The organism is Nocardia sp. NPDC102475 (assembly GCF_055584605.1).
In genome coordinates, this window is the sequence record NZ_JBVJLS010000010.1 from 55,815 (window position 1) to 112,231 (window position 56,417).

Consider the following 56,417-nt stretch of genomic DNA (forward strand, 5'->3'; position numbering starts at 1 on the left):
GGGTGGGCATATCAACTACCCTTACGGCGCTGATTGCGCTCGTAGACCAGGCGCAATCCGGTCAATGTGAGATGCGGCTCGTGGTGGTCGATCGTCTCCGATTCCGGCACGATCAACGGTGCGGTGGCACCGGTCGCCACCACCGCGACATCGTCACCGGCGAATGCGTCGAATTCATCGCGAATCCGATCGATCAGACCGTCCACCAAACCGGCGAAGCCGAATATCGCCCCGGATTGGATGGCCTCGACGGTGTTCTTGCCGACCACCGAACGCGGCCGCGCCAACTCCACCCGGCGCAATGCGGCACGCTCGATGAGCGCCTCGCTGGAGATCTCCACACCCGGTGCGAGCACACCGCCGAGAAACTCGCCCTTGGCCGACACCAGATCAACGGTGGTGGCGGTGCCGAAATCCACGACAACCGCGGCAGTGCCGAATCGATGATGTGCGGCAAGGGTGTTCACGATGCGGTCCGCGCCGATTTCCTTGGGATTGTCGACGAGCAGCGGAATACCAGTTCGCACACCGGGTTCCACCACCACATGCGGCACATGATCCCAATAGCGAGTGAGCATCGATCTGATCTCGCGCAGTACCGGCGGCACGGTGGACAACGCCGAAACTCCGACGATCTCCTCGGCCTGATCACCGACCAATCCGCGCACCTGCATGGCGAATTCGTCCGCGGTCAGCAGCGGATTGGTATGCATCCGCCAGTGCCGCACCAGCTGCGCGTGATTACCACTGCCCGAGAACAATCCGAGCTCGATGCTCGTATTTCGGACATCGATGGCCAGCAGCATCAGACGGTGGTCAGTGAGCGCGGAGTGACCAGACCGGAACCCGCCGGGGCATGCGCCGGATCGGAACCGAGATCGGTCGCACGATTGTGCTCGTCGACGAAGACGACCTTCGGGGCGTATTCCTTCAGCTCCGCCTCGTCCATCATGCCGTAGGCGATCAGGATGACCAGGTCACCGGGATGCACGAGATGGGCGGCGGCGCCATTGATCCCGATGACGCCCGAACCGCGCTCACCGGCGATCACATAGGTCTCCAGCCGGGCGCCGTTATCGATATCGACAATGCAGACCTGCTCACCCTCGAGCAGATCGGCGGCGTCGAGCAGATCCTGGTCGACGGTCACCGAGCCGACATAGTGCAGATCGGCGTGGGTCACCGTGGCGCGGTGGATCTTCGACTTCATCATGGTGCGCAACATCGCTGTCGCCCTTCCTAAATATTGGCCTGGGCAGGCTGGGAGTCGGTCGCGGCGGTGCGCGAATCGGGAAGTGTGGGATGGCCACCATCGACGGGGGCGCCGAGTGCGACGGCCGTGTTGTCGATCAAGCGGGTCGAGCCGACCTTGGCGGCGATGAGCAGTCGCGCATTGCCGTTCGCGGGGGCGGGGCCGAGTGTGGACGACCGCAATTCGAGATAGTCGACATCGACACCTGCGGTCGCGTCGAGCACCGCGCGCGCGGCCGCCAGCACGGCTTCGGCGCCGAGCGCGCCCGCATGCCGACCCGCGGCGAGCGCCGCCGACAGGGCCAGCGCCGATTCGCGCTGTGCCGCATCGAGATACCGATTGCGGGAGGACAGTGCGAGGCCGTCGGGTTCGCGAACCGTCGGCAGCGGCACGATCTTGACGTCCATATTCAGATCGCGCACCATCTGCCGGATCAGCGTGAGCTGCTGATAGTCCTTCTCCCCGAAAAACGCCTCGGTCGGGCACGCGATATTCAGCAGCTTCGCGACCACCGTCAGCATGCCCGCGAAATGCGTCGGGCGGCTGGCGCCTTCGAGCTCGGCGCCGATCGGGCCCGGATGCACAGTGGTGCGCGGGCCGTCCGGATACATATCCGACGCGCTCGGCGCGAATACCAGCTCCACCCCCTCGTTGCGCAGCAACTCGACGTCGGCGTCGAGGGTCCGCGGATATTTGTCCAGATCCTCGTTCGCACCGAACTGCAGGGGATTCACGAAAATCGAGACGATGACCACCTGATTGGTCCGCTTGGCCCGGCGCACGATCTCGAGATGCCCCTCGTGCAGCGCGCCCATGGTCGGCACCAGGCCGACGGTACGGCCGACGCCGCGCAGGGCCTTGGAGACCGCGGCGATCACCTCAGGATCGTGGTGCACGGTCAGCTCGCCACGCCGGTAAGCGCTGGACCCGATACGCCGCTCGCGGGGCCCTCCATGGTTACGCAAGCTGCCTCCTCCGGGCCCGTCGCTCGCGGCGGGCAATTTCGGATCCATCATCGGCCTCCCTCCAGCAGCTCGATCAGAGCCGGATTGGTCTTGGCGCGTTCGGCCGCGCGCAGCGACATGGCGCGATAGCCCGCGGCCAGCCGGATATCGACCGCTTCCAGAGCCGTCAGATGGGCGGCAACGGCATCCGTATCGCCGCGCGCTACCGGGCCGGTCAACGCGGACTGACCGCGGCGCAGGGCATTGTCGAGCGCGGCTGAAGCCAAGGGGGCGAGCAGGCGTTCGGCCAGACCGTTGGGTTGATCGTCGACGATCTGCTGGCCGAGCAGGCCCGGGCCAGCCAGTGCGGCGCGCAGTGCGTCGACCGCGTCCAGAATGACCGTGACCAGGTGATTACTGCCGTGTGCGAGCGCGGCGTGATAGAGCTGGCGATTTTCTTCCTGCACCCGAACCGGCTCACCGCCCATTTCGATCACCAGCGATTGCGCGATGGCAAAGCCGATTTCGTCGGCGGCGGTAATGCCGAAGCAGGCATTGCCGAGCCGGGCGACGTCCTCGTCGTGTCCGGTGAAGGTCATTGCCGGATGGATGGCCAGCGGCAGAACGCCACGCTCGGCCAGCGGAGCAAGCACGCCGACGCCATTTGCGCCGGAGGTGTGCGCGACGATGGTGCCGGCCCGGACCACCCCCGCGGATGCGAGCCCGCGCACCAGCCCGGGTAGTTCGGCGTCGGGTACGGCCAGCAGCAGCAGTTCACCGCGTGCGGCCACCTCCTCGACCGGCAGGATCTCGGAATCGGGTAGTCGAGTGCGGGCCCGATGCACCGAGGCATCGGAAATGGCGGCCACGCCGAACACCACGTGTCCGGCGCGCTCGAGCGCCGCGCCGAGTGCGGACCCGACGCGTCCCGCCGAGACGATTCCCACCGTCAAGCGTGCAGGCGCGGGGTCACCCGAAGCAGCGTTGTCAGGGTTGACGCTTCTCGAGGTCAACGTTGTCCTCTCGATGTCGTTCCAGTCCCGGACAGCCGGGTACCAGACGTTCCGCACCGAGAATATCGGCCCATGGCTCGCCGATGCCACGGGGCACCGCGTGATTTACAACGCAGTGCCTGTGTTTGATTGCCGCACCTGCGGCGCGGCGTGTTCGCGGCCCCCTGATGTCTCGCGAACGGTCGCTCGTAAGACTCGCTCCGTCGTGGCCGGGAGGTGCGTAACCGTCACCGCTCATCGGGAATCAGCGCCCGGTGCGTCCCTTTTCTTCGGACTGCAGGTTCGCCATGATCTCGGCCACCGAAAGTCGGCGCGAGGAGTTGCCGGAGTCGGCGTCCGGATCGACGCGGCGACGGCGGCGGGAGGTGGCGGCGCCCAGCGGCGGGACGCTGGTCGTCGGGTGCGGGGCGGGCTCCGGATGTGGCGTCGGGGTGGACGGCTCCTGCGACTCGGCTTCGGACGCGGTGGGCTCCGGCTCCGACAGGCGCGGCGGCACGGTGTACTCCAACGGCTGTAGCCGCGGCGGAACACCGGTCTTTTCCGGATCCTCGGTGAACGCGTCGGCCCAGCCGCCGGTGGTGGTGAGCGGGTCGTTGTCGCGGAAGTCGTCGACCTCGGCGTCGGCGATATCCGCATCATCGAAATCGTCGGCCGAGACGATCGCGGTCTCCGCGGTCACCGGATCGTCGAAGGGGCTGGCGAACCGCGGGGGCTCCGGATGATCCGATTCGAAGACCGGAGTAAAGGTGCTGGGGGATTGCTGGAACGCCATGTCCAGCCAGGTGTCGGCATTCGCCGAGCTATTGTTGGTCGAATTTCCGAATGCGCTCGGCAACTCTTGAATCCGGGTCGCATCGGCGCGCAATGCGGGTCGATCCATCGGCAGATCACCGTCGAAGAGCCGCTGCAGACTCTCGCGGAGCACGGTGAGTTCGGCGCGCAGCGCGGCCATTTCGGCCGCATCGGCACCCACCTCCGCGCGCACCCGCGCCTCAACGCCGAGCTCGTATTCGCGCCGGGCGGTCACCTCGCGTTCCAACTGGAGCTCGTACACCGTCTGCAGGTCACGGACCTTGGCTTTATCGATCGTGGCTTCCTTGCGGTACCGCGTCGCGGCCAAAGCGCCGACGACGGCCGCCCACAGCGCCGCCACCAAGCCGATCCGAACAAACTGCAGACGGTCACTGAAAACCAGGAAAACGCTGGCAACCAGACCGAGCAGAATCAATACGCCGATGAACAATTTTCCCGCGTCGTCCCGCCGTCGACGAGAGGTGCTGCTACGGGAGGGTGAAACCATGCACGCCAGGGTAGCTTGATCAGCCAGCCGCGCCCAGATTCCCGCGCGGTGATTCCGACGGGATTATTTGCTAAGTCGTTGCTGGATCATCCGAAGGGTCCTCCGGAGCCCGACAGCAATACTCCAACCACAGCGCCGCAGCTACCAAAGCCACCCCCGCCAGCATCCCGACAATGGCGCCGGGACTATCCGCACCCGCCGCATTCAAGGTGTCCCGCTGCGGATAGACCCAGAAAAGGAAACCCAGCCAGACACCGGCGGCCAGCGAGCCGACCTGCGCGGACGCCTTCGCCAGCGCGACCGCGCGGGCTGCGGTGATCGGATGCAACTGGTGGCTGCCGTCGCCGATCTGGTGTTCACTGACCCGTCCGCGAATTACGAAGCCGAGCGCAACTTCGATCGCGGCGACCGGATAAAGCGATGCGCCCGCGTAAATCGAGATCGGCGGGAAACTGCCATAGGCCATCCGCGTGAGCACCCAGGCGATGAGCGCCGCGATAACGACATTGGCGATGAGATCGAGAATCCGGGTCGGCTTCAGTTTCACGACGCCGATCCCTCCGCGGCCGACAGCACGAATTCGGTCGGCCGGACTCCGGCGCGTTCGGCCGCGTCGAGTTCGGCGAGCCGGTCGCGCACCGGCCGGGCGGTTCCATCGACATCGAGCTCCGCGTCCGGCTGCACATCCAGCCAGGGGATGAGCACAAAGGCCCGGCTGTGTGCCTGTGGATGCGGCAGGGTCAATTCCGGATCGTCGCTGCGGCAGACCGCGCCGCCCTCGGCACACCACACCACGTCGACATCGAGAGTGCGTGCGCCCCAACGCACCTCGCGCACCCGCCCGGCAGCCTGCTCCAACTGTTGCCCGAGGCGCAGCCAATCGTGCGCGCCGAACTCCGGATCATCAACCAGCACAACGGCATTGAGATAGTCGTACTGTTCGACCCCGCCCCATGGCGCAGTCGAGTACACCGGCGAAACCGCGACCACCCGATCCCCCAACCCCTCGACAACATTGCGCAGATGTGCGAGCCGATCGCCCAGATTCGAGCCGATCGACAAGACAGCGCGACTCATGGCTGCACCTCGCTGGCGCTCGGTTCCGCCATCGTCGGGGACGCTGTGTTGTTGATTCGCTCGCTGCGCTCGCTCATGGCTCCACTCCCCGCTGCCGCGAGGTGACCACGCGGACATCGGCGAAGGTATGCGGAATCGGCGCGGACGGTTTGTGCACGACGACCTCGACCGACTGGATGCGGGGATCGGTCATCACATCGTCGGCGATCTCGGCGACCACCTTCTCGATGAGATTGCGCGGCGGGCCCTGGATGATCTGCACGGCGCGCTCGGCGAGGGCGCCGTAGTCGATGGTGTTCGCGAGGTCGTCGGTGGCCGCGGCGGCGGCGAAATCGGTCCATACCGTCAGATCGACCAGGAACTCCTGGCCGTCGCGGCGTTCGTAGTCGAAGCAGCCGTGATAGCCATAGGCGCGCAGGCCGCGCAGCTCGATCCGGTCCAGCTCGGGCCCACCCGGCTCCAGGCCACCAGCCCTCATCGAATCGCTGCGCGATGCTGCGGTCATAGATCGGCTCCTCGGGTACTGTTTCGGGCGGCACGCAGCCAGGCGTCGGTCACGGCAATAGCATCCAGCGAGGCGCGCACATCGTGGACGCGGACACCCCAGGCGCCGTGCAGGGCGGCCAGCGCCGACACCGTCGCGGTGGCGGTCTCCCGGCCGTCGGGCGGGCGCGGGCCCGCGGCATCGGCGAGCAGGGCGCCGAGGAATCGTTTGCGGGAGGCGCCGATGAGAATCGGCAGCCCGTGGCCGACCAATTCGGGTAGCGCGCCGAGCAGCGCCCAATTGTGTTCAGCATTCTTGGCGAAACCGAGGCCGGGATCGAGTACCAGCCGGGACCGATCCACACCGGCCGCTACGGCCAGATCCACCTGCGTGGTCAATTCGGCGAGCACCTCGGCGACCACATCGTCGTAATGGTCGGCCGGACCGGTGTGCCGATAGTCCGCGCCCGCCCGCCAGTGCATGAGGATCCACGGAACCTCAGCTGCCGCAACGACTTTCACCATATCCGGATCGGCGCGGCCACCGGAGACATCGTTGACGACCGACACTCCGGCCGCGATCGCCGCCTCGGCGACACCGGCCCGCATGGTGTCCACACTGGTCGGCACCCCGGCAGCTACCAAGCCGCGAATGACCGGAACCACCCGCGCGGCCTCGGTTTCCGGGTCGATCCGCACCGCACCGGGCCGGGTCGACTCGCCACCGATATCGATGATGTCGGCGCCCGCCTCGTACAGCTCGATGCCGTGTGCGATGGCCAGGCTCGGATCGAGATAGCGGCCGCCGTCGGAGAACGAATCGCTGGTGACGTTCACGACGCCCATCACCACGCAGGAGCGACTATCGCGCGGCGCGACACTGCTCCGGAGGGGATCGGGGGCGTGGGTCGACACCGCGCGGTGCCTCACTTCCGCAGTATCAGATCGAGGGCCTCGGCCCGCGAGGCGGCGTTGGACTGCAGCAGACCGCGCACGGCGGAGGTGGTGGTGCTGGCGCCGGGCTTGCGGATACCGCGCATGGCCATGCACAGGTGCTCGGCCTCGATCACGACGATGGCGCCGCGCGGATCCAGCTTGCGCATGACGGCATCTGCGATCTGGCTGGTCAGCCGCTCCTGCACCTGCGGACGCTTGGCGTACAGATCGACCAGCCTGGCCAGTTTGGACAGTCCGGTCACCCGGCCGTGCGGGCCCGGAATGTAGCCGACGTGCGCGACGCCGTGGAAGGACACCAGATGGTGCTCACAGGTCGAATACAGCGGGATATCGCGAACCAGCACCAGTTCCTGGTGCCCCTCGTCGAAGGTGGTGTTCAGCACCGCATCCGGCTCGGTGAAGAGCCCGGCGAACATCTCCCGATAGGCGCGGGCCACCCGTGCGGGCGTATCGATCAGGCCGGGCCGGTCCGGATTCTCACCGACCGCGATCAGCAATTCCCGGATCGCGGCCTCGGCGCGGGGCTGATCGAACGGACTGCCGGTCTCCAGTGCGATCAGATCCGGCTCGGCCGGGCCCGCCCCGTTGTACTTGACCGGTTCGTCGAATTCGTCGAAAGCATTGGCATTCGCAACGGCACCGCCGCTCACATGCCCGGGCCCACCGACGTGATTGTTGGCCGACAATCGAGGACACCTCCAAAATCTCGGGCGCGAGCAATCTCCCCGCACCCAGATGGTCGAGCCTAATCGGCACGTGTCAGTGCCGACCGTTCGGTCCATCCCAATCGTGGTTCTCGCCCTCGTTATTCCCGGTGCCGTTGGCGGGCTCGTCATAGGCGTCGTTGCCGCGGCCCGGCTGACCCCATGGCTGCTGCGGCTGCGGGTAGCCGTGGCGCGGCTGCGGCTCACCCTGCCAGCCGCCGTGGCCGGGCTGACCCGACTGTTGCTGCGGCTCGTCGCGCGGCGGCCAACCCGGGGCGGACCAACCGGCCGGAGCACCGTAATCCGGCCGCGAGCCGTGCGTCGCGCCCTGTCGCGGATAAGCCGGGGACGGGGCCTGCGGCACCGGGTAACCGGGCGCGGGCTGCTGGGGGTGACCGCCGCCGTAGCGCGGTTCCTGATAACCGCCGTCCGGATAGCCATTGGCCGCGGCGGGTTCACGCTGCGGCAACTGCGGCAGCGACGGCGCCTGCGGGGGCCACGGCTCGCCGCGTTCGGCGGCCAGTTCACCCGGAGTCTTCACCGGCGGCTTATCCGACGGCACGCGCTCGCCGAAATCGTTGAACGCGGTGATGCGCGGACGCTTGTCCACTGCGGCGAGGATCTCCTCGAGATCCTTGCGGTGCAAGGTCTCCCGCTCCAGCAGCGCCGTGGCGAGCACATCGAGCACATCACGGTACTCGTTGAGGATGGCCCACGCCTCGGTGTGCGCGGCCTCGATGAGGTTGCGCACCTCCTCGTCGATGGCACCGGCAACCTCGTGCGAGTAATCCGAACCCATGCCCATAGAACGTCCGAGGAACGGGTCACCCTGCTCCTGGCCGTAGCGCACCGCACCCAGCCGCGCACTCATGCCGTATTCGGTGACCATCGCGCGCGCGATCTTGGTGGCCTGGTCGATATCCGAGGACGCGCCGGTGGTCGGCTCGTGGAACACCAGTTCCTCGGCCGCGCGGCCGCCCATCGCCATGACCAGGCGGGCGATCATCTCCGAGCGGGTCATCAGGCCCTTGTCGTCCTCGGGCACCGTCATGGCGTGGCCGCCGGTGCGGCCGCGGGCCAGGATGGTGACCTTGTAGACCGGCTCGATATCCGGCATCGCCCAGGCAGCCAGGGTGTGGCCGCCCTCGTGGTAGGCGGTGATCTTCTTCTCGTGCTCGCTGATGATGCGGCTCTTGCGGCGTGGTCCACCGACGACGCGATCCACCGATTCCTCGAGCTGCTCGCCGGAGATCACCGCGCCGTTCTCACGTGCGGTGAGCAGGGCGGCCTCGTTGACGACATTGGCCAGATCCGCGCCGGACATGCCGACGGTGCGCTTGGCCAGACCGTCGAGATCGGCCTCGGGCGAGATCGGCTTGCCCTGCGAATGCACCCGCAGGATGGCGCGCCGTCCGGCCAGGTCCGGATTGCTGACCGGGATCTGCCGGTCGAACCGGCCCGGACGCAGCAGCGCCGGATCGAGGATGTCGGGGCGGTTGGTCGCGGCGATCAGGATGACGCCGGTGCGATCGCCGAAGCCGTCCATCTCGACGAGCAACTGGTTCAGGGTCTGCTCGCGCTCGTCGTGACCGCCGCCGAGACCGGCGCCGCGCTGACGGCCGACCGCGTCGATCTCGTCGACGAAGATGATGCACGGGCTGTTCTGCTTGGCCTGTTCGAACAGGTCGCGCACACGGGAGGCACCGACACCGACGAACATTTCGACGAAGTCCGAACCGGAGATGGTGAAGAACGGCACCCCGGCCTCGCCCGCGACGGCGCGCGCCAGCAGGGTCTTACCGGTACCGGGCGGGCCGTAGAGCAGCACGCCCTTCGGGATCTTCGCGCCCAGTGCCTGGTAGCGGACCGGGTTCTGCAGGAAGTCCTTGATTTCGTAGAGCTCTTCGACGGCCTCGTCGGCGCCGGCCACATCCGCGAAGGTGGTCTTGGGCATGTCCTTGGACAGCTGTTTGGCCTTCGATTTACCGAAGCCCATCATGCCGCCGCGACCACCGCCCTGCATGCGCGACATCACAAAGATGAACAAGCCCAACAAGATCACCATCGGCAGCACGAACAGCAGGATCTGGGTGAACCAGCTGTCCTGCTTGACCACGGTGTTGAACGGCGCGCCGGACTTCTGCACGGTGTCGAAGACCTGGTTGGAGGTCTCACTGCCGCCCGGATACTTGGCAATGATCTTCTTGGAGCCGGAAGTGGCGTCGTTCCCGTTGTTCAGCTCGATGCGCAGCTGCTGCTCGCGATCGTCGATCTGGACGTTCTTGACGTTGCTCTTGTCGTTCAGCTGACTCAACGCCACCGAGGTATCGACGCTCTTCCAGCCGCGCGTGTCATTGCCGAAATAGCTGAACGCATAGATCACGAGCAAAATGCCCGAGACTATGGCCAGGGTGCGAAACACAGTCTTGCGGTTCATAGAGCTTAGGCCGGGCGGCCAGTCCTTTCCGGGTGTCTCCGGTGCATGCCTAGCGTGGCGTCGGGCGCGTCCCGTCCGGTTGTTCGGATGCGGACATGCCACGTTACCGCGTACGGTCTAGTCGATACATCGCGCAGTTCGGCAGCTGGTGTAGTTCGACAGGTAAACGGTCGGGGAACGTCCGTGGTTCCCGAAGTCTCCGGTCGGGTTACGCCAAGTGGTCACAATCATGTCATGTTCGGCCTATCGTGAGCGACGACACATAGCCGCGGTGCGAGCGACGGGCCCGAAGGCGGTAGCTTGCGTAACCACGTAGGGCCCCGGGAGCACCGCGAATCAAACAGAGCGCAGGGGGTATGGACATAGTTGAGCTACGGACACCCACAGCGATACTGCGGCACGGCCGTGGACGACTGATCGTTCTACGCCCGGGCAGCGATGGTGAACGCGTCCTCGATGTGCCGGTCACCGATCTGCTCAAGGTTCGACTGAACCGCCGCGCCGACGACGCCGTCGTCATCGAGATCTATCTGCGTTATCCCACGCCCGTGCTCACCGGTGTGCCCGCCGACCGCACCCCGCTACCGGTATTGATAGCCGAACACGATTTCCCCGCGGCCGCCGAGATCGTCGAGCGCATCAACGGTCAGATCCTGGCCAGCCAGCGCATCGATGTGGCCGCACCTGACCTGCAGCCGCCCGCCCCGCAGTGGGGTAAGAGCGGGCCGACCAGAGCCGATGTCGATCGAGCCGTGCGGCGGATGGCCCCCAAACGCGAAGCCAAGGCGGCGATAGCCGCCCTGCATCGTTACGTCACCATCGACGAATACGTGCTGGAGACCGCCATCGTCGTGGCACATCCGCCCGCAGGCACCGGCCCCGGCCTGCTGGCCGCGACCACCGGACGGCTGCTGTTCATCTCCATCGGCCCCGGCGACAGGTACGCCCACGAGCTACCCATTCCGGTCGTCATGTGGGCGCGCACCACCGACGGCGCCGTGACGACACCCGGTGAGATCGGCCCGGTGCGCGGCGAGACCGGTATCGATGTGCACGACGGAAACGTCACGTTGCATTTCACCGGCACCGATCGCGCCGATACCGAGCGCGTCACCTGCGCGGTGAATTTCGCTGTCCGGCGCGATTCGGCCGACGGCGCGGCCGGACCGGCCGATCCGGGCGTCGCGCAGCTCTATTCCGAATGGGAATTGCTGGTGGAGCGGCATTCTCTCGGCATGGTCGATGACGGACAGTTCCAGCGCTACGGCCGTGGGATCCTGCGCTCACTCCCCGACGGGCACTGATTGCAGCGTGATCCGCCGCCACGGGCTGGTCGGACGCAACCACAGGCGTAGCAGCTCCATGCGCCGATCCACGCCGCCGTTCTTGAGTTCGGCCAGATCCTCACAGGCCTGCCAGTAGGTCCAGCCGGTCAGGTAGGCATCACCGAATTGGCGCCAATTCTGGTATTTGCGCTGAGCCAGCGGCAGCGCCCGCATCAAATAATCCCAGGCCAGCTCGGCGTCGAGATAACCCGCGGTAAAGGCCATTCGGGCCACCGCGACCACCCGGGCCAGATCCCAGGCATGGATATCGCTCGGCAGCGGACGGGCCAGATGATCGGTGAAACCGATTTTGATCGCCTGCGACCAGATGTCGTAATCGCGGACCAGCGCTTCCGGATTGTCCATCCCCCGGAACGAGCCCACCTGCCGCAGGAAGGCGCGGTGCCGATCGGCCCGCTCACCGAACCGGTCGCGTTCACTGGCATTGATCGATGCCATCACCAGTGGATGCACCATCGCGTACAGCGGCGAGTGCATACCTTCGAGCAGCTGCTCCATGGAGGCCTGCGCCTCGGTGCCGTCGGTGATGCCCCATGCGCCGGTGAGCGTATCGATGGCGAGTTCACGCCGGTCACCGAGCGGATGGTCGCGCTCGGGACCGAGCAGCAGCGCATCGTGGAAGGCGTCCCAGCGCGCCGAATAGAAGCCGCCGAGTGCGAGCGCGCGCAGTTCGTCATCCGATACCGCCGCGCCGGACCAGTGGTCCTCTTCCCGCTTGTCGAGCTCGTCGTAGGGGAATGTTGTCAAGGTGGGTACACCGCGGGCAGGCATACCCCCGATTGTTCACCATCGATCTTGGATGGACCTGTGTAATCGATCGGCTTCATCGGATCTGTTTCTTGGCCTGCCTTACCCCGACAATGGGCAGTAGTGTGCTCCCATGAGTAGCAACATCACCCTCCTTCGTGGCCTGGATCCTGCGCCTACCGAGCAGGAAATCTATGCTGCCGCACTGCAGTATGTGCGTACGGTCGGTGGCGTGTCCGGCCTGAGCACCACCACCAAGGCAGCCGTCGACAAGGCGGTGAACGCCATCGCGGCGGCGACCACGCAATTGCTCGCGGATTTGCCGGATGTGCGGGTCGCACCGGTCACCGAACCGCCACTACGCCAGGTCGCGGAGGCGGAGTAGTTCGTAGCGTTTCAAGGTAGGGCGTCTGCGCCGTAGGTGGCGACGCAGGCCAGTGCGATCTCCAGCGGCAGGCTGCGCGCTTCGATCGGATGGCCGAGCAGGTCCTCGATCCGCTGGATCCGATAGCGGACCGTGTTCTTGTGCACACCGAGTAATTTCGCCGTGGCCTCCGGGCTGCGATGGCTTTTCAGATATGCGTGCAGTGTTTCGCGCAGTCGTGTGGCATTGACATCACGGCCCGCCAGCGCGCGTAATTCGCGCCCGATCAGACCGCGCATGGCCGCGTCGTCGGCGCCCGCCAGATAAGCGATCTCCACCTCGCGATACGCGGTGACCCGCGCTCGATCCGCCGGACCGCGCTCGGCGACGTGCCTGGCCGCGACGGCCTCGCGATGGCTCTGCCGGAACCCGGCGGCCTGCGGCGCGGGCACCCCGAACGCGGCCCGCACCGGCGGCTCGACCTGACCGTGCACGATTCGCTCGATCTCCCCGGGCGCCGCCAATTCGGCGGCATGTACGTCGTCGTCCAAACCCGCCCAGGCCCACATGCCGCTCGCGCCGGAGGCCACGGTGAGCACATGGCCACTGCCGAGCGCCGTGCCCAATCGCGTCGCGACCCGATCCAGTAGCCCGCTCGACTCACTGTCCGGCTCACCGGTGCTCTCATCGGTCCACAGCACAAATGCCAAGTGCTGCTTGGCAAGTCGATAGCCGAGCCGGACCGAGGCCTGGTCGATATCGAGTTCGTCACCGGCGAGCAGGGCGCGCACGATTTCGGTGCGCCGGTTGAGCGCGGCGCGCATGACCCGCTCGCGTTCCTCCATGTAGGTATCGGTGAGCGTCTCCACCGAAATGCTGACCCATCTGGTGGAACGCTCGAACAGTCGCAGCATTACCGCCCGCTCGATCTCGGGCGGCGGCTGCCGTTCGTCGACGGCGTCGGTCATGTAGTCGAGTACCGCCTCCTGCCCGACGTGATAGGTCCGCAGCAGCAGCCGCAGGTCGTAACCGCGCCGGGCGAGGGTTCGGGCGAAGGCGTGCGCCTCCTCCGGCAGGGCGAATTCGATGGTGTCGCTGGTGAGATTGGCCAGCACCACCCGCGCGTGTGCGCGGGTGCTCGCGGCCAGGTCGCGGCGCATATCGCGATCGGCGAGTTCCGGGATATGCGCGATGATCGCGTTGTCTAGGCGATCGACGACCTGTTCGAGAGCCCGGGTGCGCATGGTCTCGTAGACGTATTCGGCCAGCCAATCGCGGACGACCGCGCTATTCGGGCTGATCGCCGCCGGGCGGCCGGTGGTCATGAAATCTCCAGATTGTGCTCAGAGAACAAAAACGGCCTCATTCGTTGACAAATCGGGCCAAGAAAGTCCGAGAACCTTGTGCCACGATCATAGGTCAGTGAACTGATTCACAGCGATCAGCACAACGTCAGTGGGAGAACAGCGTGACCGATACGGTGCCCGGCGCGGCCGAGAAGAAAACTGCGCGTAAGACAACGGCGAAAGAAGACGCGGCGCGAGCGACGGGCGCGGAGGCGGTAGCGGAGCGTGACCACGGAGCGCCCCGGGCGCGCCGCGAATCGGACACCGCTCCGGCACTGATCGAGGTACGCAATCCGGGCACCGGGGCGGTGGTCGGGTCCGTGCCGGACGAGAGCGCCGACGCGGTCGCGGCCAAGATCCGCGAATTGCGCCTGTACCAGCCGGAATGGGAGGCCATAGGCCCCGACGGGCGCAAGGAATGGCTGCTGAAGCTGCAGGACTGGATCATCGACAACACCGAGCATCTGGCCGATGTGCTGCAGGCCGAGGCGGGCAAACCTCGCGTGGACGCGCTGATCGACCCGGCCTTCTCGACCGATCTCATCGGCTACTACGCGCGCCGGGCCGGGAAATTCCTCGCCGACGACCATCCCTCGCCGCACAGCCCGCTGGCCCGGGTCAAGAAGCTGACCACGGTGTACAAGCCGTATCCGGTGGTCGGCGTGATCACGCCGTGGAACTTCCCGCTGGCCATGCCGGTCATCGATGTGATCCCGGCGCTGGCCGCCGGTGCCGCGGTGATCCTCAAGCCGTCGGAGGTGACTCCGCTTTCGGCGATCGAATTGGCAAGGGGCTGGGCCGAAATCGGTGCGCCGCCGGTTTTCGCCGTGGTCACCGGCGCGGGTGCGACCGGTGCCGCGGTGGTCGAGAATGCCGACTACATCCAGTTCACCGGTTCGACCGCGACCGGGCGCAAGATCGCCGCCGCCTGTGTCGAGCGGTTGATTCCCTACAGCCTGGAATTGGGCGGTAAGGATCCCGCGATTGTGCTCGCCGACGCCGATCTGGATCGGGCCGCGCACGGCATCGCCTTCGGCGGCATGTTCAACTCGGGCCAGGTCTGCATTTCGGTGGAGCGGGTGTATGTCGAGGCTCCGGTTTACGACGAATTCGTCGCCAAGCTCACCGATGCGGTCGAGAATCTGCGCCAGGGTCTCGACGGTCGCGAGTCCAAATACGACGTGGGCGCGCTGGCCAACGAGAACCAGGTCCAGATCGTGCAGCGGCATGTCGACGAGGCCGTCGCGGCGGGCGCCAAGGTGACCACCGGCGGCAAGCGCACCGGTGTGGGCACCCTGTTCGAACCGACCGTGCTCGTCGATGTCGACCACACCATGTCCTGCATTACCGAGGAGACCTTCGGCCCGACCCTGCCGGTGATCAAGGTCGCCGACGAGGCGGAAGCCGTTCGGCTGGCCAATGATTCGATCTACGGCCTCTCGGCCTCGGTCTGGACCGGCGATAAGGAGCGCGGCGAACGCGTGGCGCGTGCCCTCGAAGCCGGCGCGGTGAATATCAACGACGTCTTCGTCAACCTGTTCAGCTTCGCGCTGCCGATGGGTGGCTGGGGACAGTCCGGCGTTGGCGCACGCTGGGGCGGCCCGAACGGAGTTCGCAAGTACTGCAGGCAGAAGGCGATCACCACGCCGATCCTGCCGACCCAGCAGAAAGAACTGCTCTGGTTCCCGTACCAGATGCCGAAGGTGCTGTTCGGGCTCGGCGCGATGCGTGCCGCGGGAGCTCGTGGTCTGCGGCGCATCGACATTGCGGCAATTCTGAAACTCAAGGGAGACAACAGGTGACAGACGGGGCGAAGATTCACGGCAAGGTCGTCGTCATCACCGGTGGCGCGCGCGGCATCGGACTGGCCACGGCGACCGCACTGCAGGCGCTCGGCGCCAAGATCGCGATCGGCGATATCGACGAGACCACGGTCAAGGAGTCCGGCACCGCCCGCGATTTCGAGCTGTATGGACGGCTGGATGTCACCGATCCCACCTCGTTCGAGAGCTTTCTCGACGAGGTCGAGCGCACCGTCGGACCGATCGACGTGCTGATCAACAATGCGGGCATCATGCCGACCGGCAGATTCGCCGACGAGCCGGATCAGATCACCCGTCGCATTCTGGACATCAATGTCTACGGCGTGATCCTCGGCTCCAAGCTGGGCCTGGCCCGCATGCTGGCGCGCGAGCGCGGGCACATCATCAATATCGCCTCGCTCGCCGGCGAGACGCATATCCCGGGCCTGGCGACCTATAACGCCAGCAAGCATGCGGTGCTCGGCTTCACCGACACCCTGCGCGAGGAGTACCGGGGTTCGGGTGTCGCGTTCTCCTCGGTGCTGCCGACGCTGACGAATACCGAACTCGGCTCCGGCGTGAGCGGTCCGAAGCTGCTGCGCCCGGCCGAACCGGAGGAGATCGCCGATGCGATCGTCGCGCTGATCGCCGAGCCGAAGTCCAAGGTCCGGGTGACCGCGGTGGCCGGGTTCCTGTCGCAGCTGGTGAATCTGCTGCCCGAGCCGGTGGCCGATGGACTGGCCAGGGCGCTGGGTTCGAGCAATGCCTTCCTCGACGATGTGGATATGGCCGAGCGCAAGGCTTACGAGGATCGGGCACGCAGCCTCTGAGCGGTCGATGAAGGCGCCGTGGTCGGGTCATGACCACGGCGCCTTCGCGCATTCGAATACCCCCCGCGACGGCCGTCCCCGGACCGTTCGAACGAGACAGCAAAACACAATTGTGACTAACATCACTCAACCCGCCCGTAACGGCATCACCCGCGTTGCGGGCCGTTTCCCGACAGTGACCGGCCACACTTCAGCACCCCCCGGCGCGGTCCACAGACCCACTCGTCGCCGTATCGTTGCTGGTCATATGCCCAATTAACTTGCACGCGGCAGCGCGGGTCGCGAGTGCTGGAGATTCGCGGAGTCGATGATGCAAATGACCATGACAAGCCATATGCTGTGTCTAACAAACCTGCCGACTGTTTCGGCTGCCGTATCCAGACTTTCCGGCCTTAATAGGCTGGAAATTCAGGACCGATTCTGATAGCAAGGGGCTATGGACCCGCATTTGCGCGACCTGCGGTATTTCGTCGCCGTCGCTGAGGAACTGCATTTCACCAACGCCGCTCAGCGGCTGCACATCGCTCAACCCACCCTGTCGCGTCAGATTCGTCAGCTGGAACGCCAGCTCGATGTGGTCCTGTTCGACCGCAACCAGCGCAGCGTCGCGCTGACCGTCGCGGGTAAGGAGTTGCTCGAAGGCGCCCGCAAGATCCTGGAGCTGTGGGAGGTCACCAACGTCTCCCTGCAGGAGGCGGGTGAGGTGCTGCGCGTCGGCATCCAATCCGCGCTCGGCCGCGGGCTGCTCAACGATCTGGAGAGCGCGAGCGGGCACCGGCTGGCGCTGCACGCCGCCTCCTGGACCGACCCGTCCAGTGGTCTGGCCGGTCGACAGGCCGACCTCGCCCTGGTTTGGCTTCCGCTACCCGATCCGAACCGATTCCGCTGGCAGGTGCTGCGCACCGAGCCGCGCTGGGTGCTGCTGCCGGAGAACCATCCGCTGGCCGAGAACGACACCATCGACTTCGCCGACCTGCTGGACGAACCGTTCATCGCACTGCCCACCGAAGCCGGTGCGGTGCGCGACTTCTGGCTCGGCAACGATGCCCGCAACGGCCGTCAGCCCAAGATCGGCGCCGAAGCGGCGACCCCCGAGGACAAGCTGGAGGCCGTAAGCCTCGGCCTCGGCGTCTGCCTGCTGGCCGAGAACAATGTGCCGATGTACCGCTGGCCGGGTCTGACCGCTCGCCCGCTCGCCGGACTCGCCCCGTGCGAACTCGCGGTGGCCTGGCGCGCCGACGACAACCGGCCCACCATCCTCGAATTCGCCGCACGCGCGGTGGACGGTGGTTTCGCGGTGCAGCATCAGCCCGCGATCGCGGGTTAGTCGTTCACCGTTCGCTTCCAGGGGTGGATCGACTCGAGTTGAGCCGCGAGGCGCAGCAGGATCGATTCACTGCCGGGCGGTGCCGTGAGTTGGGCGGCGACCGGAGTTTTGGATCTCGGATGCATTCCCATCGGGATTGACGCGGCGGGCCAGCCGACCAGATTCCACAGCGGTGTGAACGGTGAATACCGAGCGCTGATAACAACATTCGCGAGCCAGCCCAGGGTGTGCCAGGCCCTGGCCCGCGGTGGCGGCGCGGCCAGCGTCGGGGTGATCACCACGTGGTAGCGCTCGAAGAAATCCAGCAGTTGCGCCTCGACCCGGTCCACCTGGGCCGGGCGCACCAGCCGCAGCCGCTGGACGAGCCGACCGAGTGCGATGTGGCGGCGGGTGCGCCGCTGCAGACGTTCGGGGCGGATGAGATTCGCGGCCTCCCGCGCGCCGAATGCCAACCAGCGCAGGCCGACCGAAACGAGCGATTCGCCGTAGGGCAGTGTCACCGATTCCACCAGGTGCCCGGCCGCGGCGGCGGCCGAAGCAGCGGTGCGGGCCGCCGCGGTCCAGTGCCGATCGACCCGGAACATCCGGGACGGTGGCGCCACGGCCAGCCCGATGCGTAGTCGGCCCGGCGGCTCCAACTCGGCTAGGTCCGGGCGTGCGGCCAGCACGGACAGCATGAGCGCGGCATCGCCGACTGTCGTTGCGAGCACACCGTTTTCGACCATCCCGGACCAGGAATCGACGCCTACCTCGGCCGGTACGGTATGCCGCCCCGGCTTCAGCCCGAACACCCCGCAGCAGGCCGCGGGAATGCGCACCGACCCCAGCTCGTCGTTGCCGTGCGCCACCGGCACCAGCCCGGCCGCCACGGCCGCGGCCGAACCGCCGGACGAGCCACCGGAGCTGCGGGCGGAATTCCACGGGTTCCGACCGATGCGGCCCTCACTCTCGGTCGTACCCCACAGGCCCAGTTCGGGGACCGCGGTCAGCCCGACCACCACCGCGCCCGCGGCCCGCAGCCTGCACACCACCGGATGGTCGGCGGTCGCCGGACGGGTGTCGGTCGCGGTGGAACCGGCGAGAACCGATTCACCCTCGACCGCGATGTTGTGTTTTATCGCGATGGGCACACCCGCCAGCGGCAGCAGATCCAGATCGGAACGCTGTTCCAGCGCGAGTGCCTCGGCCCGTGCTTTAGCGGAGCGAACGACCGTGAACGCATTCGTCTTTCGGTTCTCGGCGGCGATCAGATCCAGGGCGGTATCGACGGTTTCGGTCGGCGTCAGCGAGCCGTCACGCACACTCGCCGCGATTGCCGCCGCCGGACCGCGTGACAGGCCGGTTTCGCGTGGCATGCTGGAATCCATCGAAGCATGTACGGCGTCGGTCCCGCCCACCGCGACCCCACGGGCGGCCTGCACCTCCGGGGCTTCAGTAGCCTCCGGAGCGGTTGAATCCGTCGCTGTCGGATCCGCCGCCGCGACGCCACCCGCCGCGGCCGTCACGGTATTCGATTTACGGCGCTGTTCCCGGGTTTTTCCGTGGTCACGCTCCGCTACCGCCTCCGCGCCCGTCGCTCGCGCCGCAGTGTTGTTCATGTGCTGGTTCTTCCCCGTCGCATCGTTGTCGAAATCGGGTGATCCGCTGTTGTGGCGCAAGTTATCATTTCGATTACTGCTCGGGGGACGATGTCGTCGGGTGTGGCGCAAATTCAGCGGCACATCCACCGAACGGCCACTGCGGATACTCGACATCCGCTCAGCAGGTAGGTCCGAAAATGAGTGCTGATCCCGAAAATACGCACCGAACCGATCTCGACACCGAGCCGACCAGAGACTGGGGCGAGTCGCCGTCGCATACCGAGAACGACGTGGTCGAGGCCTTCTCGACCGCATGGGAATCGGCGCGCCGGCCACCGGAGATCGCCGACTTTCTGCCCGACGCCGAATCCTTGCGCCGGGCCGCCCTGATCGAATTGATCCGCGTCGACCTGCGACATCGCTGGATCCGGCTCCCCGAGACGCCGACGCCGCGTAAACGACTTTTCGACTACTGCGCCGAGTTTCCGGAACTCGAACCGGGCGGCATTCCGGCCGGTTTGGTGTACGAAGAGTTCGTCATCCGCAGACACAGCGGTGAACGTGTCGATCCGAAGGATTATCTGCGGGAATATCCGGAACAAGCGGCGGAATTGCGCGCGCTGCTCAATGCCGACGACATCGACCAGAGCACCCGGCGGGCGGCGCTGGAGGATTCGGTGCTGACCGAGTTCGCCAATACCCGCGCGGCGGCCGAACTGAGCCGGACCGTGCAAGCCGATCAAACCGTCGGACTGAACCAAACCCAGCAGTCCGTTCGTAATACCGACGTGACGCGCACGACCGTCGGTCCGACCGAGACGGCGACCGCCATTCCGACCACGATCGGAACCGGTCCGGGGAAATTCGACGCCCTCGACCGGATCGAGATCGGCCAATCCATCGATGACTTCGATTTGCTCACCGGACTCGGCAGCGGCGCCTTCGCCCGGGTATTCCTGGCCAGGCAGCGATCGTTGCAGCGCTTGGTCGCGGTGAAGATCTCCGCCGACCACGGCACCGAACCGCAGACCCTGGCACAGCTCGACCACGACTACATCGTGCGCGTCTTCGATCAGCGGCTGCTCGGCTCCGATGACGCCCGCGATCCGGCCATGCGCCGACTCCGGCTGCTGTACATGCAGTTCCTGCCCGGCGGCACCCTGCTCGGCGTACTGCGCTGGGTACGCGCGACAACACCCGCCGAACGCAGCGGGCAACTGCTTCTCGACGCGGTCGACGCGGCAATGGAGGAGAAGGGCGAAATCCGCCCGACCGATTCCAGCGTGCGCGCCGAGATCGCCGGACTGAGCTGGCCGGAAACCGTGGCATGGCTGGGCCGCAGAGTGGCCGAGGCGCTGGAATACGCCTCCGCGCACGGCGTACTGCACCGCGATGTGAAACCGGCCAATATCCTGCTCACCGCCGAGGGGGTGCCGAAACTGGCCGATTTCAATATCAGCTTCAGCCGCAATGTGGCAGGCACCAGTCCGGTGGCCTATTTCGGCGGCTCACTGGCGTATATGTCGCCCGAACAGTTGGAGGCCTGCCATCCCGGCCGCGAACGCACGGCCGAGGATTTGGACACCCGTTCCGATATCTACTCCCTCGGTGTGGTGCTGTGGGAATTGCTCACCGGCGCGAAACCGTTCGACGATTCCACCGCGGGCGCGACCGACCACGGTGACGATACGGCGCTGGAGGGCATGCTGGAACGGCGCACTGCCGGGGTGGATGACATTGCGCTGCAACGAGTTCCGGCGAATTGTCCGGCGGCGCTGCTGCGGGTGCTGCTGACCTGTCTGGAATCGGATCGGACGCGGCGCTGGGCCAATGGTGGGTTGCTGGCCAAGCAGTTCGACGTGTGCATGGACCCGAGGGCCCGGGATCTGGTCGACCCGCCGCCCGGCAGTTGGCGGCTGAAGTTGCGGTCGTGGCGGCTGGTGATCGTGTCACTGGCCATCGGCATCCCGAATATCCTCGCCTCGGCGTACAACATCCAGCACAACCAGCATCTGATCGTGGACCGGCTCCCTGAGGACGCCGGGCGCACCTTCGTGATCATCACCACCGTGGTGAACGGAATCTTCTTCCCGCTCGGGGCGGCGCTGATCCTCTACCTGTCCCGAAGAATGCTCACGGTGCCGCACGGGTTGCGCCGCCACCGCCGCTACGATGCCGAGACGCTGCGGCTGGCCAGGGCGGATTCGCTGCTGTTCGGCGACCGAGCGGTGTGGGTGGTCTTCTCGCTGTGGGTGCTCGCCGGATTCACCTTCCCGATCGCGCTGCAATTGGCGGCCGGGGACGTACCCGCCCGCGCGGTGGTGCACTTCCTCACCTCGATCGTGGTGTGCGGCGCGATCGCGATGGCGTACCCGTTCTTCCTGGTGTGCTTCTTCATGGTCCGCTGCATCTATCCGATCTTCCTGCGGCACGGGGAGATCAGTACCGAGGACGCGGTGTGGCTGCGCGGCCTGGATCGCCGCGCCAACGGATATCTGGCGGTCGCGGCCTCGGTGCCGCTGCTCGCGGTGGCGGGCGTGACCTTCCTGCCGCCCGACGATATTCCGATGGTGATCGACGCGGTGCGCGTGCTCTGTGTGGGCGGCATCATCGCGTTCATCGGCTCCTACCTGCTCTTCCGGGCGCTGGAGGCCGATCTGCGCGCGCTGGAGCGGGTCGTCGCGCCAGCGGATTCCCTTGACCGCGAACATGTTTCGGCGGACCGGGAGCGCGGCAGGCCCGCCCCGGCGGAGCCGCGATCGTGACAGCTGCCGATTTCGCGGATCGAGGCGAGACCGACCCCATAACCAGATTCACCGAAGATTGGCAGCACTGCCTGCGTGGCGAGCGGACCGAACCACCTCCGATCGCGGAGTACGTCCCCGACGGCACCCAGGTGCGGCTGGCGGTACTCACCGATCTGGTCCGCATCGATCTGCGTCACCGCTGGGATCGGGAGGGCCTCGGCAAACGCATCGCCGAGTACCGCAAGGAATTTCCCGAGGTCGAGCACAGTGCGGAATTGGTCGATCTGCTCTGCGAGGAGTTCCTGGCCCGACGCCGGTACGGCTCGCTGGAACTGGCGGATTTCCTCGCCGAATATCCGGAGCTGGCGCAGGATGTGCGCGCGCGGCTGGCCGTTTACGCCGGCGACGACGCCGCCGCGGCCGATACCGAGCGGGCCGCCGCGCTGGTCGCCGGTCTGACACCGGGTCATCGGATCGATGACTTCGATCTCCTCACCGATCTGGGCACCGGTACCTTCGGCCGGGTCTTCCTCGCCAGGCAGCGTTCCATGCAACGTCTTGTCGCCGTGCGGCTTTCGGCGGGCCGCATGGCCAGCGGGCACAGCATGGCGCAACTGGATCATCCGCATCTGGTGCGCGTTTTCGATCAGCGCCTGGTCACTGCCGCGACACCGGAGGCCCCCGCATCGACCCGGCTGGTCTATATGCAGTACCTGCCCGGCGGTACGGCGGCCGGAGTACTCGCCGAGCGGCGGCGCGGCCCGGAATCCGAGGGCGGCGTCCTGCTGCTGCGCGCCATCGATGCCGCCATGGAGGCCAGGGGCGAGATCCGGCCGTCGGATTCGAGTGTGCGCGCCGAAATCGCCGCACTCAGCTGGCCGGAGACGGTGGCCTGGATCGGCAGACGACTGGCCGACGCGCTCAATTACGCCGAGCAGCAAGGCGTACTGCATCGCGATATCAAACCGGCGAATGTGCTGTTCACCGCGGAGGGCATTCCCAAGTTCGCCGATTTCGCCGCGCGCACGGCGGCACCTCGCACGGCGGCGAATCCGCCGGCCGCCGAATCGGATTCGCTGCCGTACCGCTCCCCCGAACAACTCGCCGAACTCCTCGATCCGGCCGCACCGCCGCCCGGCCCGAGCAGCGATATCTACTCCCTCGGCACGATGCTGTGGGAAATGCTCACCGGCGCGATGCCGTTCGACGATCCGCCGATGCCCGCCGATCCGGACGCCCGCGCCGAAGCCATCGCGACCATGGTCGCCCGGCGCGAGCGCGGCGTCACCGCGGAGACCCTGGAGCAGCTGCCCGCGGACACCCCGAGCGCGCTGCGGCGGGTGCTGCTGGAATGTCTGCGGGCCGACCCACAGCGCCGCTGGCGCACTGGCGCCGAACTCGCCGCGCAACTGGATCTGTGCCTCGATGAGCGCGCCAGGGAACTGGTCGATCCGGCACCGACCAGCCTGGCATACCGGTCGCGAGGCTGGCTGATACCGATCCTCACGCTGTGCGTCGGCGTGCCGAATTTCCTCGCCAGCGTCTACAACATCAACCTGAACAACTCACTGATCATCGATCGGATGACGGCGGCCGACCAGGAACGGTTCGCCACGGGCGGCCTGATCACAAATCTCATCGCCTTTCCGATCGCCGGATTGCTGCTGCTTTTCCTCACCCGTCGCCCGCTGACCATCGGATTCCGCCTGGCCCGCGGTCGCGAATACTCCCCGCGCACCCTGGCCGCCGCCCGGCGCGACACCCTGCAGATGGGTGACTGGGCGGTCTGGGTGCCGTTCGGGTTCTGGCTGCTCGCCGGGCTGGTGTGGCCTTTGGCGCCGGTCTTCTTCGGGGTCGAGCTACCGCGCGCGACCTTTTTGCACTTCTTCGCCGCACAGGTGGTGTGCGCCGCGATCGCGCTGGCGTATCCGTTCTTCCCGATCATGGTTTACGCGGTGCGTTCGATTTATCCACAGCTGCTTGTGCGCGGTGGTATCGGCGCCGAGGACGAGGAGCAACTGCGCAAACTCGCCAAGCGCGGAAACTTCTATCTGGGCGTCGCCGCATCGGTGCCGCTGCTCGGCGTGGCCAGCGCGACCTTCGTCGAGGCCGCCGATCTGGATTTGGTGATCGTTTCGGTGCGGGTGCTCAGCGTGGGTGGCATCCTGGCATTCGTGCTCACGTATCGGTTGTTCCGGATACTCGAGGCCGATCTGCTGGCCTTGGCACGTGCGATTCCACAGCGGAAGCGATGACCGGCTCGCGGCCGTTCGGACGGCTGGTCAGCCTTTCCCATATCCACGATCCGGCGACGGCGCCGCTGTTTCCCGGCGATCCCGAATTCCGGACCGACATTGTCGCGACGGTCGCGAACGACGGCTATTACCTGCGCTATATCCAGCAGGGCGAGCACACCGGAACCCATTGGGGCGCACCGATCCACTTCCATGCCGACGGACTGGCCGCCGACGAATTGGATCTCGACGATCTCTTGTTGCCCGCGGTCAAGATCGACGTGCGGGACCAATGTGCGAACGATCGGGATTACGCGATCGACATCGCTGATCTGCGGGAATGGGAGGGCCGGCACGGGCGGATACCCGACGGGTCGGCGGTGGTGGCCTGGACCGGGTGGGACGAGAAATGGGGGACGCCGGAATTCATCGGAACCGGCGAAAGTGCCGATCACCAACCGGGATTCGCGGTCGAGACGGTGAAATGGTTATTGCGGACCGGGCGGCTGGGGCGGCGTGGCGCACTCGGCATCGATACGTTCGGACCCGATCTGGGTACCGACGACACCTATGAGGTGTCGAAGCTGCTGTATCGCGAACATCGGATCAGCTTGGAATGTCTGGCGAATCTCGCCGAACTACCCGTCACCGGCGCCTGGGTATTGGTCGGCGGTGCACTGTACAGCGGTGGGTCCGGTTCGCCCGCAACGATATTCGCGATGCTGCCCTGATTACGCGCCGCCGTAGACCTTCGGGTCGAGGGTGCCGATATACGGCAGGTCGCGGTAGCGCTCGGCATAGTCGAGGCCGTAGCCGACGACGAATTCGTTCGGAATATCGAAGCCGACGTGCGCGACTTCCACGTGGGTGCGTAGCGCGTCCGGCTTGCGTAGCAGGGTGACGACCTCGAGCGAGGCCGGATTGCGGGTGGACAGATTGCGCTTTAGCCAGGACAGCGTGAGACCGGAGTCGATGATGTCCTCGACGATCAGCACGTTGCGGCCCGCGATGTCCTTGTCCAGGTCCTTCATGATGCGCACGACGCCGGAGGACGAGGTGGACGAGCCGTAGGAGGAGACGGCCATGAATTCCATCTGGGTGGGAATCGGCAGCGCCTTGGCGAGATCGGTCATGAAGAAGATGGCACCCTTGAGCACGCCGACCAGCAGCAGATCCCCCTCGGGGGCATCGGCCGGATAGCGCTTGGCAATCAGCTCGGCCAACTCCTGGGTCTTGGCCGCGATCTGTTCCTCGGTGATCAGCACCGACGCGATATCGCCCTCGTACACGTCAGTTGGTTTCCCTTCCCTGGTGTCTCCCCGGCCGATCCATTATGTGTCATCGGCTCCCTTGCAGACGCAAAGTCAGCCTGCCATGTTCGCGCGCCGCGACCAACCTGCGGCCCGGCTGCCCGCCGCCGACCGCGACGCCGCCCTGCCCGCGCCATGCGGTAATCAATTCGTCAACCGCCTGTAAATGCTTGTTGGTCAGGGCTTTAGCGCCACCGGCCAGCAACCAGGCACGGATTGCTCGGCGGCGCAAGGCCGCGGGGGCAGTGGCGAGGGTCTCGATCGAGAGGGTCGGGCCATTACTCGCCGGACCGGCACTCGCGGCCCGCAACAACTCGTCGGCCAGCGCATCAAGTACCGCACCCTCGTCGCGCAACTGCTCGGCCGTCCGCGCCAACGCCCCCGCGACCCCGCCTCCGAGCACCTCCTCCAGCAGCGGCAGAACCTCATTTCGCAACCGAACCCTGGTGAACGCCGCCGCCGAATTATGCGGATCTTCGAACGGCGTCAGTCCGATATCGACACACAACTGCCTGGTCACCGCCCGTCGCACCCCCAACAGCGGTCGCCCCCACGGATCAACGAATGCCGCCATCCCCTGAATCGACCGCCCACCCGATCCCCGCCCCAACCCCAGCAACACGGTCTCGGCCTGATCATCGAGCGTGTGCCCGAGCAGCACCGGCAACCCACCCCGTGCCCCGTCCAGCGCCGCATACCGAGCCGCCCGCGCCGCCGCCTCCATTCCCCCGTCCGCACCGACCTCGACCGCCAGCACATGTGCCGACCGACACCCCAGCGCCAACGCCGCGGCCGCTGCCTCAGCCGCCACCCTGTCCGATCCCGCCTGCAACTGATGATCCACAACCAGCGCGTCGACCTGGCCCGCCTCCACCACCGCGGCCGCCGTCAACGCCAGCGAATCCGCACCACCGGACAACGCGACCGCCACATCACCCGTCGCATAATCGGCCAGCCACCCCCGCACCGCCCGCCGCACTTCGAGCACCGCCTCGGTCTCGGGCAGCCGCCGCGCATTCCCGGGCATCGCTCCCGCCGTCCGGCTCATATCCGGAGACTACCGATGACCAGTGCCCTCGATTCGCTCGGCAAGCTCCACGATGAGGCCTTCACCAAGGCTCATGAGACGCCAACCGTCTGCCGCTCGGGTTCGATGATTGCGACTACGCGCTCTTCGTCTCGCGAATACGGCTGACCGATGTACTTGTCGGCCAACTGGTCGATGATTGTCCAGGCCGCGTCGCCTTCGAGCCACTCGATGACGCGGCCGCGCAGGATGACCGGCTGGAACGGGTTGTCGGCCGGTGTCAGGGAGAGTGCGACCCGCGGGTCGCGACGCAGATTGCGGGCCTTGCGGCTGTCCGGGCCGGTGAGGAACACGATGTGGTCGCCGTGCGTGCCGACCCAGACCGGGATGGAATGTGGGGCGCCGTCCGGCAGGACGGTGGCGAGGTGGGCGATCGAGGTGCCGTCGAGGACGCGGCGTACGTAGGGGTCGAGCATCGTGGTCATCTCCTGACGTGGGTTCCGGATGGGCTGGTTGCCGGAGGTCATCGCTCGACCTCGTAGTGCAGGTGGGTGACGCCGGGCGCCGGGACGGCCTCGACGAGGCGCAAGCGCACGTGCCCGGGGAGCGACTGGAAGAAGGGGCGTCCGCCGCCGAGCAGGACCGGCACCTGGTGCAGGATCACCTCGTCGACCAGTCCCGCCCGCAATGCCGCGGTGAGAACGCCGCCGCCCATGAGGCCGACATCCTTGCCACCGGCGGCCGCGTGGGCCGCCGCGATCGCGTCCTCGATGCCGGTGGTGACGAGGGTCTGCCGGTCGGTCAGCTCCGGTGCCGCCCGATGGCTGAGGACGAAGAGCACGGCCTTCGGGTGCGGGCTGCCGCCGCCGAAATGGTCGGAATCTTCGTAGGTGTTGCGGCCGGCCACCACCGCGCCCGCACGTGCGGCGAGTGCGTCGAATACCCGGGCGCTGGGCTCGCTCAGCCCGAACCCGTCGAACACCCGGCTCGGTGTGTCGCCGTTGAAGTACCAGTCGAAGAGCATCGTTGCGTCGCCGAGGCCGCGCCCGGCGCCGGGATCGCGGCCAGTGATGTAACCGTCGACCGATACCGCGTGAGCGCTGAAGACCTTGCCCATCTCCGCAATCCTCTCCGAGTTCCTTTAAGAGACGCTATGACCATAACAGTCAAAGTTCCTTAAGGGAACCCAGATTGCTAGACTGGTTTCATGCAGCGCACGGACTTCAGCAAAATGGCGTGCTCGATCGCGCGCACGCTCGACGTCATCGGGGAGCCCTGGTCGCCGCTGATCCTGCGCGACGTATGGGTCGGACTCAGCCGGTTCGAACAGCTCCAGGCCGACCTCGGTATCTCACGCAAGGTCCTGACCGAGCGGCTGAACCACCTCGTCGATCAGGGCGTGCTCGACCGCCGCCCCTACGACCAGCGACCGCGTTACGAGTACGTACTGACGGAGAAGGGCACCGAGCTGGTCGACCTGCTCATGGTGATGACCGGCTGGGGAGACAAGTGGCTCGCGGGCGAAGCCGGTCCGCCGGTGCTCTACCGCCACCACGCATGCGGCGAGATCAGCAGTGTCGACCTGCGCTGCGCCCACTGCGGCGAGCCGATGCACGCAAACGACATCGACCCGCTGCCAGGCCCCGGCGCGGCCGTGTGATGCACCCGCCCGCCCTCCGCGCCCTCGTCGAGATGGGAGGGCACGCGGGCGAATCGGTGTCGCTTTCTGCGCGATCGGACTTATCACGGATGCCCGGCCGAGACATCGTCGACCTGTCGGCACGAACCGAAACACGTTCGGGCACAAAGCAATAGAGAACTACGCCAGGACGCGCGCCACCCAGCGCTCAGGGGCCTCGATTTCCGTTGCGAGCGGAAGGGTTTCGGGGTTGGTCCAGACGGTGTTGAACTGGGCCATGCCGACTTGGGCCACCACCGCGTCGACGAATTTCTTGCCGCGGACGTATTGAGCGACCTTGGCGTCCACGCCGAGCAGGGCACGCAGGAGGCGTTGGACCGGATTGGTGGGGCGTTTGCGGCGCTTGTCGAAGGCGGCGCGGATTTGTTCGACGGTGGGGATGACGGCGGGGCCGACGGCATCCATGACGTGGTCGGCGTGGCCTTCCAGGAGGGTGCCGAGCATCAGCAGGCGGTCCAGGGCTTCACGCTGCGGTGGGGCCTGGGTCGCGCGGAGCAGGCCGACGACGCCGCGGGAATTCGGATCCTCGGAGCCGGTGCCGCGACGACGGTCGCGCACCTCTTCGACGAGGCGACCGAGCATTTCGGCGAGCGGTTCGTCGCCGACTTCGCCGAGAATGTCGACATTGGCGCGCATGTAATCGGCCAGCCACGGCGCGGAGGAGAACTGCACCCGGTGGGTCACCTCGTGCAGGCAGACCCAGAAGCGGAAGTCGGTCGGCGAGACGCCGAGTGCGCGCTCGACGGTCATGATGTTCGGCGCGACGAGCAGCAGCGTCCCATCGGATCCGGTGAACGGGTCGTACTGGCCGAGAATCGCGGTGGACAGGAAGGCCAGCATCGCGCCCGCTTGCACACCGGCGGGTTTGCCTGCGAGCAGGCCCTTGTCCGATGCCTGACCGGTGCCGGTCAACTGGGCCATGGAATCGGCGGCCGCATTGATCCAGCCAGGCCGGTCGACGATCAGGGCCGAAGGCACCGGCTGATCGTCGAGTAGACCGCTCACCTCACGAACCGGCCCCTCCGCCCGCACCGATGCCTCGGCCAGCTCGCTCACTACCTGTTCGGCCGAGTATCGCGAGGTCCGTGGGCCGGACGGCACCAGCGCGGCGCCGGTGCGCGCGGCAAGGCGCCAATCGACGGCACCGGAAAATCCGGAGCGTCTGCGCTCGGCCGGAGCGTCCGCGCCCGAATTCACGGCGGGCGCGGCGCCCGATTTATCAGTGCCTTCGAACATGGTCAACCACCCGTCACGAGCATCCACAGTTACGCAGCGTGCCGGCGATGGCGTCCAATGCGGGCCGGCTCAGCTCCGGTGGCCGATCGTTCGACATCAATGCGAAGGTCAAAACCCGCCCGTCGCTGTCCAGCACATACCCGACCAACGTGCTCGCCACGGAGAGAGTTCCGGTCTTGGCCCGCACCCAGCCCGCGCCGCCCCGGTTCTGCGTGACATAACGGATGCTCAGCGACCCCGTCGCACCCGCGATAGGCAGATCGTCGAGCAGCGGCGCCAGGGTGGTCGCGATCCGATCGTTTTCCGGCCTCGCCTTGGTATTGCTCGGTTGCACGGCATTGGCCCCGCTCGGCTTCGCCGCAGTCGAGATGATCTTGTCGAGCAGCCGGGCGGGCACCCGGTCCTCGGTCGACAGGCCGCTGCTATCGCGCATCGAAAGTCCGTTGAGATCGAATCCGCCCTTGCCGAGCGCGGTTTCGAGGGCGGTGACGGCCCCGGTGAACGACGCCTCGTTACCGGACGCGACCGCGATCTCGCGGCCGATGGCCTCGGCGAGCACATTGTCGGAATGGACCATGGTGTCGCGCAGCCGGTCCCGCAGCGGCGCGGATTGCACGCTCGCCACCTCGGTCGCACCGGCGGCGGCATTGCCGATCCGCACCTTGGCGGGATCGAGTCCGAGTTCGGTGGCCAGGCGCTGTCCGGTGGCCAGGGCCGGAGTCGGGGTGCGCGGCGAGTACTCCACCAGCGGGTCGAGGCGGCCGCCGTCGAGCATCACCGGATCCATCGGCGCGATCGAACCCTCGCCGATATCGACCGGATCCCAGCCGGGCGCCATGGGCGGGCCGGAATACGCGGAGGTGTCGACCACGATGGTGTCGACGGGATGGCCGGAGGCCTTGATCTGTGACACCAGATCCGACAGCCGCGGCCCGTTCGGGTAATACCCATTGCCGTCGGGCTGCGCGGTCAACGTCGGATCGCCACCACCGACCAGCACAAGTTCATTGGGCGCGGATCCGGTGACGACGCGGGTGGTCACCCGATGATCCGCGGGCAGGGTGAGCAGGGCGGCCGCGGTGGTGAGAACCTTGGCGGTGGACGACGGAATCATCGGCTTATCGGATTCGGCGCTCCACAGCACGGTCGCGGAGTCGGCATCGGTGACCTCACCGGCGAACGCACCGAGGTCGGGATTGGCGACCGCCTGCGCGAGCGCGGCGGCGACACCGGACGGAGTCGGCGCGGGCGCATTCGAGGGCGCGGGCGCGACCTGCGGAGACGGTTTTACCGGGTCGGGCGGCGCGGCGATGGTGAGCCCGCCGTGCCGAAATTCCTCGGTCCACGGCTTGACCGCGATCACCACGCCTGCCCCGGCACCGAGCAGCAAGGCCAGCGTGAACGCGACGCCGATCCAGATATTGCGGCGTCGCTTGGTGGCCAAGCCACCGATATTCCTATTGCTGCCACCCACCACGTGCCCGCCGTCTCTCCGTCTCGTATCGCTCGACCGTCGCACTGTCGCCGGGTCCACCCACCTACCGCACCCAAGTGCCCGCGGACCACACTATCCTCGTTCCGGCACCGTTCCCCCCGAACACCTGTCGAGTCGGCGTTCCGACGGCAGTCACCCAGAAGCATCAGTAAGGAGATGGCGTGGAGTTCGACGTCACCATCGAGATCCCCAGGGGTTCTCGGAACAAGTACGAGGTCGATCACGAGACCGGTCGGGTCCGGCTCGACCGCTTCCTCTACACGTCCATGGTCTACCCGGCCGACTACGGCTACATCGAGAACACCCTCGGCGAGGACGGCGACCCGCTGGACGCGCTGGTCCTGCTGCCGGAGCCGGTGTTTCCGGGCTGCCTGATCGAGGTGCGTCCGGTCGCGATGTACAAGATGGTCGACGAGAAGGGCGGCGACGACAAGGTCCTGTGCGTGCCTGCGGGCGACAAGCGCTGGGATCACATCCAGGACCTGGCCGATGTGCCGGAGTTCGAACTGGCCGCGATCAAGCACTTCTTCGAGCGCTACAAGGATCTGGAACCGGGCAAGTTCGTCAAGGGCTCGGAGTGGGTCGGTCGCGCCGAGGCCGAGGCCGAGGTGGAGGCCTCGATCAAGCGGCTGCAGGAGAACGGCGGCCACTGAGTCTTGTTGGCGGGTGGATGATTCGACCGCCCACGAAAAGCGGGAAGTCCGGCGCGTTCGGACTTCCCGCTTTCATTGCTTACTACGGCGGCGGATCAGTTGTAGAGGTAGAGATCCCAGCCGCTATAGGTTTGGACGCACTGCCAGTAATTGCCGCCGGTCTTGGGCGACGCGCCGTCGGCGGCACACGCGGCGCGGGTCGCGTAGGTGCCGTAGTAGTAACCCGGGGCGGCCGACGCGGTTGCTGCTGCCGCTGACACCCCGGCAACGGCGGCGGTAGTAAGAAGACCGGCCGCGATGAAAGATTTGATTCGCATTCTTCTGCTCCTGAAAGCGAGGGTTGATTGATTACCCTGCTAACGGTAGGGACAGCAAACACCCAGCACAGCCAACCCTAGGGCTCGAACAACTGCCACCTGGGGCAATGCCACCCACACCACCCTGCGCCAATATGCTCAGTGAGTGCCAGCATGCTCGGTCGGGATTGCCGATGCTCATCGAATCAAATTGAGTTAGCGTCGAATTCGCGTTGGACCGCGAGGTGACCACTGCTCCCGAACTCGGCTCCGATGGACTGTCGGAGTTCCTCGAGATCGTCGAGCGGGGCCCGCGCTTCGAAACACCACTCGACGAAGGCACCAGCCTGCGGCTACGCGACACCGACACCGACGCCGATGACACCTGGACGATTCTCCGATCCGGCGACACGATCACCACCGGCGACAGCCAGGCACCGGCATCGTTGACGGTTCAGGGCACCGCCGTAGATCTGTTCCTCCTGCTGCTGCTGCACCGGATCCCCGCCGACAGCCCACGGCTGGAGGCATCCGGAGACCTGCCCGTACTCACGACCTGGCTGGAACGCATCAAATTCTGACCGCGTCGAGCACTCCCGCCCATCCATGCAAGGAAAAGCCCTGTGCAGCACAATGGTTCGGCTGTACCAGGAAACTGATTACGCTAGCTGCGATCGAACTCGCCGTTCCACAACGAGTTTCCCGTTCGCGCTGAATGGCCAGCTGCTTGTCCGGCTGGTTCGACTTCCATCGCAACGACACCGGCTCGTACCCTTGGGCGGCGCAAACGCCGGCGTGCGGAACCGCCTGCAAGAAATAGCGGGAAGTCCGGTGCGTTCGGACTTCCCGCTTTTGATCAGTGTGCGCTGCCGCCGATTTCGGCTAGCGGCGGATCGGCTCAGTAGTAGATGTAGAGATCCCAGCCGCTGTAGGTTTCGACGCACTCGTAGTAGTAGCCGCCGGTGGTGGGCGAGGCGCCGTCCGCGGCACATGCCGCGGAGGTGGCATAGGTGCCGTAGTAGTAGCTGGTGGCCGCGGACGCGGTTGCTGCCGTCGACACCCCGGCGACGGCGGCGGTGGCGAGAAGACCGGCCGCGATGAAGGACTTGATTCGCATTTCACTGCTCCTGAAAGCGAGGTTGATTGATTACCTCGCTTACGTTAAAGACGATTCGCCCCCCGAACAGCCAACCCTAGGGCTCGAACAACCACCCCTTTGGGCAATACCACCTTCCCCACCCACCCACGCGCCCAAGGACTCTCGGCCACAGCATCGCTGAGAATGCATTCCTGGAGGGCCGCCGTCGATGTTTGTGTCCACCAGTACATGGTGATCTTGAAGTGCCGTGTTGCGCGACGACCCAGTGGTGCGGCGGTTCACGGGCGGCCGGGGAGTCGGCGACGGCCTTGGGCGAGGTCGTGCACCAGATCCTCGTAACCGATGGCCAATTCGGCCAGCGCCTCCCAGGCATCGCCGAGGTCGTAGTCCGTTGCGCTCGCCAGAGCGGCATAGGCGATGGCGGTGAATTGAGCGAGCCGGTCGATCACCGCGCCCAGCGTTTCGGTGTGCACCGAGGCGCTGCCATGCGCGGGCGGCAACTGCGCATGGACCCAATGATTGATCTGGCGCACCAATTTCCCTCTCCCACAATCGATGTCATCGCTGCGACCGCTGGCGGCGAGTCGACTCTCGTGCAAGCAGGTGAGTTCATAGGCGGCGTGTAGCAGCGGGTGCGCGGCGTGCTCGCCGCCGCGGCAGGCACGCAGCATCTCCCCCTTGGTCGGCAGCGGTTCGATCAGCAAGGTCGCCCGTGTGGCCGATGATCCATCCGATCGCCTCTCGTCTCGGTGAATTCGAAGCGCCCGGCCGAAACTGCGGATACGCGGCAATCCGTTGTGATCCAATAGGTTTCTCGAGTTTCCTACGGCTCTCCGGCCGGGCGCGGCAACAGCACAGCACGCGACAGGCGGAGGAGTCAGCGTCTACATGGGTCTGCATTCGAATCGCGCCGAAAGGCGAGGACAAGTTCCGTGTCCGCGGATCGGTACATCCGCGGCCACATCACACTCGTTTCCGAAAAACTGAGGTAGGGGGCCATGACGGATTCCGGAAATATCGGGCAGCCGTATCCGATTCGCCTGCCCGGTCCCCAACCGCTGCAAGGTTGTCGTGCCTCGTTCGATGAGCTGCGCCGCCTCGTGCATCGAGATCCCGGCCTGTAAGCGCAGGTCACTGTCGGCGTGCGCGCGGAATTGCTGCGGCCGTTGATAATTCGGCCGACTGCACCTGGGCCCGATCACGGCTGCGCTTCTCGGCCTCGTGGGTGGCCTTCGACGGGCACATTGACGACCACCGCGACGAGTGCGCCCGGCGCCGATTGGCACCGGGCGCACTCGCCACACTCACGCCGCCCCAGCGGCACCCGTCGATTTCGGTCCCACACCGTTGGTCGAAGCCACGGCATCCAGTACGTCCTGGGACGAATTCAAGGTCTCCCCGCCCGCGGTCAACAACCCGGTGCGCTCTAGTACATCCGGTCCGGCACCGTTCGCCGACGCATCACCCTTGGCCGCCTCGATACCGCCGACCGTACGCAGCGGCACCTCCTTCCAGAACAGCACCAGGATCAGACCGAGAAGTGCCATGCCGGTCACCGACAGGAACACCGTCGACATCGATTCCGCGAAACCGACCTTGAACGGCCGCGCCAGTTCCGGGCTGAGCTGCTGCACGATCGAGCTGTCCTTCAGCACCCCGCCGGCGGCCGAAGTGTCCTGCGCGAGCAGACCTTTCGCGAGCGCGGCGTCGGCGGGATTACTGCTCTGCGCAGCCTCGACCACCGCATGCTGGAAGGCCGGATCGGCGGCCGCGGACTTCATCTCGGTGGAGATATTCGGCGTCAACTGCGCGAAGAGGATCGAGAGGAATACCGCGACACCCATCGTGCCGCCGATCTGCCGGAAGAACGTGGCCGCGGCGGTGGAGACGCCCATATCCTTGGGCGGCAACGCATTCTGCACCGCTATGGTGAGCGGCTGCATGAGATTGCCGAGTCCGAAACCGGTGGCGGCCATGAAGATCATCGCGACCCACAGTGGGCTGTCGGCATTCACGAAGTGCAGCAGGAACAGGCCAAGCGTCAACATGGTCGCGCCGATGAGCGGGAAGATCCGGTAACGACCGGTGCGCGAGATCAGCTGGCCGGATACGACCGAACCGGTCATCATCCCGAGCACCATCGGCAGCATCTGCAGACCCGCCAGCGTCGGACTGGATCCGCGCACCACCTGCAGGTACTGCGGCAGCAGCGAAATACCGCCGAACATCGCCGAGCCGACCACGACCGAGATCACCACGCCGAGCGCGAAGGTCTTGTTGGCGAACATCCGCAGCGGAATCAGCGCCTTATCCTTCATTGCCTTCTCGACCAGCACGAACCCGATGACGCCGAGCACACCGATCACATAACAGAGGGTGGATCGTCCACTGCCCCAACCCCATTCGCGCCCCTGCTCGGCAACGATGAGCAACGGCACCAGTCCGATCGCCAGCACGAGCACACCCCACCAGTCGACCCGGTCGGTGGAATGCGGCCGCTTCGGCAGCTTGAGCACCCTGGAGACGACGCCGAGCGCGACCAGACCGATCGGCACGTTGACGAGGAAGACCCACCGCCAGCCGCTGATCCCGAGGATGCTGTCCTGTCCGGCCAGCACACCGCCGAGCACCGGGCCGATCACGCTGGAGGTGCCGAATACCGCGAGGAAGTAGCCCTGGTACTTGGCGCGTTCGCGCGGGCTGACGATATCGCCGAGGATGGTCAGCGCCAGCGACATCAGGCCGCCCGCACCGAGTCCCTGGAATGCGCGGAATGCCGCGAGCTCGTACATCGACTGCGCCATCGTGCACAGCAGCGAACCGACCACGAAGATCGAGATCGCCGCCATGAAGAAGGGCTTGCGGCCGAACATATCGGACAACTTGCCGTACAGCGGCGTCGCGAGCGTCGCGGTGATCAGGTAGGCGGTGGTGGCCCAGGCCTGCATCGAATAGCCGTCGAGATCGTCGGCGATGGTGCGGATCGCGGTGGAGACGATCGTCTGGTCCAGCGCCGCGAGCAGCATGCCGAGCAGCAGACCACTCATGATGGTCAGGATCTGTCTGTGGGTGAAACCCGTGGGCTCCGCCACGGTGGCCGGTGCGGTCACGAATCGTTCTCCGTCCGAAGATCGTAAAGGTTGTGGTCTTGGCGCATGGCCGCGATCATGGCGGGCTTGGCCTGCTCGTAGTCGTCGACGAACTTCCGCAGCAGCCCGGCGAAGGTGGCCCGGTCCTGCGGCGTCCAAGCCGCCATCACCCGGGTCAGATTTTCGTGTCGACGCCTGCGGATCCGCTCGGCGACTTCCCGACCGTGCTCGGTGACGACCAGCACGGTGGCGCGACCGTCATCGCGATCGGCCTGCCGTTCGACCAGCTTCCGTTCGACCAGATGGGCGATGTGCCGACTGACCGTCGACGCATCCGAATGCACCGCGTCGGCGAGTGCGCCCGAGCGCATCGGCCCGTCACAGAGCAGCCGGAACAGAATCGCGAAGGCGGCGGGATCCACGCCGTCGCGGCTGCGCAGCTGCGCCGCGGTCCGATCGCGCATTCGCTGCAGCCGGGTGAGCTGAATCGCGATCGCCTCGACCGACAGCCCGTCCTCATCCACTCGACTCACCTTTACTTGCGTCAATCAATTAGTTGCGTGGTACAAGTATGTGCGCGAGCCAACGGCTAGGGCAAGCGAATATGCGGCCTTTACCGGCCCTTGAACTCCGGCGCTCGCTTCTCGAACACCGACTGGATCGCCTCGGTCAGATCCTCGGACGGCAGGAACGCGGAGTTCCACGCGGAGACATAGCGCAACCCGGCGGCCACCTGATCCTTGGTGCGCTGCTCGAGCACATCCTTCGCACCCTGCACCACCAGCGGCGGATTCGCGGCGATCTCGCGCGCGATGGCGTGCGCCGCGTCCAGTACCGCCTCCTGATCGGCGAATACATCGTTGACCAGGCCGATCTTCTCGGCACGCGCCGCGTCGATGTCCTTACCGGTGTAAGCGAGTTCGCGCAGATGGCCCTCGCCGATGATGCCGGGCAGCCGGTGCAGCGACCCGATATCGGCGACGATCGCGACCTTCGCCTCGCGCAGGCTGAACTTCGCGTCCGCGCTCGCGTAGCGGATATCGGCGGCGGCGATCAGGTCCAGCCCGCCGCCGATGCACCAGCCGGAAATGGCGGCGATGACCGGCTTGCGGCAATCGGCCACCGCGGTCACGGAGGCCTGCATACTGCGCACCTCGTAGAGGAAGTCGGTACGCGGCGCGGCCTGCGCCTTATCCGCCATCAGCGGACCGAACATACCGGCCATAGCGGGCAGGTCGAGTCCGTAGGAGAAATGTTTTCCGGAACCGGTGAGCACAATGGCGCGTACCTCGGGATCGGCGTCCAGCCCGCGGAAAATCTCCGGCAGCTCCCGCCAGAAGTCCGGACCCATGGCATTGCCCTTGCCGGGGCCGGTCAGCGTGACCTGCGCGATGTGGTCCTTGGTTTCAACGGTGAAAGCCTGCCGATCAGTCATTCGTCCAGCGTAAAGCAGGTACGAGCAAGCCAGCCGACCAGTCCGTTCCACGTGCAAATGCTGTGCAAAGCCGGTGCGCCGCACTGGTTCTCCCATCGGACATCTCGACCACTGACCGAAAACTCGACCGGCACACTGCCCGCAATCGCTCTACTCTGGTTCCATGCGCAGGTCGCTTCCACCAGTCGCATGCCGGGTCGCAGATACCCTGATCGCGCGCGGCCACCATGGTGTCATCGTCACTCAGCCCGCCCCCACGCCCACCGCCGCCGATGCCGCACGGGCACTCGGCGTCGATGTGGGCGCCATCACGAAATCACTGGTGTTCCTCCTGGATGATGATCCGGTGCTGCTGCTGGTTTCCGGCGCACACCAGGTCGATCTCGGGCGCACCGGCGAACGGCTGGAAGGCAAGCTCACCCGCGCCCCCGCCGCGATGGTGCAGGAGGTGACCGGTCAGCCCATCGGCGGCATCGCACCGGTCGGCCATCCCACCAACCTGCCGACCTGGGTGGACAATGTGCTGTCCACGCACCCGGAGGTGTGGGCCGCGGGCGGCCATCCGAATACCGTGTTCCGCACGTCGTTTCGCGAACTGGTACGCATCACCGCCGGGCTTCCGATCGACGTGGACTGAGCGCCACACGAGCACCGGGCGTAGTTTCGTCAATGTGAGCGAGCGGAGCGGGAGAACCATCAACACAGCACCAACGGTCGCAGCGGAGCCGAGCGCTAGCGAGGCGCAGCTGTGAGCGAAGCTCAACCCCCCGCCACGGACATCCAGATTCCCGATGATCTGAGCGGTATCACCGCCGAGCTGTATCGCGCCTCCATGCGGCACTATCCGGCGGGCGTCACCGTCGTCACCCTGGGCTCCGCGAACGGCCCGGTCGGCTTCACCGCGACCTCCTTCGCATCGCTGTCGCTGGCACCCCCGCTGGTCTCGTTCAATATCGCCCACACCTCATCGAGCCTGACGGCACTGCAGGCGGCGGATTCGGTGGTGGTCCATTTCCTCGGCGAACACCAGCACGATCTGGCCAAGCGATTCGCCCGCACCGCTGATCAACGCTTCAGCGACCGCTCCCTGTGGACCACCCTGGACACCGGTGAGCCCGTGCTGCACGGCACGCCCATCTGGATCCGCGCCACCATCCAGCAGCTGATCCCCATCGGCGACCACACCCTCGTCGTCGGCCTGGTCACCCGCGTCCACGACAACACCGACGAACAGCCCAGCGCCGCTCCCCTGCTCTACTACCGCGGCCGCTACTACCGCCCGACCTCGCTCGAAGACTGAACGCGGCCGGGCGGATTCACCTGCGCGCAACGCTATAGATCGAGCGATGAGCCGGTGCGCACGTCGATGTGGAAGGTGTCACCCACGCCCAGATCCAGTGATGAGGGCGTGGTCGGGGTCAGCTCGTCTTGGCTGGGTTCCTTCGGTGGTGGATCAGTGGTCGGCTCGGGTGGACTCACGGGCGAGGTGCTCGTGGTATACGGACCGTGCGTCGATGTCGGCACGGTCGTGTCGTGTATCGAAGTAGGCGTCGGCGTCGTGGACGGTGCTACATACGGCGCGTGCTGCGGCGAAGAATCATCGGTCGACGTACCGGCCGTAAAAGTCGTGCCCCCGGGCGACGGACTCACATACGGCGTGTGCTGCGGCGTCGATGAATCGTCGCCCGATGTACCGGCGGTGAAAGTGGTGCTCCCGGGTGACGGACTCACATAGGGCGCGTGCTGCGGGGTTGTCGTCTCCGACTTGCTGTCCGACGTGTCGGTCTGTTGCGAACCATCGTGCAGCGCCTTGTAATTGCGCGCCGGCCCGAACGCCGTGGTGGTGAGCTGCTCGGCCAACTTCTTCGTATCGGTGGAATTGAACCCGAGTTTGTTCAGCGCACCCTGGATGGCCCCATCCAGTGCCCCACGCTCGCCCGATTTGACCAGCCGATCGACGTCGTAACCGTCGCGCGTACCCATCTCGATCCCGATGGTCTGTCGCAGGAATTCCATTGCGGTACTTGTCAATGCACCGGTGGCCGCCTTGATGACGGTCTGGGTGAGGATCTGCTGGATCAGCTTGCGCAGCGCCTGCGTGATGGCGGTGCGAATCGCGACCTGCATCGCCGCCGCCTCGGCCGTACTCGCGCCGAGGGTCGGCACCGCCGCCGCAGCGGCCGCCGCCAACTGAATGGCGGTATAGATCAGCATCGAGATGATGTACAGCTTGATGGCCAGAATCAGCGATGCGTAGATCCGCAGCGCCAGGGCGATATCGCGGAGCAGATCGGTGAGCGTCTCGACCGCCTGCATCGTCTTCTGCCGATAGCGTTCGATTGCGTCGTGGGTCTCGCCCTCGATATGGCCGAGGGCCTCTTGGAATTTGGTATCGATCTTGCCGGAGTACTTCTCCAGCGTATTCGCCATCTGCTCGGCCTTGTTGCCCAAACTGAACAGCTTGGTCTCATCGGCCTTCGGCCAGCGATAGACGACGACCGCCGCCACCGGCTCCAGCGCCGCTGGTATCTGCAATCCCATGCGGCTACCCCTTGCCGTTCTCGTCGAGCAGACCGGTGATCTTCTCGACGGCCGACTCGAAATCCCCATCGGTCGTCGACACGGCGTCCGCGACGGCGGTGAAACGCTTTTGGACCGATCCGAGCAGGCTGATCACGCGGTCGAGCATCTCGGTCGCGTCCTCGACAGGGCCGAGGAAGTTCTGCAGGAAGGCCTGTCCGAATTCGTCATCGCCGATGCCGTCGCCGTCCTCGCTCAGCGCGCTGGTGAATTCCGCCACTTCGGCGGCGAATTCGGTGCCCAGCGCACCGATTTCGGTCGCGATCGAACGGAACTGCTCCGGATCGAGCCGGAAGTTGCTGTTGCCCATGACCTACCAGCCCTTCCAGTGCGGGCCCTCATCGTCCGGATCCTCGTCCAGCCGCCGGGGGAACTCGATCTGTGGTTCCGTTTCGGGCTCCGGCGGAGGCGGCGGCAGGATATTCCCGTCGGGCCGGGCGATCGTGGGCAGTTCGCCGAACGGATCCTCGGGCAGCCCGACCTCCGATACCGCCGCCAGCACCGGCGCCAGGCGCGCGTCGAGCTGCTCCTTGGCGGCCCGGGCCGCGGCCTGCGCCGCCTCGGTCACCGCCGCACCGAGCCGCTCCGGATTCGAGCGCTTGAACGCCTCCGGCGCCACCCACACATCCAGCGGAATACCCGCCGAATTAGCCGTCACCCGAACCAGCTGATCCTGTGACCAGCCCTGCACGGTCAGGTTCGCGAGCTCGGATTTGGCCGCGCCGAACTGCTCTAGCTGCCGCTCGTAGACATCGGTCATCTGGTCGACTCGTCCGAGCATCCCGTCCGTCCAGGACTGGAGCGCGTCCCGCTCTGCCGAATTCATTCAGCCGCCTTCCATTCCCCCGCCCCGGCCGGACGAGTGCCATCACACTTCTAGACGCAAGGGCTGGAGCGGCGGTTCCGTGGTACCGCAAATTGTTTGGTGAATTCTTCAGAGCGAAGCCTGCGCGCCCGAGGGATCACGCCAGCCTGGCCGAATCCGCTTGCGAGGTCCCGCGCATGTTCCTCCGCTGCTTGTGGATTCACCCGGCCCTCGGACCGCGTCGGCCCAATGCCGCGGGGGAGCTACGACTGCGCGGGCGGCTCCGATCAGCCGATCGAGCAGGGCGCGGCGCCGTCGTTGGTGTCGGGGCTGGCGAAGGGACGGGTCTCCGGTGTCGGATTCCAAAGTCCGTCAGTACTGGCGTAATTCCACGACGCCCCCTTGTCGACCAGGGTAGCGATGGCCTCGACCAGCCGATCCACATCGTCGGAGCTGGTGCCGAGGCCGATGCTGGCACGCAGCGCACCGTCCAGGCCGAGCCGCTCGAGCAGCGGGTGGGCGCAGAAGCGGCCGTCGCGAATGCCGATGCCGTGCTCCGCGGAGAGATAGGCCGCGACGTGTCCGGGGACGAATCCGTCCAGCGTGAAGGCGACGATGCCGACGGTGTCGGGGCTGTCGTCCCAGATGCGCAGCAGGTTGACGCCCGGAATCGTGGACAGCCCGGCGCGCAGGCGATCGGCGAGCCGTCGCTCATGCGCGGCAAGGGTTTTCGGATCGATCGCGCACAGCGCGTCGCATGCGGCGGCGAGCGCGGCCGCACCCAGGACATTCGGCGAACCGGCCTCGTGACGCTGCGGCGCCGATGCCCATTCCGCGCCGGTAGTGGTGACCTCGCGGACCGCCCCGCCGCCCGCCAGATACGGTTCGGCGGCATCGAGCCAATCCCGGCGTCCGACAAGCACTCCCGCGCCGAACGGTGCGTAGAGCTTGTGCCCGGAAAAGGCGAGGTAGTCGACTCCGGTGGCGCGCAGGCTGATTCGACGATGCGGTGCCAGTTGCGCGGCATCGACGAGAATGCGTGCACCGCACTGGTGCGCGATGGTGGCCAGGCGCTCGAGCGGCAGCACCTCACCGGTCACATTCGATGCTCCGGTGACCGCGAGCAATGCCGCCGGCCTACTGCACAATTCGGCGATCAGCTGACGGATCGTCTCATCGACGGTCGCCGCGGCTTTGACGACGCGACGACCGTGCCGGGTCCAGGGCAGGAAGTTCGCATGATGTTCGATATCCAGCACCACGGTGTCGCCGGGCACGCAGGCGGCGAGCAGATTCAGCGAATCGGTGGTGTTGCGGGTGAACACCACGACTTGGTCGTCGGCGGCGTCGAGGAAGCGGGTGACCGAACCACGCGCGGCCTCGTAGCACTCGGTGGAGATTCGCGAGGCGTAACCGGCGCCGCGGTGCACGCTCGCGTAGAACGGCAGCAGCTGCTGCACGCGGTCGGTGACCTGCGCCAATGCCGGTGCGCTAGCGGCGTAGTCGAAGTTCGCGTAGGTGGTCGTTCCGCCCTGCACGAGCGGCACCCGGAGGTCGTCGCCGGAAACACGGGCGAGGGCAGCACACCTCTGTTCAACTACAGCGGTCATCACAAAATCCCATCGGCTGTGGGACCCGAAATCAGGTGATCATCCGAGTCCGCGCTTGCCGCACCCGGTCGGGCTGCGGCCCGGTCGTCACCCGGAGCACCCCACCGCGGAGGAGGGTTGCCGACCAGCTAGCCGGGGCTTGACGCTGGTACTCATGACCTGAACCGAGATTGGCAGATGCCGCACCGCCCTGTCAACCGGCCACTTGCTGCATACACATGCAGTCGAATAAATAAACTTGCAATGCCGAGTGATATGCGATCTGATCGAGAGGTGACACTTTCCCTGCTGCTCAGCTTTATCGGCCTGTGCATTCTGCTGTCGATCACGCCCGGCCCGGATTCGTTCCTGGTGCTGCGATTCTCGATCGTGGACGCGCGACCCGGTATTGCCGCGGCGATCGGCTCGGCATTGGGCGGGATCGTGTGGGCGGTGGTGGTCGCGGCGGGCGTCGCCGCCCTGCTGGAACAGTCCGCGACGGCCTACCGGACGCTCAAGGTCATCGGCGGAATCTACCTGGTGTACTTGGGAATTCGCGCGCTGATCGATCACCGCAAGCAGCGCGGGGCGGGCACCGCCGCGGCGGCCGGACAGTCGGCCGCGCAGGCTCCCGTCTCGATCCGCTCGGCATTCGCCGCAGGCCTGGTGTCGTGCATGTTCAACCCGAAGGTCGGGCTGTTCTACCTCGCGGTACTGCCGCAATTCCTCACCGATGTCACGTTTTTGAACACTCTCGCGCTCGGGGCCATCGAATGCTCCATAGCCGCCGTCGAGATGATCCTGCTCGCCGTGCTGGCGTCACGAGCGGTTGCGATGTTGCGCCGCCCACAGGTTCGCGATCGGCTCGAACAGATCAGCGCGGCCATTCTCGCCGCGCTCGGCATCGGCACGGCCGCTTCCGCCGCGTAATCCGTCGTGCGCCTGGCCGGTCGCCACCGACCAGGCGCACAGCGTCACCGGTTTGGCTGAATCTCCTTGCGCCACAGCAATAGTGACGCGAACAACGAGATGACCGAGGCAGCCGTGAGCCACCAGAACGCTTGCCGGAATCCGGCATCCACCGGCAATCCCGCAGCGGCCGCGCGATACAGCACCACCGCGAGCAGTGCCGCTCCGATCGACCCGCCGACCCGCTGCAGAATATTCACGAACGATGCCGCATCCGGCAGCTGCTCGGGCCGTGCCGCGGCGTAGGCCGCAGCGATGATCGGCACCCCGGTCAATCCGGTCGCCACGCCGCGGATCAACAGAAGTGCCTGCACGACAACGGGATTCATCGAAGCATCGCCGAGCGCGAACGGCACGGTGACCGCGGCCGTCACCGCACTGCCGACCACCGCGACCACTCCCCCGCCGTACCGATCGGTCAACCGGCCGCCGATGGGCAGCGCGATGATGCCACCGATCCCGAAGGACATGAGCAGCAAACCCGTCGCGATGAGACCGTCGCGGTGCAGCACTTGAAAGTACAACGGCAGCAACAGCATTGCCCCGAACAGCGACGCACCGGCGAAGTAGTTCGCCACATTCGCCGTCGCGAATATCGGATGCCGGAACAGTCCGACATCGAGCAGACTTCCGCCACCACCGCGCACCGACCGCACCACGAACAGGCCGAGCGCCAGCACCCCGACCACCACCGACACCCACACCGTCGGCGCGGAAACGCTACCGCGACTGCCGAATTCACCAAGTCCATAGACCAGCGCCGACAGCCCGACCGCGATCAATGCGAATCCGGTGGCATCGAATCGACCGCCGTTGCCCGACGCCTGCGCCCGCGGCAACAACCGACGCCCCAGGACGAATGCCACCAGCCCGAACGGGATATTGATCAGGAACAACCACTCCCAGTCCAGATTCGCCAGCATGACGCCGCCGATGGTCGGTCCGATCGCGGGCGCGGCGACCACCGCGATGCCGACGACACTCATCACCCTGCCCAACCGATGCGGACCCGCGACCTGCCCGAGCAGCGTCTGCCCGGCGGGCACCAATAGCCCCGCGGCCAGCCCCTGCGCGATCCGAAAACCGATGAGCCAGCCGATATTCGGAGCCAGCGCACACAGTCCTGAGGTCACCGTGAATCCGGCGAGCGCGGTCAACCAGACCCGGTCCATTCCGAATTGCCGCCCGAGCCAACCGCACAGCGGCAGCGTGACGGCGAGTGCGAGCAGATACCCGCTCGCGATCCACTGGGCACTGTCCAGTGCCGCACCGAGATCCGTCGCGATGGAGTTCAGCCCGATATTCACCAGCGACGTGTCCAACATGCTCATGACGGCGCCGAAGACCACCACACCGGCCACCCGCCAGACCCGTGCGGGAATGGGTTCGAGTGCGGGCGCGGTGGCGGCGACGGCCGTTCGAGTATCCGACATGGATCCTCCGCTATTTGTAGACAACCTAGATTGCGGAGATTATCAACAATCTGGCTACTCAACAATAGATATGATTACCGAATGCCCGCTGACCACATTTACCCCCGCGGCCTGCTCCGCTTCCCGACGTACGCGCTCGGCAAGCTGCACAAGGCCGTACACGCCGAGATGGGCACGTCATTGCGTGAACACTGGGTGCTGGTCTGCCTGGAGGAATTCGACGACCTGTCCCAGCAGCAGGTCTCCACCGCGCTCGGCATCGACCGCAGCGAGGTGGTCCGGCTGATCGACGGCCTGGAGGAGTCCGGTTTCGTCATCCGCACCCGCGATTCGACGGACCGGCGCAAATATCGGCTGTCCATCACCCAGGCCGGACGCGCCGAGCGCCGCAAGACCGATGAACTCATCGAAGAGGCCGCCGAGCGGGTGCTGTACCGACTCGACGAAGACGAGCGGCAGACCCTGCACCGCCTTGCGCTGAAAGCACTGGGCGAAGAACTCTGACCGATACCGCAGGTACCGTAGACAGTTGGTCACCGTGGCGTTTGCCCACTGGTAACCCTGCTGTGAAACAACAACGAGGAAGCGCAAGGCAGGTCTATGAGAGGTGGGCAGGACGTGATGCTGCGGCCGCAGGTCGAGACCGCGGCGGGCACAGGCCCGACCGACGGGCTCCGCACGCCCGAACCCTTGCTACGCGCCGCACTCGCGCCGCAGGCCAGGACCCTTGTCGACATCCTGAACAGCACCGCGCAAGCCCATCCGGAGGCGCCCGCGATCGATGACGGTCGCGTGGTGCTCAGCTACACCGAATTGCTGACCGAAATCGACGCCGGAGTCATGCGTTTGACCGCGGCGGGTGTGCGCCCCGGCGACCGCGTCGGCGTGCGCATGCCGTCGGGCACGCATGAGCTTTACGTCACTATTCTGGCGATTCTTTATGCCGGTGCGGCTTACGTCCCGGTGGACGCCGACGATCCGGACGAGCGCGCCCGGCTCGTCTTCGGTGAGGCCCGCGTCACCGCGATCGTGACCGCGGCAGGTGTCGAGCCGACGGCCGTCGAACGGCCCGAGTCCGCTGACGCATCGACCGTTCGCCCCACCCCCGGCGACGACGCGTGGATCATCTTCACCTCCGGATCCACCGGAACCCCAAAGGGCGTCGCGGTCACCCACCGCAATGCCGCCGCCTTCGTCGACGCGGAGGCGCGCCTGTTCCTGCCGGATTCCCCGATCGGTCCGGACGACCGGGTTCTCGCCGGACTCTCGGTCGCCTTCGACGCCTCCTGCGAGGAAATGTGGCTGGCCTGGCGCAACGGCGCCTGCCTGGTACCCGCGCCGCGCGCCCTGGTCCGCACCGGCGCGGATCTCGGCCCCTGGCTGGTCCGCCGCGAAATCAGCATCGTCTCGACGGTTCCCACCCTCGCCGCGACCTGGCCCGCGGAGGCGCTCGACTCGGTCCGGCTACTGATCTTCGGCGGTGAGGCGGTGCCGCCCGAACTTGCCGAACGCCTTGCCGGAAAACCCGCGGCGCGAGCGACGGGCCCGGAGGAACATAGAGGGGGCCGTCAGAGCGGTACCCCGCAAGGAGTGCGCGCGCACGCAGGGCCCCGCGAACGCCGCAAATCGGATACAGATTCGGAACGCGAGGTCTGGAATACCTACGGCCCCACCGAAGCAACGGTGGTCGCCTGTGCGGCGCTGCTCGACGGCAGCTTCCCGGTCCGGATCGGACTACCGCTGGACGGCTGGGATCTTGCCGTCGTCGATGCCGCCGGAGATCCGGTGGACGAGGGCGAATCCGGTGAGCTCGTGATCGGCGGCGTCGGCCTGGCCCGCTACCTCGATCCGGCCAAGGACGCCGAAAAGTACGCTCCGCTACCGTCACTCGGCTGGGAGCGCGCCTACCGCAGCGGCGATCTGGTTCGCAAGGACAGCGCGGGTCTGGTGTTTCTCGGCCGCGCCGACGATCAGATCAAACTCGGCGGCCGCCGCATCGAACTCGGCGAACTCGACAACGCCCTGCGGCATCTACCCGGCGTCACCGGTGCCGCGGCCGCGATCCGAACCACCAAGGCGGGCAATAAGATCCTGGTCGGCTACCTGACCGGCACCGCACCCGATTTCGACCTCAAGGCCGCCAGAGCGCAACTCGCCGAACAACTTCCGGCCCCGCTGGTCCCCCGGCTCGCCATCGTCACCGACCTGCCCACCCGCACCTCGGGCAAGGTCGATCGCGACGCTCTGCCGTGGCCGCTGCCGAACACCGCCGAACCCGACACCGCGACCGGCGATCTCACCGAAACCGAGCAATGGATTGCCGGACTGTGGGATTCGATTCTCGGCGCCGAGGTCACCGGTCCGGATAACGACTTCTTCGATCTCGGCGGTGGCTCGCTATCGGCGGCGCAACTGGTCACCGCACTGCGCGAACGTTATCCGCGCAGCACCGTCGCCGATCTCTACGACCATCCACGCCTCGGCGCACTGGCCGAACTGCTCGACGAGACCGCACCGAGTGCCGCCGTCGAGGAACGCATCGTGCGCCCGACGCCGCTGCGCGCCCAGTGGACCCAGGTGCTGGCCACCATCCCGCTGACGACCCTCACCGGACTGCAGTGGCTCACCTGGTTGGCCATTGTCGGCAATATCGCGGGCTGGTCCGGCTCGCTGCCGTGGTTGCCGCATCTGTCCTGGTGGTGGACGCTGGCCGCGTTCCTGCTGTTCATCTCACCGCCCGGTCGCATGGTGATCTGCGCGACCGGCGCTCGGATTCTGCTGCGCGACCTGCGGCCCGGCAGTTATGCGCGCGGCGGATCGGAGCACCTGCGACTGTGGGCGGCGGTGCGGCTCTCGGAGGCCAGCGGCGCCGAGAGTCTCTCCGGCGCACCGTGGATGGTGCCGTTCGCACGGTCGCTCGGCGCGAAGATCGGCACGGGCGTCGATCTGCACACCCTGCCGCCGGTCACCGGCATGCTCGAACTCGGCGACGGGTGCAGTGTGGAACCCGAGGTCGACCTGTCCGGCTATTGGATCGACGGCGATGTGGTGCACATCGGACCGATCACCATCGGTGCGGGCGCGGTGATCGGCGCGCGCTCGATCCTGTTGCCCGGCAGCAAAATCGGTAAGAACGCGGAGATCGCGGCCGGATCTTCGGTATCGGGCAAGGTGAAGGCCGAACAGGAGTGGGCCGGCTCGCCCGCCGCGAAAGTCGGTAAGGCCCAGCATCGTTGGCCGGCGCACACTCCGGCGCGGGCCGCGCACTGGGTCGCGATTTTCGGCGTGACCTCGATGGTATTGGCGGCCATGCCCATTTTCGGTCTGGCCACGGGCGGCGCATTCATCGCCTGGTTCATCCGCGACGCCCGCACACTCGCGGGTGCGCTCGGCAAGGGTTTCGCCATCCTGCCCGTGGCAACACTGCTGAGCCTGGCCGTATACACGGTGGCCACGGTCATCGCGGTCCGGCTGCTCAGCATCGGACTCACCGAGGGCCATCATCCCGTGCGCAGCCGGGCCGGCTGGCAGGCCTGGGCCACCGAGCGGCTGCTGGATTCGGCGCGCACCTTCCTGTTCCCGCTCTACGCAAGCTTGCTGACGCCGCTGTGGCTGCGCCTGCTCGGCGCGAAGGTCGGTAAGAGCGTCGAGGCGTCCACGGTGCTGCTGCTGCCGAAATTCACCACCGTCGCCGACGGCGCGTTCCTCGCCGACGACACCATGATCGCCAGCTACGAACTCGGCGGCGGCTGGCTGCACATCGGCGACGCGAAGGTCGGCAAGCGCGCCTTCCTCGGCAATTCCGGTATGACCGCACCCGGTCGACGGGTGCCGAAAAACGGGCTGGTCGCCGTGCTTTCGGCCGCACCGTCCAAGGCCAAGGCGGGTTCGTCCTGGCTCGGCAGCCCACCGGTGCGTCTGCGGCGCGCCTCCGAAAGCGGCGATACCGAGCGCACCTTCGATCCGCCGCTGCGGCTGAAGGTGTTCCGCGGCATAGTCGAGACCTGCCGGCTCGTCCCGGTGCTCGTGAGCTTCGCCATCGGCCTCGGTGTGCTGTTCACGCTGGCCTGGATCGCGGAATCGGCCGGCTACCTGATCACCGGACTGCTCTGCGGTTTTGTCCTGATGGCCGCCGGCGCGATCGCGGGGGCCAGTGCGGTCACCGCGAAGTGGTTACTGGTCGGGCGAATCCGCGCCGAGGAGCATCCGCTGTGGAGTTCGTTCGTGTGGCGCAACGAGGTTGCCGACACCTTCGTCGAAACCGTCGCCGCGCCGTGGTTCGCGCGCGCCGCGACCGGTACACCCGTACTGAATCTGTGGCTTCGTGGACTCGGCGCGAAGATCGGACGCGGGGTATGGTGCGAGTCCTATTGGCTACCGGAGGCAGACCTGGTGACACTCGGTGACGGCGCGACCGTGGAACGCGGCTGTGTGGTGCAGACCCATCTCTTCCACGATCGAATCATGGCCATGGACACCGTGACCCTCGACGCGGGCGCCACCCTCGGGCCGCACTGCGTCGCCCTGCCCGCCGCCGGCATCGGCGCGGGCGCGACCGTCGGCCCCGCCTCGCTGGTCATGCGCGGTGACACCGTGCCCCCGTCCACCCGCTGGTGGGGCAATCCGATCGCGCCCTGGTCGAGTGCGGCGCCGAGCCTCAGCGAGGCGGGAGCAACCTCCTGATGGCGGGTAAGTACTACGAAGAGCCCGTCGACGAATACCTACCGCAGAACGGAAATTGGGGCTACCGGGTATCGCGGTACGAACTCGAGATCACTTATAAGGTCGCCAGTAATCGCATGGCAGGCCGAGCTCGGATCATCGCGGTGACCGACGCCGTCCGTGACCGTTTCGCGCTCGACCTGTCCCAGTCGCTCACCGTGTCCAAGGTGCTCGTCAACGGCACCAAGGCCGCGAAATACTCCCACCAGCACGGCAAGCTCGTCATCACGCCGCAGCACCACATCCCGGCGGGTGGGGTGCTCGAGCTGGTCATCCAATACGCCGGGCTGCCGAAGCCGGTGCGCGGGCCGTGGGGCGAGGTGGGCTGGGAGGAACTGACCGAGGGCGCGCTGGTGGCCAGCCAGCCCAACGGCGCCGCGTCCTGGTTCCCCTGCGACGACCACCCGAGTTCCAAAGCCAGCTACCGGATTTCGATCACCACCGACACTCCGTACTACGCGCTCGCCAACGGCACCTTGATGCGCAAGCAGACCAAGGCCAGCCAGACCACCTGGGTTTACGAACAATCCGAGCCGATGTCGAGCTACTTGGCGACCATCCAGATCGGCCAGTACCGCAAGCACCGCATCGACACCCCGCGCGGCTCGGTGCCGATACAGGCCATCATCCCGGCCCGGCTGCGTGCCAACTTCGACCACGACTTCGAGCGCCAACAGCAGATGATGGAACTCTTTTCCGAGAAGTTCGGCCCGTACCCATTCGAGGCGTACACGGTCGTGGTCACCGACGACGAACTGGAAATCCCCATCGAGGCCCAGGGCATCTCCGTCTTCGGCGCCAACCACTGCGACGGCCGCCGCGGCGCGGAACGCCTTGTCGCACACGAACTCGCGCATCAGTGGTTCGGCAACAGCCTCACCATCTGGCAGTGGCGTGACATCTGGCTACACGAAGGCTTCGCCTGTTACGCCGAATGGATCTGGTCCGAAGCCGCGGGCGGGCCCACCGCGGACCAATTGGCCCGCGCCGCCCGGCACAACCTGTCCCGTGAACCGCAGGACATCATCATCGGTGACCCCGGCCCACGACGTATGTTCGACGATCGCGTGTACAAACGCGGCGCGCTCACCCTGCATACGCTGCGCCTGGAACTCGGCGAACTCGCCTTCTGGGATCTGCTGCGCGAGTGGACGATCCGGTACCGGCACGGCTCGGTCACCACGGAGGAATTCACCGATCTGGCGAGCCACTACAGTCTGGTGCCGCTGCGACCGCTCTGGGATGCGTGGCTGCTCGGTGAGCCGCTGCCGCAACTGCCGCCCTCCGGCGGGCAGGTCGATACGACATCGCGCTGAGGCGCCGTCAGAAGACCAGGTAGCGCACGGCCAGTTCTTCGATCAACGGATGGTCGTCGGCGACGCTGTTCAGCGCATCGAGATCGGACTCGACCGAGATCAGGCGCGGATCATCCTGTTCCGAGTCGGGCGTGCCGTCCTCGGCGAGCTGGCGCAATAGTTTCGCCCGCACGCGTTCCTTCAGCGAATCACTCATATACGAAGCCTGCCTGAAAATCGCTAGACCGGCGTGAGCCAGGTCCCCCACGGCGTATTTCGCAAGACCGTATAGCCGATGAGCAGCGCGAAGAACACCCACATCGTGGTGCGGCCGAGTTGAGGTAGTCGCATCCGCTCACCGCGCCAGGCACGGATCGACCAGTCACCGATCCACAGCACGAAGGCCAGCACCAGCGGCAGCACGAGCAGATTGCTGTGTATCGCATCGAGAATTCGGCCGTCGGTCAGATTGTGCATGCCCCGCATGCCGCCGCAGCCGGGACAATACAACCCCGTCAGCGCGTAGACCGGGCAGATTCCGTAGGAGCCTTCGCCGTGCGGATCCCGGAAATGCAGCAGGACCGCGGCGCCGACTCCGCCGCCCGCCGCCACCAACGGCCACCCCATGGCGCGCAGCCCCGTGCGCCTCGGTTGTTCGGCCACCGCTTCTTCGGGCGCGACCGGTACCGCATGCCTCATCTCCACAAGCATCAACGGTAGCCGCGCCCGCCCCACACCCGCCACAGCTCGTGCCCGCTATTCGGGTTGGGCGAACCGTCGATGTCATCCACCGCGATCCACACCACCGATCAGGGAGTGATCGATTCGGTCCGGCATTTCCGCAGCTAGAGTAGAATTTCGCGACGTGGATGCCGCTGGTGTTACCCGGCTCGACGGATTCGGGGTCAGCGCGGCTCGCAAGCTCGAATTCGGGCATGTCGGCCACTGGTACGCACCCCCGGACAGTGATTTCTCCGGCTCGGTCGCGGTCGAAATAGACCCCGGAGACGGTTCGCCCGTTGTCGTTTTCGTGCGCGCCCCCAACCGGCGCGACATCCCCGGCGATTTCCATCCGGACGACCAGGTCTGCCTGGTGATGCCCGAGGATATCGCCGATTTCCTGCCCCCAGCTGACCGCCGACCGCACCCTTTCTCTGGATCCGCGGCCCAGAACCGGGCCGATCCCGGGAACGGGTGCGCGATTGTGGGGTGAGACAGCGAGATTGGGGGCAAGACAGGGTGGGCGGCGGGGGTAACGGCTGCCTCGGGCACAGGCGATATCAAGGAAGAAGAGCTCGTGCTCGATGTTTCGTCCGGTAGGACTATTGGCCGACCTAATTTCGGGTATCCATCCGATAGAACCAGGATTTCCGCCACCGGAGCGCTAGCAGTAGCAAGCACTGTACTGTGACGGCAGACACAAAGGAGTGCTCGAATGCTGGTCAAGTCGATGAGGACGCTGGCGGAAGTGCGCGGAGACGAACCGTTGACCGCCGCCTACCGTGCCGGCCTACGGTCGCGGACATACCGGACCACCTCGCTCAACAAGCCCGCCGCCACACCCGAGATCATCCCGGTCAGCACCGGGGACGGGGCCAAGCTCAGGGTCCATGCCTACGGTCCCGCCGACGGCGACGTCATCGTCTTGATCCACGGCTGGAGCTGCTGCATCGAGTACTGGAATCCGCAGATCAATGCCTTCGCCGACCGCTACCGCGTGCTCGCCTACGATCAGCGCGGCCACGGCGAGAGCACCCTCGGCAGCACCGGCCCGGGCGCGCAGACACTGGCCGACGACCTCGAAGCAGTGCTCGAGGCCGCTCTCCCGATCGGCAAGCGCGCCGTCCTCGTCGGCCACAGCATGGGTGGAATCACCCTGCAGGCATGGGCATCTCGCTATCCGGAACAGGTCACTCGCCGCGCCGCCGCGGTCGTCATGACCAATACCGCAGCCAGCGATATCCGGTACGAAACCGACCTGCTGCCGCTGTTCAACAAGCCGCTCATGGTGGCCGAGCGCCCGGTGACCGTACTCGGCGCCAGCGTCCGCGTCCCGCTCGTCATCGCGGAAACCGCACTCGCCGCGCCGATTCCGCTGCCGGGCGGGTGGCCGGTCAGCGCGGTGTTCAAGGCTCGCGTCATGTCCAAGCCCGCCACCCGTGACGAGGTGGACTTCGCACTCGGCATCGTCCGCTCGTGCCGCCCGCTCACCCGCGGCCTGCACGCCGCGGCCCTCGCCGGCTTGGATCTGGGCGATGCCGCGAAGCACCTGGCGGTGCCGACCACGGTCATCGCGGGCGCCGAGGACCACCTGCTGCCCGAGCGCATGTCCCGCCCGATCGTCGAGGCCCTGTCCGATGCGGGTCACCTCGCCGACTACCAGGTCTGGCCCACCGGCCACCTCGGCAATATCGAGGCCGCGGACCGCTTCAACACCCTGCTCGCGGACGTGGTCCAGCGCGCCAACCCACGCACGGCCGCCGCGGGCTGACCCCAACCTCTGCTGGGGCTGGTCGACGGCGCCCGGCCCCAGCGGAAAATTCCTGCGCGACCCGGAATTCGTCCGGACCGTCCTGCGCGCCGGAAACGAACGCGCCGACGAAATCGCGAACCGCACCCTCGACGAGGTGCGCGCCGCGATGGGAACTACTTACTGATCGGATGTTGTCGCAGGAAATGGCGGACCACGGCGTCGAACGCCTTCGGCGCCTCGAGGTTGCAGCAGTGGCCGACACCGGGAATCACGACCAACTGCGAGCCGGGGATATTCGCGTGCAATCCCTCGGCGATACGCAGCGGCGCTCGCTCGTCGAGCTCGCCGTTGAGGATCAGTGTGGGGACGGCGATGGTGGGTAGCACGTCACGCAGGTCGGCCTCCGCAAATGCCGAAAGTATCGCGACCATGCCGCTCGCCCGGGAATCGGACATGATCGCCAGCATCTCGTCGATCCACTCCCGCGGGATCGGCGTGGCGAAGAATGTCGGGAGGTAGGACTCGGCCCACTCGGCCGGTGGCCGCTGGGTCTGCTCCCGTATCCGCCGCACCCGCTCGTCCACCACATCCGCGGGCAGCGATCCCGCCCATCCGGCGTACGCGCCGACGAGGATCAACGAGCGCGGCACATCCGGGTGGCGGTGATACAGCTCGATGGCCAGGCCGCCGCCGAACGACAGCCCGAGCACGTGTGGATGTTCGATCCCGAGTTCCCGAATCAATCCCGCGAGTGTGTCGGCGTAGTAACCGAGACGCACACCTTCCGGCGGATCGTCGGACCTGCCGCATCCAGGTGCATCCCAGGCAATGACCGTGTACTCATCGGCAAGCGACTCCAGCTGCAGCCGCCACGATCGGCTGTCCTCCCATCCGCCGTGGAGCAACACCAGCGGTGGGCCGGCACCCACCATCCGGTAGGCGATCGACCACCCATCGACCTCGATCCGAGCTGAATCGGCCGCAACTTTCATCGCGATCAGCCCGGCTTGATATTGGCGTTGCGGTGGAAAACGTTCTCGGGGTCGTACTCGGTCTTGATATCGGCCAGCTTCGCGTATTTGGCGGGTCCATAGGATGCACGGACCCGGTCCTCGCCCGCCTCCGCCATGAAGTTGACGTACCCGCCCTGGTTGGAGGCGAAGGGGCACAGTGCTTCCCAGGTCGAGCGCACCCACGCCCTGTCCGCGGCCAATATCTCGGCGTCGGGGGCGGCGGCTTCGATATTGCATACGTAGTGGGCCGAGCGCGCGCCGCCGAATGCGGTGTCGTCCTCGCCGAGTGCAGTGAAGGCCCCATCGAGTGCGAAGATCGGCATGAACGAGAGCGGCGATGTCTTCTTCCCGGCCTGATCGGTCAGAATCGCGATCACTTCGTCGGAGAAGTCGTCGAGATCGAGCGCCTTCTCATATCCGTGAATGCCCCACGGCGCCGCCACATCGAGCATCGACTGCAATCCGGTAAAGGGAATCGGGGCAATGAATTCGAAGAGCGGGGCGAGCGCACTGCGGATCGGCGCCACCATCTCGGCATGTTCTTCGGCAGTGCCGTAACCGGCGACGATAAGGGCATGGCCCGGCACGAAGTGATACTGCTCCGGCACGAAAGGCTCCGGCGGCGCGGACAAAGCGACGCCGACCAGCACTCCCGACCTGGGCGGCATCGTCGGGATGAACGCACGAATCAGATGTAGCGCGGCATCCCCATCCATCAGCGGCCAGAAGAAGAATCCGACGTGCACTTCGGGCCCGATCCGATGCGTGCGATATTCGAATTCGGTGACGATTCCGAAGTTTCCGCCACCACCGCGCAACGCCCAGAACAGGTCCGGATTCTCACTGTCGGACGCCCGCACGATCCGGCTATCGGCAAGGACGACCTGCGCCGAGACGAGATTGTCGATCGACAGTCCGGCGACGCGAGTCAGCCAACCTATGCCACCCCCCAGGGTGAGGCCGCCCACACCGGTATCGCTGATCACGCCGCCGGGCACGGCCAGGCCGTACGCCTGGGTCGCGGCGTCCATATCCGCCATCGTCGCGCCGCCGCCGACCAAGGCCCTCCCGGCCATCGGATCCACCACGACGCGATTCATCACACCGAGATTGATCATCAGGCCGCCGTCGCAGACCGCCGTGCCGCTGTAGGCGTGGGCACCGCCGCGCACCGCTACTTCGAGGTCGTTTTCCCTGGCGAAAGCCAAGGCCGCGGCCACGTCCCCGACGGAAAGGCACTGGGCGATCACCGCGGGCCGCCGGTCGATGGCCCCGTTCCAGATGGCGCGGGCATGGTCATAACCCGCATCGTCAGGAGCGAATACCGGCCCGCCGATCGCGGATCTCAGTGCTCTGAAGTCGAAACTCATTGTTTGGGTCATGGCATTTCTCCAGCCACCGGTCCCCGACCACTCGTGGAAGAGCGGGTCACGCTGTCCGCGTCGCCGACTCTTGCTGCGGCACCGACACGTAGGTGGTGCTATCCGAATGCCACGCACACAACCAGCCCATCCGGGTGATGTGGCGCGCTTGACATATTAACGCTGGTGCACGGCAACCGTACCTGGTTTCGGTCCGGTGCCGATCTACCGGCGACGTGTCGGTGCGGCACCGGCCGGAATCTTGGTGCTAAAAGCTTGGGTATGAACAGGGGCGTAATCGGAGGAATACATAGATCGGTAGTCGGCATCGCGTTGGTAGGGATGCTC

At 66.4% G+C, this 56,417-nt stretch carries 56 protein-coding genes and 1 riboswitch (1 of these 57 only partly in view); of the genes, 21 read left to right on the top strand and 35 right to left on the bottom strand.

Going from position 1 to position 56,417, the window contains the following annotated elements:
* Positions 1–11 precede the first annotated feature (11 nt).
* The 11 genes from ACZ60G_RS19390 to ftsH all read right to left on the bottom strand — a co-directional run bounded on the left by ACZ60G_RS19390 (position 12) and on the right by ftsH (position 10,167).
* A complete protein-coding gene (locus ACZ60G_RS19390; RefSeq protein ID WP_465811435.1) occupies positions 12–806 on the bottom strand; it encodes a type III pantothenate kinase in 795 nt (264 codons plus the stop codon).
* Entirely contained in the window at positions 806–1,225 is a 420-nt protein-coding gene (panD, locus tag ACZ60G_RS19395; RefSeq protein WP_040686161.1) for an aspartate 1-decarboxylase, read from the bottom strand. The genes ACZ60G_RS19390 and panD overlap by 1 nt, the downstream gene beginning before the upstream one ends.
* Positions 1,226–1,239: 14 nt before the next feature.
* Positions 1,240–2,217, bottom strand: coding sequence for a pantoate--beta-alanine ligase (gene panC, locus ACZ60G_RS19400; protein ID WP_465811436.1), 978 nt, complete (start codon positions 2,215–2,217; stop codon positions 1,240–1,242).
* 47 nt (positions 2,218–2,264) lie between these two features.
* Positions 2,265–3,209, bottom strand: a complete 945-nt coding sequence (locus tag ACZ60G_RS19405) for a Rossmann-like and DUF2520 domain-containing protein (RefSeq protein ID WP_465811437.1) — start codon at positions 3,207–3,209, stop codon at positions 2,265–2,267.
* A gap of 244 nt (positions 3,210–3,453) precedes the next feature.
* Positions 3,454–4,509, bottom strand: a complete 1,056-nt coding sequence (locus ACZ60G_RS19410) for a DUF6779 domain-containing protein (RefSeq protein ID WP_465811438.1) — start codon at positions 4,507–4,509, stop codon at positions 3,454–3,456.
* Between the two features lie 70 nt (positions 4,510–4,579).
* A complete protein-coding gene (locus ACZ60G_RS19415) occupies positions 4,580–5,050 on the bottom strand; it encodes a DUF3180 domain-containing protein (RefSeq protein WP_387294284.1) in 471 nt (156 codons plus the stop codon).
* 2 nt (positions 5,051–5,052) lie between these two features.
* Positions 5,053–5,586 (bottom strand): 2-amino-4-hydroxy-6-hydroxymethyldihydropteridine diphosphokinase, encoded by a 534-nt coding sequence (gene folK, locus ACZ60G_RS19420; RefSeq protein WP_465811439.1) that lies wholly within the window; start codon positions 5,584–5,586, stop codon positions 5,053–5,055.
* Between the two features lie 73 nt (positions 5,587–5,659).
* Positions 5,660–6,064: a dihydroneopterin aldolase gene (gene folB / locus ACZ60G_RS19425; RefSeq protein ID WP_465811604.1), complete on the bottom strand. Its 405-nt coding sequence runs from the start codon at positions 6,062–6,064 to the stop codon at positions 5,660–5,662.
* A 23-nt stretch (positions 6,065–6,087) separates the two neighbouring features.
* Complete coding sequence (folP, locus tag ACZ60G_RS19430) at positions 6,088–6,915, bottom strand: dihydropteroate synthase (RefSeq protein ID WP_465811605.1); 828 nt, start codon at positions 6,913–6,915, stop codon at positions 6,088–6,090.
* 80 nt (positions 6,916–6,995) lie between these two features.
* Positions 6,996–7,586 carry a GTP cyclohydrolase I FolE gene (folE, locus tag ACZ60G_RS19435; protein WP_040686186.1) on the bottom strand — a complete coding sequence of 197 codons (591 nt, stop codon included), beginning with the start codon at positions 7,584–7,586 and terminating at the stop codon, positions 6,996–6,998.
* 199 nt (positions 7,587–7,785) lie between these two features.
* Positions 7,786–10,167 (bottom strand): ATP-dependent zinc metalloprotease FtsH, encoded by a 2,382-nt coding sequence (ftsH, locus tag ACZ60G_RS19440; RefSeq protein WP_465811440.1) that lies wholly within the window; start codon positions 10,165–10,167, stop codon positions 7,786–7,788.
* Positions 10,168–10,523: 356 nt separating this feature from the next.
* Here ftsH and ACZ60G_RS19445 point away from each other — a divergent pair, with 356 nt between their 5' ends.
* Positions 10,524–11,471, top strand: a complete 948-nt coding sequence (locus tag ACZ60G_RS19445) for a hypothetical protein (protein ID WP_387294235.1) — start codon at positions 10,524–10,526, stop codon at positions 11,469–11,471.
* Here the strand turns inward: ACZ60G_RS19445 and ACZ60G_RS19450 are convergent.
* On the bottom strand, positions 11,451–12,284 hold the full coding sequence (locus ACZ60G_RS19450; RefSeq protein WP_465811441.1) for a DUF1266 domain-containing protein: 834 nt from the start codon (positions 12,282–12,284) through the stop codon (positions 11,451–11,453). The genes ACZ60G_RS19445 and ACZ60G_RS19450 overlap by 21 nt on opposite strands.
* A 109-nt stretch (positions 12,285–12,393) precedes the next feature.
* On the opposite strand from ACZ60G_RS19450, the gene ACZ60G_RS19455 reads away from it, so the two are divergent.
* A complete protein-coding gene (locus ACZ60G_RS19455; protein ID WP_063042800.1) occupies positions 12,394–12,645 on the top strand; it encodes a DUF2277 domain-containing protein in 252 nt (83 codons plus the stop codon).
* Between the two features lie 11 nt (positions 12,646–12,656).
* On the opposite strand, the gene ACZ60G_RS19460 is transcribed toward ACZ60G_RS19455, so the two are convergent.
* Positions 12,657–13,949, bottom strand: a complete 1,293-nt coding sequence (locus ACZ60G_RS19460; protein WP_465811442.1) for a PucR family transcriptional regulator — start codon at positions 13,947–13,949, stop codon at positions 12,657–12,659.
* 299 nt (positions 13,950–14,248) lie between these two features.
* Between ACZ60G_RS19460 and ACZ60G_RS19465 the strand changes: the two genes are divergently transcribed.
* The 3 genes from ACZ60G_RS19465 to ACZ60G_RS19475 all read left to right on the top strand — a co-directional run bounded on the left by ACZ60G_RS19465 (position 14,249) and on the right by ACZ60G_RS19475 (position 17,929).
* Entirely contained in the window at positions 14,249–15,772 is a 1,524-nt protein-coding gene (locus ACZ60G_RS19465; protein WP_465811606.1) for an aldehyde dehydrogenase family protein, read from the top strand.
* The gene (locus ACZ60G_RS19470; RefSeq protein WP_465811443.1) at positions 15,769–16,602 is read left to right on the top strand and encodes an SDR family oxidoreductase; all 834 of its coding nucleotides are present in this window, start codon (positions 15,769–15,771) and stop codon (positions 16,600–16,602) included. Before ACZ60G_RS19465 ends, ACZ60G_RS19470 begins: the two co-directional genes overlap by 4 nt.
* 436 nt (positions 16,603–17,038) lie before the next feature.
* Entirely contained in the window at positions 17,039–17,929 is an 891-nt protein-coding gene (locus ACZ60G_RS19475) for a LysR family transcriptional regulator (RefSeq protein WP_465811444.1), read from the top strand.
* On the opposite strand, the gene ACZ60G_RS19480 is transcribed toward ACZ60G_RS19475, so the two are convergent.
* Positions 17,926–19,296: an amidase gene (locus tag ACZ60G_RS19480; RefSeq protein WP_465811607.1), complete on the bottom strand. Its 1,371-nt coding sequence runs from the start codon at positions 19,294–19,296 to the stop codon at positions 17,926–17,928. The genes ACZ60G_RS19475 and ACZ60G_RS19480 overlap by 4 nt on opposite strands.
* Before the next feature lie 410 nt (positions 19,297–19,706).
* Here ACZ60G_RS19480 and ACZ60G_RS19485 point away from each other — a divergent pair, with 410 nt between their 5' ends.
* From ACZ60G_RS19485 to ACZ60G_RS19495, 3 genes are read left to right on the top strand one after another with little or no spacing between them, the layout of a single operon-like run.
* Complete coding sequence (locus tag ACZ60G_RS19485) at positions 19,707–22,274, top strand: protein kinase domain-containing protein (protein WP_465811445.1); 2,568 nt, start codon at positions 19,707–19,709, stop codon at positions 22,272–22,274.
* Entirely contained in the window at positions 22,271–24,511 is a 2,241-nt protein-coding gene (locus ACZ60G_RS19490) for a serine/threonine-protein kinase (protein WP_465811446.1), read from the top strand. The genes ACZ60G_RS19485 and ACZ60G_RS19490 overlap by 4 nt, the downstream gene beginning before the upstream one ends.
* Positions 24,508–25,221, top strand: a complete 714-nt coding sequence (locus ACZ60G_RS19495; RefSeq protein WP_465811447.1) for a cyclase family protein — start codon at positions 24,508–24,510, stop codon at positions 25,219–25,221. Before ACZ60G_RS19490 ends, ACZ60G_RS19495 begins: the two co-directional genes overlap by 4 nt.
* On the opposite strand, the gene hpt is transcribed toward ACZ60G_RS19495, so the two are convergent.
* From hpt to ACZ60G_RS19515, 4 genes are all read right to left on the bottom strand, one after another.
* Positions 25,222–25,779, bottom strand: a complete 558-nt coding sequence (hpt, locus tag ACZ60G_RS19500; RefSeq protein WP_063042806.1) for a hypoxanthine phosphoribosyltransferase — start codon at positions 25,777–25,779, stop codon at positions 25,222–25,224. It lies immediately after the preceding gene.
* 49 nt (positions 25,780–25,828) lie between these two features.
* Positions 25,829–26,848: a tRNA lysidine(34) synthetase TilS gene (tilS, locus tag ACZ60G_RS19505; RefSeq protein WP_465811448.1), complete on the bottom strand. Its 1,020-nt coding sequence runs from the start codon at positions 26,846–26,848 to the stop codon at positions 25,829–25,831.
* A 71-nt stretch (positions 26,849–26,919) separates the two neighbouring features.
* On the bottom strand, positions 26,920–27,303 hold the full coding sequence (locus tag ACZ60G_RS19510; RefSeq protein WP_465811608.1) for a PPOX class F420-dependent oxidoreductase: 384 nt from the start codon (positions 27,301–27,303) through the stop codon (positions 26,920–26,922).
* 47 nt (positions 27,304–27,350) lie between these two features.
* Positions 27,351–27,944 carry a dihydrofolate reductase family protein gene (locus ACZ60G_RS19515; protein WP_465811449.1) on the bottom strand — a complete coding sequence of 198 codons (594 nt, stop codon included), beginning with the start codon at positions 27,942–27,944 and terminating at the stop codon, positions 27,351–27,353.
* Positions 27,945–28,034: 90 nt separating this feature from the next.
* Here ACZ60G_RS19515 and ACZ60G_RS19520 point away from each other — a divergent pair, with 90 nt between their 5' ends.
* The gene (locus ACZ60G_RS19520; protein ID WP_433524287.1) at positions 28,035–28,487 is read left to right on the top strand and encodes a winged helix-turn-helix transcriptional regulator; all 453 of its coding nucleotides are present in this window, start codon (positions 28,035–28,037) and stop codon (positions 28,485–28,487) included.
* A 159-nt stretch (positions 28,488–28,646) separates the two neighbouring features.
* Here ACZ60G_RS19520 and ACZ60G_RS19525 read toward each other — a convergent pair whose 3' ends face one another.
* Entirely contained in the window at positions 28,647–29,762 is a 1,116-nt protein-coding gene (locus ACZ60G_RS19525; protein ID WP_465811450.1) for a zinc-dependent metalloprotease, read from the bottom strand.
* A gap of 13 nt (positions 29,763–29,775) precedes the next feature.
* Entirely contained in the window at positions 29,776–31,215 is a 1,440-nt protein-coding gene (dacB, locus tag ACZ60G_RS19530; protein ID WP_465811609.1) for a D-alanyl-D-alanine carboxypeptidase/D-alanyl-D-alanine endopeptidase, read from the bottom strand.
* 203 nt (positions 31,216–31,418) lie between these two features.
* Between dacB and ACZ60G_RS19535 the strand changes: the two genes are divergently transcribed.
* Positions 31,419–31,910 (top strand): inorganic diphosphatase, encoded by a 492-nt coding sequence (locus tag ACZ60G_RS19535; protein WP_465811451.1) that lies wholly within the window; start codon positions 31,419–31,421, stop codon positions 31,908–31,910.
* A gap of 95 nt (positions 31,911–32,005) precedes the next feature.
* Here ACZ60G_RS19535 and ACZ60G_RS19540 read toward each other — a convergent pair whose 3' ends face one another.
* Positions 32,006–32,227 (bottom strand): hypothetical protein, encoded by a 222-nt coding sequence (locus tag ACZ60G_RS19540; RefSeq protein ID WP_465811452.1) that lies wholly within the window; start codon positions 32,225–32,227, stop codon positions 32,006–32,008.
* Between the two features lie 224 nt (positions 32,228–32,451).
* On the opposite strand from ACZ60G_RS19540, the gene ACZ60G_RS19545 reads away from it, so the two are divergent.
* Positions 32,452–32,787 (top strand): hypothetical protein, encoded by a 336-nt coding sequence (locus ACZ60G_RS19545; RefSeq protein ID WP_465811453.1) that lies wholly within the window; start codon positions 32,452–32,454, stop codon positions 32,785–32,787.
* Positions 32,788–33,104: 317 nt separating this feature from the next.
* Here the strand turns inward: ACZ60G_RS19545 and ACZ60G_RS19550 are convergent, their stop codons facing one another.
* Both ACZ60G_RS19550 and ACZ60G_RS19555 read right to left on the bottom strand, forming a co-directional pair.
* Positions 33,105–33,323, bottom strand: coding sequence for a hypothetical protein (locus ACZ60G_RS19550; RefSeq protein WP_364353987.1), 219 nt, complete (start codon positions 33,321–33,323; stop codon positions 33,105–33,107).
* A gap of 260 nt (positions 33,324–33,583) precedes the next feature.
* A complete protein-coding gene (locus tag ACZ60G_RS19555) occupies positions 33,584–34,009 on the bottom strand; it encodes a DUF4254 domain-containing protein (protein WP_465811454.1) in 426 nt (141 codons plus the stop codon).
* A gap of 294 nt (positions 34,010–34,303) precedes the next feature.
* Between ACZ60G_RS19555 and ACZ60G_RS19560 the strand changes: the two genes are divergently transcribed.
* Positions 34,304–34,429, top strand: coding sequence for a hypothetical protein (locus tag ACZ60G_RS19560; protein ID WP_465811455.1), 126 nt, complete (start codon positions 34,304–34,306; stop codon positions 34,427–34,429).
* A 180-nt stretch (positions 34,430–34,609) separates the two neighbouring features.
* Here ACZ60G_RS19560 and ACZ60G_RS19565 read toward each other — a convergent pair whose 3' ends face one another.
* From ACZ60G_RS19565 to ACZ60G_RS19575, 3 genes are all read right to left on the bottom strand, one after another.
* Entirely contained in the window at positions 34,610–36,352 is a 1,743-nt protein-coding gene (locus tag ACZ60G_RS19565; RefSeq protein WP_465811610.1) for an MDR family MFS transporter, read from the bottom strand.
* Positions 36,353–36,411: 59 nt separating this feature from the next.
* On the bottom strand, positions 36,412–36,918 hold the full coding sequence (locus ACZ60G_RS19570; RefSeq protein ID WP_465811456.1) for a MarR family winged helix-turn-helix transcriptional regulator: 507 nt from the start codon (positions 36,916–36,918) through the stop codon (positions 36,412–36,414).
* Positions 36,919–37,007: 89 nt separating this feature from the next.
* On the bottom strand, positions 37,008–37,829 hold the full coding sequence (locus ACZ60G_RS19575; protein ID WP_465811457.1) for a crotonase/enoyl-CoA hydratase family protein: 822 nt from the start codon (positions 37,827–37,829) through the stop codon (positions 37,008–37,010).
* A 163-nt stretch (positions 37,830–37,992) separates the two neighbouring features.
* Between ACZ60G_RS19575 and ACZ60G_RS19580 the strand changes: the two genes are divergently transcribed.
* Positions 37,993–38,466: a YbaK/EbsC family protein gene (locus ACZ60G_RS19580; protein WP_465811458.1), complete on the top strand. Its 474-nt coding sequence runs from the start codon at positions 37,993–37,995 to the stop codon at positions 38,464–38,466.
* Between the two features lie 111 nt (positions 38,467–38,577).
* Positions 38,578–39,129 carry a flavin reductase family protein gene (locus ACZ60G_RS19585; RefSeq protein ID WP_465811459.1) on the top strand — a complete coding sequence of 184 codons (552 nt, stop codon included), beginning with the start codon at positions 38,578–38,580 and terminating at the stop codon, positions 39,127–39,129.
* 32 nt (positions 39,130–39,161) lie between these two features.
* Here ACZ60G_RS19585 and ACZ60G_RS19590 read toward each other — a convergent pair whose 3' ends face one another.
* The 4 genes from ACZ60G_RS19590 to ACZ60G_RS19605 form a co-directional block, all read right to left on the bottom strand.
* Positions 39,162–40,370: a WXG100-like domain-containing protein gene (locus ACZ60G_RS19590; RefSeq protein WP_465811460.1), complete on the bottom strand. Its 1,209-nt coding sequence runs from the start codon at positions 40,368–40,370 to the stop codon at positions 39,162–39,164.
* A gap of 4 nt (positions 40,371–40,374) precedes the next feature.
* Positions 40,375–40,719, bottom strand: coding sequence for a magnesium and cobalt transport protein CorA (locus tag ACZ60G_RS19595; RefSeq protein ID WP_465811461.1), 345 nt, complete (start codon positions 40,717–40,719; stop codon positions 40,375–40,377).
* 3 nt (positions 40,720–40,722) lie between these two features.
* The gene (locus tag ACZ60G_RS19600) at positions 40,723–41,235 is read right to left on the bottom strand and encodes a YbaB/EbfC family nucleoid-associated protein (protein WP_465811462.1); all 513 of its coding nucleotides are present in this window, start codon (positions 41,233–41,235) and stop codon (positions 40,723–40,725) included.
* Between the two features lie 266 nt (positions 41,236–41,501).
* A complete protein-coding gene (locus ACZ60G_RS19605; RefSeq protein WP_465811463.1) occupies positions 41,502–42,824 on the bottom strand; it encodes an aminotransferase class V-fold PLP-dependent enzyme in 1,323 nt (440 codons plus the stop codon).
* Between the two features lie 46 nt (positions 42,825–42,870).
* Positions 42,871–42,984, bottom strand: a riboswitch (SAM riboswitch).
* Positions 42,985–43,097: 113 nt separating this feature from the next.
* On the opposite strand from ACZ60G_RS19605, the gene ACZ60G_RS19610 reads away from it, so the two are divergent.
* The gene (locus tag ACZ60G_RS19610) at positions 43,098–43,733 is read left to right on the top strand and encodes a LysE family translocator (RefSeq protein WP_465811464.1); all 636 of its coding nucleotides are present in this window, start codon (positions 43,098–43,100) and stop codon (positions 43,731–43,733) included.
* Between the two features lie 44 nt (positions 43,734–43,777).
* Here the strand turns inward: ACZ60G_RS19610 and ACZ60G_RS19615 are convergent, their stop codons facing one another.
* A complete protein-coding gene (locus ACZ60G_RS19615; RefSeq protein WP_465811465.1) occupies positions 43,778–45,205 on the bottom strand; it encodes a DHA2 family efflux MFS transporter permease subunit in 1,428 nt (475 codons plus the stop codon).
* Between the two features lie 81 nt (positions 45,206–45,286).
* On the opposite strand from ACZ60G_RS19615, the gene ACZ60G_RS19620 reads away from it, so the two are divergent.
* From ACZ60G_RS19620 to ACZ60G_RS19630, 3 genes are all read left to right on the top strand, one after another.
* Positions 45,287–45,709 carry a MarR family winged helix-turn-helix transcriptional regulator gene (locus ACZ60G_RS19620; protein ID WP_465811466.1) on the top strand — a complete coding sequence of 141 codons (423 nt, stop codon included), beginning with the start codon at positions 45,287–45,289 and terminating at the stop codon, positions 45,707–45,709.
* Between the two features lie 117 nt (positions 45,710–45,826).
* Positions 45,827–49,888, top strand: coding sequence for a Pls/PosA family non-ribosomal peptide synthetase (locus ACZ60G_RS19625; RefSeq protein WP_465811611.1), 4,062 nt, complete (start codon positions 45,827–45,829; stop codon positions 49,886–49,888).
* A complete protein-coding gene (locus ACZ60G_RS19630; RefSeq protein ID WP_465811467.1) occupies positions 49,888–51,243 on the top strand; it encodes a M1 family metallopeptidase in 1,356 nt (451 codons plus the stop codon). Before ACZ60G_RS19625 ends, ACZ60G_RS19630 begins: the two co-directional genes overlap by 1 nt.
* 7 nt (positions 51,244–51,250) lie before the next feature.
* Here the strand turns inward: ACZ60G_RS19630 and ACZ60G_RS19635 are convergent, their stop codons facing one another.
* Together ACZ60G_RS19635 and ACZ60G_RS19640 are read right to left on the bottom strand one after the other, a co-directional pair.
* A complete protein-coding gene (locus ACZ60G_RS19635; protein ID WP_465811468.1) occupies positions 51,251–51,439 on the bottom strand; it encodes a hypothetical protein in 189 nt (62 codons plus the stop codon).
* A gap of 23 nt (positions 51,440–51,462) precedes the next feature.
* Positions 51,463–51,921 (bottom strand): DUF2752 domain-containing protein, encoded by a 459-nt coding sequence (locus tag ACZ60G_RS19640; protein WP_465811469.1) that lies wholly within the window; start codon positions 51,919–51,921, stop codon positions 51,463–51,465.
* 166 nt (positions 51,922–52,087) lie between these two features.
* Here ACZ60G_RS19640 and ACZ60G_RS19645 point away from each other — a divergent pair, with 166 nt between their 5' ends.
* Positions 52,088–52,435, top strand: a complete 348-nt coding sequence (locus ACZ60G_RS19645; RefSeq protein ID WP_465811470.1) for a hypothetical protein — start codon at positions 52,088–52,090, stop codon at positions 52,433–52,435.
* Between the two features lie 222 nt (positions 52,436–52,657).
* Positions 52,658–53,713, top strand: coding sequence for an alpha/beta fold hydrolase (locus ACZ60G_RS19650; RefSeq protein ID WP_465811471.1), 1,056 nt, complete (start codon positions 52,658–52,660; stop codon positions 53,711–53,713).
* A 155-nt stretch (positions 53,714–53,868) separates the two neighbouring features.
* Here ACZ60G_RS19650 and ACZ60G_RS19655 read toward each other — a convergent pair whose 3' ends face one another.
* A complete protein-coding gene (locus ACZ60G_RS19655) occupies positions 53,869–54,687 on the bottom strand; it encodes an alpha/beta fold hydrolase (RefSeq protein WP_465811472.1) in 819 nt (272 codons plus the stop codon).
* 5 nt (positions 54,688–54,692) lie between these two features.
* Entirely contained in the window at positions 54,693–56,090 is a 1,398-nt protein-coding gene (locus ACZ60G_RS19660; RefSeq protein WP_465811473.1) for an FAD-binding oxidoreductase, read from the bottom strand.
* A gap of 261 nt (positions 56,091–56,351) precedes the next feature.
* Here ACZ60G_RS19660 and ACZ60G_RS19665 point away from each other — a divergent pair, with 261 nt between their 5' ends.
* Positions 56,352–56,417 carry the 5' end (the start) of an alpha/beta hydrolase gene (locus ACZ60G_RS19665; protein ID WP_465811474.1) on the top strand. It continues 984 nt past the right edge of the window, so 66 of the gene's 1,050 nt are visible here — the first part of the coding sequence; it begins with the start codon at positions 56,352–56,354; the stop codon falls past the right edge of the window.

Excerpts from the sequence above, each read along its gene's own strand:
- ACZ60G_RS19605 (WP_465811463.1), bottom strand. The coding sequence starts at position 42,824 with ATGACCGCTGTAGTTGAACAGAGGTGTGCTGCCCTCGCCCGTGTTTCC.
- ACZ60G_RS19625 (WP_465811611.1), top strand. The coding sequence starts at position 45,827 with ATGCTGCGGCCGCAGGTCGAGACCGCGGCGGGCACAGGCCCGACCGAC.
- ACZ60G_RS19655 (WP_465811472.1), bottom strand. The coding sequence starts at position 54,687 with ATGAAAGTTGCGGCCGATTCAGCTCGGATCGAGGTCGATGGGTGGTCG.
- ACZ60G_RS19450 (WP_465811441.1), bottom strand. The coding sequence starts at position 12,284 with ATGCCTGCCCGCGGTGTACCCACCTTGACAACATTCCCCTACGACGAG.
- ACZ60G_RS19445 (WP_387294235.1), top strand. The coding sequence starts at position 10,524 with ATGGACATAGTTGAGCTACGGACACCCACAGCGATACTGCGGCACGGC.
- ACZ60G_RS19540 (WP_465811452.1), bottom strand. The coding sequence starts at position 32,227 with ATGCGAATCAAATCTTTCATCGCGGCCGGTCTTCTTACTACCGCCGCC.
- ACZ60G_RS19600 (WP_465811462.1), bottom strand. The coding sequence starts at position 41,235 with ATGAATTCGGCAGAGCGGGACGCGCTCCAGTCCTGGACGGACGGGATG.
- ACZ60G_RS19635 (WP_465811468.1), bottom strand. The coding sequence starts at position 51,439 with ATGAGTGATTCGCTGAAGGAACGCGTGCGGGCGAAACTATTGCGCCAG.
- ACZ60G_RS19660 (WP_465811473.1), bottom strand. The coding sequence starts at position 56,090 with ATGACCCAAACAATGAGTTTCGACTTCAGAGCACTGAGATCCGCGATC.
- ACZ60G_RS19410 (WP_465811438.1), bottom strand. The coding sequence starts at position 4,509 with ATGGTTTCACCCTCCCGTAGCAGCACCTCTCGTCGACGGCGGGACGAC.
- ACZ60G_RS19485 (WP_465811445.1), top strand. The coding sequence starts at position 19,707 with ATGAGTGCTGATCCCGAAAATACGCACCGAACCGATCTCGACACCGAG.
- tilS (WP_465811448.1), bottom strand. The coding sequence starts at position 26,848 with ATGAGCCGGACGGCGGGAGCGATGCCCGGGAATGCGCGGCGGCTGCCC.
- ACZ60G_RS19480 (WP_465811607.1), bottom strand. The coding sequence starts at position 19,296 with ATGGATTCCAGCATGCCACGCGAAACCGGCCTGTCACGCGGTCCGGCG.
- ACZ60G_RS19580 (WP_465811458.1), top strand. The coding sequence starts at position 37,993 with ATGCGCAGGTCGCTTCCACCAGTCGCATGCCGGGTCGCAGATACCCTG.
- folB (WP_465811604.1), bottom strand. The coding sequence starts at position 6,064 with ATGAGGGCTGGTGGCCTGGAGCCGGGTGGGCCCGAGCTGGACCGGATC.
- ACZ60G_RS19520 (WP_433524287.1), top strand. The coding sequence starts at position 28,035 with ATGCAGCGCACGGACTTCAGCAAAATGGCGTGCTCGATCGCGCGCACG.
- ACZ60G_RS19590 (WP_465811460.1), bottom strand. The coding sequence starts at position 40,370 with ATGGGATTGCAGATACCAGCGGCGCTGGAGCCGGTGGCGGCGGTCGTC.
- ACZ60G_RS19515 (WP_465811449.1), bottom strand. The coding sequence starts at position 27,944 with ATGGGCAAGGTCTTCAGCGCTCACGCGGTATCGGTCGACGGTTACATC.
- ACZ60G_RS19510 (WP_465811608.1), bottom strand. The coding sequence starts at position 27,303 with ATGCTCGACCCCTACGTACGCCGCGTCCTCGACGGCACCTCGATCGCC.
- ACZ60G_RS19550 (WP_364353987.1), bottom strand. The coding sequence starts at position 33,323 with ATGCGAATCAAGTCCTTCATCGCGGCCGGTCTTCTCGCCACCGCCGCC.
- ACZ60G_RS19460 (WP_465811442.1), bottom strand. The coding sequence starts at position 13,949 with ATGACCACCGGCCGCCCGGCGGCGATCAGCCCGAATAGCGCGGTCGTC.
- ACZ60G_RS19495 (WP_465811447.1), top strand. The coding sequence starts at position 24,508 with ATGACCGGCTCGCGGCCGTTCGGACGGCTGGTCAGCCTTTCCCATATC.
- ACZ60G_RS19620 (WP_465811466.1), top strand. The coding sequence starts at position 45,287 with ATGCCCGCTGACCACATTTACCCCCGCGGCCTGCTCCGCTTCCCGACG.
- ACZ60G_RS19475 (WP_465811444.1), top strand. The coding sequence starts at position 17,039 with ATGGACCCGCATTTGCGCGACCTGCGGTATTTCGTCGCCGTCGCTGAG.
- ACZ60G_RS19560 (WP_465811455.1), top strand. The coding sequence starts at position 34,304 with ATGACGGATTCCGGAAATATCGGGCAGCCGTATCCGATTCGCCTGCCC.
- ACZ60G_RS19390 (WP_465811435.1), bottom strand. The coding sequence starts at position 806 with ATGCTGCTGGCCATCGATGTCCGAAATACGAGCATCGAGCTCGGATTG.
- ACZ60G_RS19595 (WP_465811461.1), bottom strand. The coding sequence starts at position 40,719 with ATGGGCAACAGCAACTTCCGGCTCGATCCGGAGCAGTTCCGTTCGATC.
- ACZ60G_RS19615 (WP_465811465.1), bottom strand. The coding sequence starts at position 45,205 with ATGTCGGATACTCGAACGGCCGTCGCCGCCACCGCGCCCGCACTCGAA.
- ACZ60G_RS19630 (WP_465811467.1), top strand. The coding sequence starts at position 49,888 with ATGGCGGGTAAGTACTACGAAGAGCCCGTCGACGAATACCTACCGCAG.
- ftsH (WP_465811440.1), bottom strand. The coding sequence starts at position 10,167 with ATGAACCGCAAGACTGTGTTTCGCACCCTGGCCATAGTCTCGGGCATT.
- ACZ60G_RS19525 (WP_465811450.1), bottom strand. The coding sequence starts at position 29,762 with ATGTTCGAAGGCACTGATAAATCGGGCGCCGCGCCCGCCGTGAATTCG.
- ACZ60G_RS19575 (WP_465811457.1), bottom strand. The coding sequence starts at position 37,829 with ATGACTGATCGGCAGGCTTTCACCGTTGAAACCAAGGACCACATCGCG.
- ACZ60G_RS19565 (WP_465811610.1), bottom strand. The coding sequence starts at position 36,352 with ATGAGTGGTCTGCTGCTCGGCATGCTGCTCGCGGCGCTGGACCAGACG.
- folP (WP_465811605.1), bottom strand. The coding sequence starts at position 6,915 with ATGGGCGTCGTGAACGTCACCAGCGATTCGTTCTCCGACGGCGGCCGC.
- ACZ60G_RS19650 (WP_465811471.1), top strand. The coding sequence starts at position 52,658 with ATGCTGGTCAAGTCGATGAGGACGCTGGCGGAAGTGCGCGGAGACGAA.
- panD (WP_040686161.1), bottom strand. The coding sequence starts at position 1,225 with ATGTTGCGCACCATGATGAAGTCGAAGATCCACCGCGCCACGGTGACC.
- ACZ60G_RS19455 (WP_063042800.1), top strand. The coding sequence starts at position 12,394 with ATGAGTAGCAACATCACCCTCCTTCGTGGCCTGGATCCTGCGCCTACC.
- folK (WP_465811439.1), bottom strand. The coding sequence starts at position 5,586 with ATGAGTCGCGCTGTCTTGTCGATCGGCTCGAATCTGGGCGATCGGCTC.
- ACZ60G_RS19640 (WP_465811469.1), bottom strand. The coding sequence starts at position 51,921 with ATGAGGCATGCGGTACCGGTCGCGCCCGAAGAAGCGGTGGCCGAACAA.